The 43,977-nt window shown below is 40.6% G+C and carries 36 protein-coding genes and 4 tRNA genes; 8 read left to right on the top strand and 32 right to left on the bottom strand.

Annotated elements, in window-relative coordinates:
* The 14 genes from MTF68_RS00200 to MTF68_RS00135 form a co-directional block, all read right to left on the bottom strand.
* Nucleotides 1-72, bottom strand: a tRNA-Lys gene (locus MTF68_RS00200).
* Between the two features lie 72 nt (nt 73-144).
* Nucleotides 145-220, bottom strand: a tRNA-Lys gene (locus tag MTF68_RS00195).
* Between the two features lie 72 nt (nt 221-292).
* A tRNA-Lys gene (locus tag MTF68_RS00190) sits at nt 293-368 on the bottom strand.
* Nucleotides 369-587: 219 nt separating this feature from the next.
* On the bottom strand, nt 588-1,337 hold the full coding sequence (gene ybgF, locus MTF68_RS00185) for a tol-pal system protein YbgF (protein ID WP_004587278.1): 750 nt from the start codon (nt 1,335-1,337) through the stop codon (nt 588-590).
* 13 nt (nt 1,338-1,350) lie between these two features.
* The gene (gene pal / locus MTF68_RS00180) at nt 1,351-1,893 is read right to left on the bottom strand and encodes a peptidoglycan-associated lipoprotein Pal (protein WP_004587277.1); all 543 of its coding nucleotides are present in this window, start codon (nt 1,891-1,893) and stop codon (nt 1,351-1,353) included.
* Nucleotides 1,894-1,929: 36 nt separating this feature from the next.
* Nucleotides 1,930-3,288, bottom strand: a complete 1,359-nt coding sequence (gene tolB, locus MTF68_RS00175) for a Tol-Pal system beta propeller repeat protein TolB (RefSeq protein WP_248461289.1) — start codon at nt 3,286-3,288, stop codon at nt 1,930-1,932.
* A 9-nt stretch (nt 3,289-3,297) separates the two neighbouring features.
* On the bottom strand, nt 3,298-4,224 hold the full coding sequence (gene tolA / locus MTF68_RS00170; protein ID WP_024032176.1) for a cell envelope integrity protein TolA: 927 nt from the start codon (nt 4,222-4,224) through the stop codon (nt 3,298-3,300).
* A 4-nt stretch (nt 4,225-4,228) separates the two neighbouring features.
* On the bottom strand, nt 4,229-4,660 hold the full coding sequence (gene tolR / locus MTF68_RS00165; RefSeq protein WP_004587274.1) for a protein TolR: 432 nt from the start codon (nt 4,658-4,660) through the stop codon (nt 4,229-4,231).
* Nucleotides 4,647-5,351 (bottom strand): protein TolQ, encoded by a 705-nt coding sequence (tolQ, locus tag MTF68_RS00160; protein ID WP_004587273.1) that lies wholly within the window; start codon nt 5,349-5,351, stop codon nt 4,647-4,649. Before tolQ ends, tolR begins: the two co-directional genes overlap by 14 nt.
* A 1,277-nt stretch (nt 5,352-6,628) precedes the next feature.
* Nucleotides 6,629-7,636 carry a Holliday junction branch migration DNA helicase RuvB gene (gene ruvB / locus MTF68_RS00155; RefSeq protein ID WP_004587272.1) on the bottom strand — a complete coding sequence of 336 codons (1,008 nt, stop codon included), beginning with the start codon at nt 7,634-7,636 and terminating at the stop codon, nt 6,629-6,631.
* A gap of 7 nt (nt 7,637-7,643) precedes the next feature.
* Entirely contained in the window at nt 7,644-8,261 is a 618-nt protein-coding gene (ruvA, locus tag MTF68_RS00150) for a Holliday junction branch migration protein RuvA (RefSeq protein WP_004587271.1), read from the bottom strand.
* A 2-nt stretch (nt 8,262-8,263) separates the two neighbouring features.
* Nucleotides 8,264-8,788, bottom strand: coding sequence for a crossover junction endodeoxyribonuclease RuvC (gene ruvC / locus MTF68_RS00145; protein WP_004587270.1), 525 nt, complete (start codon nt 8,786-8,788; stop codon nt 8,264-8,266).
* A gap of 128 nt (nt 8,789-8,916) precedes the next feature.
* Nucleotides 8,917-11,418: an FtsX-like permease family protein gene (locus MTF68_RS00140; RefSeq protein ID WP_248461288.1), complete on the bottom strand. Its 2,502-nt coding sequence runs from the start codon at nt 11,416-11,418 to the stop codon at nt 8,917-8,919.
* Nucleotides 11,408-12,121, bottom strand: coding sequence for an ABC transporter ATP-binding protein (locus MTF68_RS00135; protein ID WP_004587268.1), 714 nt, complete (start codon nt 12,119-12,121; stop codon nt 11,408-11,410). Before MTF68_RS00135 ends, MTF68_RS00140 begins: the two co-directional genes overlap by 11 nt.
* Here MTF68_RS00135 and MTF68_RS00130 point away from each other — a divergent pair, their 5' ends adjacent.
* The 3 genes from MTF68_RS00130 (at nt 12,122) to MTF68_RS00120 (ending at nt 13,398) form a co-directional block, all read left to right on the top strand.
* Entirely contained in the window at nt 12,122-12,745 is a 624-nt protein-coding gene (locus tag MTF68_RS00130; RefSeq protein ID WP_024032180.1) for an arylesterase, read from the top strand.
* 163 nt (nt 12,746-12,908) lie between these two features.
* A tRNA-Pro gene (locus tag MTF68_RS00125) sits at nt 12,909-12,985 on the top strand.
* A gap of 89 nt (nt 12,986-13,074) precedes the next feature.
* Nucleotides 13,075-13,398, top strand: coding sequence for a DUF2845 domain-containing protein (locus tag MTF68_RS00120; RefSeq protein WP_054983647.1), 324 nt, complete (start codon nt 13,075-13,077; stop codon nt 13,396-13,398).
* A gap of 58 nt (nt 13,399-13,456) precedes the next feature.
* Here the strand turns inward: MTF68_RS00120 and MTF68_RS00115 are convergent, their stop codons facing one another.
* The 3 genes from MTF68_RS00115 to MTF68_RS00105 form a co-directional block, all read right to left on the bottom strand.
* Entirely contained in the window at nt 13,457-13,705 is a 249-nt protein-coding gene (locus tag MTF68_RS00115; protein WP_004587250.1) for a hypothetical protein, read from the bottom strand.
* Nucleotides 13,706-13,870: 165 nt separating this feature from the next.
* Nucleotides 13,871-15,439, bottom strand: coding sequence for a cyanophycinase (locus MTF68_RS00110; protein WP_248461287.1), 1,569 nt, complete (start codon nt 15,437-15,439; stop codon nt 13,871-13,873).
* 185 nt (nt 15,440-15,624) lie between these two features.
* A complete protein-coding gene (locus tag MTF68_RS00105; protein ID WP_248461286.1) occupies nt 15,625-18,132 on the bottom strand; it encodes a UvrD-helicase domain-containing protein in 2,508 nt (835 codons plus the stop codon).
* A gap of 297 nt (nt 18,133-18,429) precedes the next feature.
* Here MTF68_RS00105 and MTF68_RS00100 point away from each other — a divergent pair, with 297 nt between their 5' ends.
* The 3 genes from MTF68_RS00100 (at nt 18,430) to MTF68_RS00090 (ending at nt 20,655) form a co-directional block, all read left to right on the top strand.
* Entirely contained in the window at nt 18,430-19,014 is a 585-nt protein-coding gene (locus MTF68_RS00100) for a hypothetical protein (protein WP_024032189.1), read from the top strand.
* A 64-nt stretch (nt 19,015-19,078) separates the two neighbouring features.
* A complete protein-coding gene (locus MTF68_RS00095) occupies nt 19,079-19,993 on the top strand; it encodes a M14 family metallocarboxypeptidase (RefSeq protein WP_024032190.1) in 915 nt (304 codons plus the stop codon).
* A 251-nt stretch (nt 19,994-20,244) separates the two neighbouring features.
* On the top strand, nt 20,245-20,655 hold the full coding sequence (locus tag MTF68_RS00090; protein WP_054983642.1) for a hypothetical protein: 411 nt from the start codon (nt 20,245-20,247) through the stop codon (nt 20,653-20,655).
* Nucleotides 20,656-20,673: 18 nt separating this feature from the next.
* On the opposite strand, the gene ccoG is transcribed toward MTF68_RS00090, so the two are convergent.
* From ccoG to MTF68_RS00040, 10 genes are all read right to left on the bottom strand, one after another.
* Nucleotides 20,674-22,056, bottom strand: a complete 1,383-nt coding sequence (gene ccoG / locus MTF68_RS00085; RefSeq protein ID WP_248461285.1) for a cytochrome c oxidase accessory protein CcoG — start codon at nt 22,054-22,056, stop codon at nt 20,674-20,676.
* 144 nt (nt 22,057-22,200) lie between these two features.
* Nucleotides 22,201-23,619, bottom strand: coding sequence for a sigma 54-interacting transcriptional regulator (locus MTF68_RS00080; RefSeq protein WP_248461284.1), 1,419 nt, complete (start codon nt 23,617-23,619; stop codon nt 22,201-22,203).
* Between the two features lie 57 nt (nt 23,620-23,676).
* A complete protein-coding gene (locus MTF68_RS00075) occupies nt 23,677-24,996 on the bottom strand; it encodes an AarF/ABC1/UbiB kinase family protein (protein ID WP_248461283.1) in 1,320 nt (439 codons plus the stop codon).
* Nucleotides 24,997-25,111: 115 nt separating this feature from the next.
* Nucleotides 25,112-25,669 carry a DUF1439 domain-containing protein gene (locus tag MTF68_RS00070; protein ID WP_029773554.1) on the bottom strand — a complete coding sequence of 186 codons (558 nt, stop codon included), beginning with the start codon at nt 25,667-25,669 and terminating at the stop codon, nt 25,112-25,114.
* Nucleotides 25,670-25,762: 93 nt separating this feature from the next.
* Nucleotides 25,763-28,444 carry a DUF349 domain-containing protein gene (locus tag MTF68_RS00065; protein ID WP_121637274.1) on the bottom strand — a complete coding sequence of 894 codons (2,682 nt, stop codon included), beginning with the start codon at nt 28,442-28,444 and terminating at the stop codon, nt 25,763-25,765.
* On the bottom strand, nt 28,434-28,715 hold the full coding sequence (locus tag MTF68_RS00060) for a DUF1315 family protein (protein ID WP_004587239.1): 282 nt from the start codon (nt 28,713-28,715) through the stop codon (nt 28,434-28,436). The genes MTF68_RS00065 and MTF68_RS00060 overlap by 11 nt, the downstream gene beginning before the upstream one ends.
* 1 nt (nt 28,716) lies before the next feature.
* Nucleotides 28,717-29,043, bottom strand: a complete 327-nt coding sequence (locus MTF68_RS00055) for a hypothetical protein (RefSeq protein ID WP_004587238.1) — start codon at nt 29,041-29,043, stop codon at nt 28,717-28,719.
* Nucleotides 29,044-29,102: 59 nt separating this feature from the next.
* The gene (locus MTF68_RS00050) at nt 29,103-30,770 is read right to left on the bottom strand and encodes an AGCS family amino acid carrier protein (RefSeq protein ID WP_004587237.1); all 1,668 of its coding nucleotides are present in this window, start codon (nt 30,768-30,770) and stop codon (nt 29,103-29,105) included.
* A 158-nt stretch (nt 30,771-30,928) separates the two neighbouring features.
* Nucleotides 30,929-32,056 (bottom strand): M14-type cytosolic carboxypeptidase, encoded by a 1,128-nt coding sequence (locus MTF68_RS00045; RefSeq protein WP_248461281.1) that lies wholly within the window; start codon nt 32,054-32,056, stop codon nt 30,929-30,931.
* A gap of 317 nt (nt 32,057-32,373) precedes the next feature.
* A complete protein-coding gene (locus tag MTF68_RS00040) occupies nt 32,374-33,816 on the bottom strand; it encodes a glyceraldehyde-3-phosphate dehydrogenase (protein WP_004587235.1) in 1,443 nt (480 codons plus the stop codon).
* A gap of 174 nt (nt 33,817-33,990) precedes the next feature.
* Between MTF68_RS00040 and MTF68_RS00035 the strand changes: the two genes are divergently transcribed.
* Nucleotides 33,991-34,791: a DUF2989 domain-containing protein gene (locus MTF68_RS00035; RefSeq protein WP_004587234.1), complete on the top strand. Its 801-nt coding sequence runs from the start codon at nt 33,991-33,993 to the stop codon at nt 34,789-34,791.
* Between the two features lie 89 nt (nt 34,792-34,880).
* Here the strand turns inward: MTF68_RS00035 and ihfA are convergent, their stop codons facing one another.
* Genes ihfA through pheS form a run of 3 tightly spaced genes read right to left on the bottom strand, consistent with a single transcriptional unit; the run spans nt 34,881 to nt 38,566 of the window.
* Nucleotides 34,881-35,180, bottom strand: coding sequence for an integration host factor subunit alpha (gene ihfA / locus MTF68_RS00030; protein ID WP_002960690.1), 300 nt, complete (start codon nt 35,178-35,180; stop codon nt 34,881-34,883).
* Between the two features lie 2 nt (nt 35,181-35,182).
* Nucleotides 35,183-37,570 carry a phenylalanine--tRNA ligase subunit beta gene (gene pheT / locus MTF68_RS00025; protein WP_248461280.1) on the bottom strand — a complete coding sequence of 796 codons (2,388 nt, stop codon included), beginning with the start codon at nt 37,568-37,570 and terminating at the stop codon, nt 35,183-35,185.
* 15 nt (nt 37,571-37,585) lie between these two features.
* Nucleotides 37,586-38,566, bottom strand: coding sequence for a phenylalanine--tRNA ligase subunit alpha (gene pheS, locus MTF68_RS00020; RefSeq protein ID WP_004587232.1), 981 nt, complete (start codon nt 38,564-38,566; stop codon nt 37,586-37,588).
* A 263-nt stretch (nt 38,567-38,829) separates the two neighbouring features.
* On the opposite strand from pheS, the gene MTF68_RS00015 reads away from it, so the two are divergent.
* Nucleotides 38,830-41,652, top strand: coding sequence for a hypothetical protein (locus MTF68_RS00015; protein ID WP_248461279.1), 2,823 nt, complete (start codon nt 38,830-38,832; stop codon nt 41,650-41,652).
* A gap of 57 nt (nt 41,653-41,709) precedes the next feature.
* On the opposite strand, the gene hda is transcribed toward MTF68_RS00015, so the two are convergent.
* Both hda and MTF68_RS00005 read right to left on the bottom strand, forming a co-directional pair.
* Nucleotides 41,710-42,420: a DnaA regulatory inactivator Hda gene (gene hda / locus MTF68_RS00010; RefSeq protein WP_004587231.1), complete on the bottom strand. Its 711-nt coding sequence runs from the start codon at nt 42,418-42,420 to the stop codon at nt 41,710-41,712.
* Entirely contained in the window at nt 42,420-43,475 is a 1,056-nt protein-coding gene (locus MTF68_RS00005) for a DUF2066 domain-containing protein (RefSeq protein ID WP_248461278.1), read from the bottom strand. Before MTF68_RS00005 ends, hda begins: the two co-directional genes overlap by 1 nt.
* Between the last annotated feature and the right edge of the window lie 502 nt (nt 43,476-43,977).

Below are 43,977 nucleotides of genomic sequence, written 5' to 3'. Positions count from 1 at the left end.
GGGTCATGATGGACTTGAACCATCGACCAATGGATTAAAAGTCCACTGCTCTACCAACTGAGCTAATGACCCGCTCTGTGTGCTTACTATTTAAGTGAGCTGCGTAAATCCGCCGATTGAACCAAACTTTACCTAAATAAAGAATGGTGGGTCATGATGGACTTGAACCATCGACCAATGGATTAAAAGTCCACTGCTCTACCAACTGAGCTAATGACCCGCTCTGTGTGCTTACTATTTAAGTGAGCTGCGTAAATCCGCCGATTGAACCAAACTTTACCTAAATAAAGAATGGTGGGTCATGATGGACTTGAACCATCGACCAATGGATTAAAAGTCCACTGCTCTACCAACTGAGCTAATGACCCGCTCTTTTTGCCGCATTTTGAGTGGGGTAACCATTCGTTTGCTGCGGGCGCTTATAATACTTATTTATAAAATGAGTGCAACCGAAAATGTCTCTTTTTTTCAGTTTTTATGCCTAGGTGAGCAAAATTAAAGCGTTTGCGCTCAAACTACATGCAAATACAAGATTCGCCGAGTATTTCTATGTAGTTTGAGCTTTAAATACACCGCTTAAATGCGTCCTAATTAGCTAGACGCTCGGTTGCAAGTTTTGCAGCAGTTGTACTTGGATATTGGTTAATTAGATCACCCAATATTTTTTGTGCCTCTTGATTCAGGCCTTGCTCTTGTAAAAGCGTGCCTAACTTTAACATGGCATCTGGTCGTTTATTTGAGTTAGGAAACTCATTAACCACAACTTTAAAATGCTCACTTGCTTTTACACCATCATTTTTAATGGTCAGCAACTGCCCAAGCCAATAATGTGCATTAGAGGCATACACAGAATTAGGATAGGTTGTTAAAAATGTTTGAAACTCAGGAATAGCTTGGTCGTAACGTTTATCTTTCATTATTAGCGCTACTGCACGCTCATACGCTTCGTTTTCAGATAAGTCACTGCTATAGGTTTGTGCGTCGCTCGATTGCGTGTAATCGGTTGCAGGCGCAGCAGCGGGTTGTGTGTACGCTTGGCTTACGCGGTTTTCTATTTCTTGATAAAGCTCACGCTGGCGCTGAAGTACTTTTTCAAGTTTATAACTTTGCTCTTCAGTAACACCGCGAATTTGGCTTACTTCATCTTGAAGTAGATTAAGTTGTTGCTGTAATTCAACTTGTAATAAGTTTCGCGACTGCATCATGTTTTCTAGTGACGCTAAACGCTTCTCTATGCTCGACTGTGAACTTGCAGCTTCTGAAACAGGAGCGGGAGCAGCCAAAACTTGGGTGCTCCCGCTCAATATCATGGCTGCCAAAATAATTTTCGGCTTCATAATATCTCTTATCTTAGTAAACTAGTACCGCACGGCGGTTTTTAGCGAAAGCTGACTCAGTGCGAGATTTAACCATTGGTTTCTCTTCACCGTAGCTAACTACTGACATTTGGCTAGCAGAAACACCTAAGCTTTGCAGGTATTTTTCTACAGCTTGGCCACGGTGCTCACCTAGTGCAATGTTGTACTCAGGCGTACCGCGCTCATCAGCGTGACCTTCAATTAATACTTTTACTGAAGGGTTCTGAACTAAAAACTCAGCATGTGCACGAAGTAATTCTGCGTACTTGTTCTCAACAGTTGCTTTGTCAAAGTCAAAGTAAATAATTTGTTCTTGACGAAGCGCTTCATACTTTTGACGAAGTTGCTCTTCTGCTTGTTGTTCAGGTGAAATTGTTGCTACTTCAACTGTATCCGTGTTTGTTGATTGCTCAACTGCACTTTGATTTGATTGGTTAGCTGCGCCTTCATCAATATCTGAAGATGAGCTACAAGCGGCTAATGTCATTACTGGCACAGCGATTAGCAGGCCTTTAAGTACTTTGTTAAGTTGCATTGAGTAGATTCCTATTTTTGAGTAAACCAGCAAATATTACTGTAAATATGGCGACCAAGCTGGCGCCTTTACTTGTCCGTCTAGCACGGGTAAACGTGCTTTAAAGCGACCGTCCATCGATACCAGCGCGAGTACCTGTTTATTATTATGAAGCGTGCTATAAATGATCATCGAACCGTTTGGCGCTATGCTCGGTGATTCATCAAGGCGAGTTCGCGTTAATACTTGAAACGCGCCTGTAGCCAGCTCTTTCTTAGCAAGATGGTACTGCCCGTTGGTACGGTTAACCATCACTAATTCTTTACTGTCTGGCGTTATAGAACCCGCTAGGTTCATATCGCCGTCGAAGGTCAATCGTTGTGACCTACCAGTTCTTAAATTTAACTTATAAATCTGGGCATTACCACCCCTTTCAGATGTAAACACAATATCCTGGCCATTTGGATACCAAGATGGTTCAGTATCTATACTACGGTGGCGTGTAAGGCGTGTTTCTTTACGGGTTGCTAAATCTAAAACGTAAACTTCGGTTGCACCTGTTTTATCTTTAGAAAGCACCAATAACATTTTTTTGCCATCGGGTGAAAATTGCGGTGCACCGTTAATACCACGGTAACTAGTGATCAGCTCACGCTTACCTGAGTATAGGTCTTGAATGTAAATTTGGCTTTGGCGGTTTTCAAACGTTACATACGCAAGCTTAGTACCATCTGGTGACCAAGCTGGCGACATTAACGGCTCCTTTGAGCGCAATAATACTTGCTCGTTAAAGCCATCGTAATCGGCAACCACTAATTGGTATGGCTTAGCTTGGTCTTCACGTACGATCACATAAGCAATTTTAGTTAAAAACGCGCCTTTTTCACCGGTTAGCTTTTCATATACTACATCGCTTATGCGGTGTGAATAACGGCGAAAGCCACTTTCGCCAATTACGCTTTCGCGCGCTTCTAAAATATGATCTTGGCTTTTTACTAGTTTACCGCTGCTCATCATTTGAGTCTGGCCACCGGTAATTTGCCCACGAATAACATCAACTAATTCGTAGCGTACTAAGTAACGCCCATCAGTTTGCTGCTCTACCTCGCCTACTACAACCGCTTCTACACCTTGGTTTACCCATGCTGCGTAGTCAATGTCGCCGTCTTTATTAGGAAGCTGTGGCATTTGTGCTACATCTACCGGTTTAAACTTACCACTGCGCATTAAATCGGCAGCGATAACATCGCTCAATTTTTGTGGAATTGGGCCAACACCGTTGTATTTAAAAGGCACGATGGCAATAGGACGTGCGCCGTCTACACCTTCAGTTATTACAATTTCAAGTGCCGCATTTGCCACACCCTGAAATCCTAATAATATAACTACAAAGGCTACTTTAATTTTGCTGAACATATCATTCCTTTAAAATTCTGGCTTGATTGTTAAATTAATATTCTTAAGTTGCTCGAATACGTCTTTGTCTTTAGATACAGGTAATGTATCGGCCATGCGCACAGCTCTAAGTGCAGCTTCACACACTAGCTTATCACCCCCTAACGATTTAACTTGCGTTACTAAACCATTAAACCCAAGACGAATATTTACTCGACACTGTTGGTTTTTCATTTTTTCATCAATCAGTAAGTTTTGCTGAATGCGCGCCATAATTAAAGCACGGTACTTATCAACTTCGCTCACTACTTGCTGTTGGCGTATTTTACTACGTGCAGCCTGCTCTTTAGCAAGTTGTTCTTGTAACATTTGCTCTTGCAGTGCTTGCTGACGTTTACGCTCGGCTTCTTTTGCACGTTCTTTAGCTTCTGCTTCACGCTTTTTACGCTCTGCTTCGGCTTTTTTTAGTGCCTCTTCTTCTGCTTTGCGTTTATCTGCAGCAGCTTTAGCGGCGTTTTCAGCCTCTTGCTTTTGCTTTTCAGCTTGTTTTGCTTTAGCACGCTCTTTTTGTTCAATTTCGCGCGCTTTTTTAGCTTCAGCCTCAGCTTGTGCTTTTTCTTTCTCTTTTGCTTTGCGTTGTTGCTCTAGCTTTTTAATATTACGCGCTTCGGCTTCACGCTGTTTACGCGCATTGGCGGCTCTGCGTTCTAAGTCGCGAATGCGTTTATCTTCAGCGCGTTTTTTAGCATCTTCTTTTTTTTGTAGCTCAGCAATTTTTTGCTCAACTTGTTTTTGATCAACCGTGACCGCCGAAACCGCATTATCAGGCTCAGGAATAGCCGAATTAAGAGTCACTTCCATTACTTTAGGTGCCGGTGGGTGTATATTTGCAGTTGCCCACAAAAAGCCCCCTAAACCTAAATGTAAAAGTACTGACTTGATTATAGAACTATTCATGTTACTACTGTGTCCCCTCAAAGGATTCTGTCATTAAACCCACAGATGGTACGCCAGCATTCTTTAAAAAGTCCATTAATAACAACACTTCTTGGTAAGAAACCTTACCAGAGCCTTTAATCATTACTGGTACATCAGGGTTTTTCATTAGCTGTAGCTTAATAACCGCGGCCACATCAAGTGCTTCCATTGGCTCTTCTGGATCAGTCCCTATGCTTACATAGTACTTACCTGCCGAGTCAATTGAGGCAATAATGGGCGGCGTGTCTTTAGTATCAACTAAATCCGACTCTTCCATTTTTGGTAAATCAACTTTTACACCGTGAGTAATAAGCGGTGCTGTTGCCATAAATATAATTAGCAATACCAACATTACATCAATGTAAGGTACTACATTAATTTCTGCGACCGGACGGCGCTTCTTACGCTGATACATTCGCTTTAGCCTCTATTTGGGTAGCTGCTTGACGGTGTAAAATATTGGCAAATTCTTCCATAAAGTTGATGTAGTGTGATTCTAGTTTTTCAACTTTATTAGCAAAGCGGTTATACGCAATAACAGCCGGAATAGCCGCAAATAAGCCCATTGCCGTTGCAATAAGTGCCTCAGCAATACCTGGCGCTACCATTTGTAATGTTGCTTGCTTCACTTCACCAAGTGCAATAAAGGCATTCATAATACCCCACACCGTACCGAATAAGCCGATATATGGGCTAATTGAACCCACTGTCGCTAAAAACGATAAGCTCGATTCTAGTTTTTCGATTTCACGCGACAGTGCCACACGCATAGAGCGATGTGTACCTTCCATTACAATGCCAGCACTTTGAAAGGTGTTCTTTTTATGGCGTGCAAACTCTTTAAAGCCTGATGTAAATAACGCTTCAATACCATGAGATTGACCGCTACGTGATGAGATTTCGTTGTATAGTTTGCTTAAGTCGATACCTGACCAAAATTTTTGTTCGAATTTTTTTGCATCAGACAAGGCGTCGCTAATTGCTTTTTTGCGCTGAAAAATAATTGCCCATGACATAACAGACATTGCTACTAGCGCTAGCATTACTAACTGCACAAGCAAACTGGCTTCTAGAATTAGATCTAAAAAATTAAGCCCTGATCCCACGTTAAACTCCTAAATAATTTCAAAAAACGTCAATTTGGTTATTTTGTGTAAATAAGACCATTGTAACGGCCATAAGTTGCATCTAGTGTATCGAGTCAAGGGTTTACTGACAACGATATTGCTATGAATTGGCAACAAAAAACGTTAAACATACGCTTAATCGCTCGTTTGTTTCTAAAACGCGACTACCGCGTTTAGTAAAACACAACTTAATACTACAAAAGTGCGTAAATATACGCAGTAAACTTAATAAAACGCACCGTTTATTCATAAAAAGTGCATAAGCACGCAAAAGTAATTCAAGCCACTTTGCATGTACTAATATAACTAATACTGTAACAATACAGCTCAGACCAGTTATTTATTAATTTTCAGCCACTTATAAAATTAACGAATAATTAACGTACAAGTTTCGAACAACAAAAAAATTCATCAGATTAGTTTTTCTTATCTGAAATTTTAAATTTTCTAGTTTGAACAAAAAATGCTTATTCCGTATTATTCTCCCATACCGAGCTTACGCACTGAATGAAACATTTTTCATTAAGCCAAGTTCTTAGTAATAGGATTTTTAATCGTATTACATTGTTTTACTCTTTTTGGATAAAACCTGATTAAGTAAAACGTAGTTCCCTGGATTACTTCCTTCAACTTGTTGTTTGCCCGCATTATATGCGGGCTTTTTTTTGCCTAAATTTTACCGCCAACTTGGCATGCAATAAGTATAAATTACACAATCTGTTTAATTGCCAACGGTGTATTTACTATCTTTTTTTACCCGCTCGTATCATTAAATTATCTACTTTCAGTAAAAAGCATGTTTATAACAAGGTAAAACTTATTAACACAATTAGCGCCACGTCTAATCTCTTATGTTGCTACTGTTTTAAAGCTAACTGGTTTTAATGGTACGCAGCATAGCCACGCCAGTCTTAACGTTAAGTGAATTACAAAACGATTTTAATTTATTGGTTACATTTGCAACAAAGTGGATGAAAGCTGAGTAAGTTTTAAAAAACTATACTAATTTTCTTAATTAAGTGAGCTATGTTGAGGCTGGAAAAACGTGTTGATAGCTAGGCAAAAAATTCCTATTTAGTTGTTCTTGGCAATTGCTCCTGTACTGCTCTACCTTCTGCTTGCAGTCGTAAATGAGAGTTTTTAACACAGGTAGCGACACGTTTGCCTCGCAAAATGATTAAGTGTTATTGCAAATTGGTATTACATTTAACAGAGGAAGTAGCCCGCTACATTTACTGTAACAGGCTAAAGAGGGGTTAATCTTGTTTTGGGAGTAAACCAAAGTGATGATACGCATTGTCAGATACAATTCGCCCGCGCGGTGTGCGCTGTATAAAACCTTGTTGAATTAAAAACGGCTCAATCACATCTTCAATGGTTTCTTTTTCTTCGCCTATGGCGGCGGCTAAATTATCAAGCCCTACAGGCCCACCCATAAATTTTTCGATAATGGCAAGTAAGTATTTACGGTCCATGTAATCAAACCCGCTTTTATCTACGTCAATCATATCAAGGGCAAGCTCGGCAACGGAGGCATTTACTGTACCATCTGATTTTACTTGCGTGTAATCGCGCACACGACGTAATAAGCGGTTTGCTATACGCGGTGTGCCTCGTGAGCGTTTTGCAATTTCGGTAGCGCCATCGTCGCACATTTGTAAATCTAGGTAATGTGCAGAGCGCCCCACTATATGAGATAAGTCAGCTACCGAATAAAACTCTAAGCGCTGCACTATACCAAAACGGTCTCTTAGTGGTGAGGTAAGTGAGCCTGCGCGTGTTGTCGCGCCAATAAGCGTAAACGGCGGTAAGTCTAATTTAATAGAGCGTGCAGCGGGGCCTTCACCAATCATAATATCGAGTTGGTAATCTTCCATTGCGGGGTAAAGTATTTCTTCAACTTGTGGGCTGAGTCTGTGTATTTCATCAATAAACAGCACATCGCCTTCTTCAAGGTTGGTAAGTAATGCAGCAAGATCGCCGGCTTTTTCAAGTACTGGGCCTGAAGTGGTTTTAATACTTACATTAAGCTCATTGGCAACAATATTAGCAAGCGTGGTTTTACCTAAGCCCGGCGGGCCAAATATTAATAGATGATCCAGCGCTTCACCGCGGCTGCGCGCTGCCTCTATAAATATTTCCATTTGCTGCTTAACATGCGGCTGACCTTTGTAGTCGGCTAAAAGCTTGGGCCTTATTGCGCGGTCTATGGTGTCTTCGTTGGTTTTTTCGCTCGCGTCAATTAAACGATCAGCTTCAATCATGGGTTACTCACAACATTGATTTTAAAGATTCTTTAATAAGAACCTCAGTAGACATATCGGGTTTACTTACCGATTTTACTGCTTTTTGCGCCTGTGGCAATTTATAACCAAGCGCGACAAGTGCCGATACTGCATCGTCTGCGGCATTATTGGCAATTGTTGCATCGCTAGGAGGCTCTATAACGGCGTTATCGCTATATGGCGTAAATAAGTCGTTACCCCAATCTTTTAAGCGGTCTTTCATTTCAAGCACTAAACGCTCAGCGGTTTTTTTACCCACACCCGGTAATTTAACCAATGTTGTGGCATCTTCGTTGTTTACGCAACTAACAAATTGTTGCGCCGACATGCCCGATAAAATAGCTAAGCCTAGTTTAGGGCCCACACCATTTGCTTTTAATAGTTCTCTAAAAAGCGCGCGCTCGGTTTTATTATTAAAGCCAAATAATAGTTGTGCGTCTTCGCGTACCACAAAGTGTGTGTACACTATGGCGTTTTCGCCAATATTGGGTAAGTCGTAAAAACAGGTCATGGGCATTTGTACTTCGTAGCCTACGCCGCTTACTTCTAATAAAATTTCAGGCGGTTGCTTTTCAACTAAAGTGCCATTTAAACGGCCAATCATATTTATTTCCTTAAACGTCCTCTAACGGTTTTGCTTGCGCTACCCGCTAGTTTTATTAAATTTTGTTCTGAGTGCGCATGGCAAATTGCAATAGCAAGCGCATCGGCCGCATCGGCTTGCGGTGTGCCAGGTAATTTTAAAATATTTTTTACCATGTGTTGCACTTGCGACTTATCGGCGCCGCCATTACCTACCACGGCTTGTTTAATTTGCCGGGCTGAGTATTCAAATACGGGTAAGTCGGCCATAGAGGCTCCCACTATGGCGGCTCCTCGGGCTTGACCAAGTTTTAGCGCGGCATCCGGGTTATGCGCCATAAATACTTTTTCTATGGCAAAGGTTTCGGGGGAGAACTGCTCTATTATTTGCGTGATCCCTTGGTAGATCATTTTTAATCGTATGGGGAACTCATGCTCGGCTAATTTAATGCACCCGCTTCCTAAATAGGTAAATTTAGCACCTTGATGCGCAACCACACCATAACCGGTTAAACGCGAACCTGGGTCTATCCCTAAAATAATGGCCAAACAGCACACTCATTATTGTTATTTTTCAATAACGGTAATAATGCCAGAGCACTGTATAAATTACCAGTGGCGAGTAAAAACAAAAACGCCCGCAACTTAGTGCGGGCGTTTGGCGTTAAAAGTATAGCTTAGGCTAAAGCACGTACTAAGCCTTGGGTATTTTGTTTAAGTTTACGGGCAATCATAAAGTAGCCAAGCGCGGCTACAAACACCCCGCCCGACACAGGCCCTATTAGCCAAATTGCCGGGTGCAATTTACCGGCTAAGTCAAACATTTGCTGCTGAACTATCAGCAAGGCTACATCACTAAATAATGCGGCTACAAACCCAGCTAAGCCACCTAATAGCAAAAACTCATAAAGCGTCGCATTTTTTATTAACCGCCCTTTGGCGCCTAAAGTTCGCAGTATTACTATTTCTTGCATTCGCTCGCCAAGGCTCGCTTGCACCTGAGATATAAGCACTAATGCGCCACACAACACCACAATTGCAAGCACAAAGCCAATAGCTAACGACACCTGCTCAATGGTTGATTGTATTTGCTTAACAAAGTTATCTACATCGATGGCGGTAATGGTTGGATAAGTGCGCAGTAACTGGCTAAACGCTTTCTTTTGATCTGGCTCTATACGCACAGATGAAATATACGTTGCCGGAAAATCTTTTAGCACATCGGGGCTTAAAATAATAAAAAAGTTAGGTTTTAGCGTAGCCCAATTTACTTTACGCACACTGGTAATTTTGGCGTCAAATGATTGCGCACCAATTAAAAATGTTAAAGTGTCGCCTATTTCTACGTCTAGGCGCTCCAACATAGACTCCTCAACCGATGCCTCACCCACTGCGCCTTCGCCAAACCACTGCCCTTGCACAATTTCGTTTTGGGCTGGCACATTATCAAGCCAGGTTAGGTTAAGCTCACGGCCAATGCCTGAGCGCGCTTCTTCATCTTTTTTCTCGTTATCTTGCAACGACACTTTACGCGCAACAAGCTCGCCATTTACCGCATTTACTCGCCCACGAATGGTTGGATAAAAATCCGAAACTAAAATATCGTTCTCTGCTAGGTAATTATTTACAGGCTCTAGTTCGTTTTGCGTAATATTAACTAAAAATGCATTAGGTGCATCGGCGGGTAATTGAGACTGCCAATCTGAGATCATGTCATTTTTAAGCACAATCAAAAACAATAGCAATTTTATCGCCAATGAAAAGCTAATAAGCTGCACCGCATTTACGTTGGCACGCTTTTGTATAGAAGCAATAGCTAACGACCAACTATTGCCTGGTTTTAAACCTAATTTACGACCACCGCCAAATATTAGTTTTGAAATAACAAACAAAACCGCAATCAAAGCAAGCGTAGAGACAAATAAAATAAGCGTTATTTTAATGTTATTACTAAATAACCACATTAATAAAAACACCGTAAGCGCGCTTAAACCTAAGTGCACACGGCTTACCGCTAGTCTGTCGCCTAAATTACGGCGTAATACTCTAAGCGGTGGAATATCAAATAAATCAAGCAGTGGCTTAATAGAGAACATAACCGCACATATAACACCTGTGCTAATAGCCACCAGCCAAGGTTTAAACCCGGCGGCAGGTAAGCTCATATCCATGCTTTTTGCTAAATAACCAGTGGCTATTTCTTGTAAACTGTAGCCTATGGCTAAACCCACAATAACCGCTAAAGCACACACCATGAGTAAGTGCATAAAATATATTTTACGAATTAATGCACGGCTTCCGCCAAGTGTTTTCATCATTGCTACGGGGTCGTATTGGCGCTCACAATAACGCTTTGCAGACACAGCAATAGCAACCGTAGCCAAAATAATGCCCAGCAAACCGGCCAGTAATAAAAAACTTTCTGCACGGTTTAAGCTATTTGATATGGGCGACTGCCTATCTTTTACGCCATACCAACGTTGATTTTCAGCCATTTGCGGCTTTAACCATTCATAAAACCGCGTTATATCTGATTCATCGCCTGCATAGAGTTGGCGATAATTTACTCGGCTGCCAGGTTGAATAACCTCAGTTTTTGCAACATCAGCAATATTTATAAGCACTCTGCGGCTGCTCGAAAATACATTAAACGGCGCATCTGGCTCTTCAACCACCACTTTTTCTACATTAAATACTGCTGCGCCTAGCTCTACTTGGCTGCCAATATCAATATTTAAGCTGTAAAAAACCGATTCACTTAGCCACACATTGCCAGGCTTTGGGCCGCCCTGCGCTACTTGTGTTTCGCCAAGCAACGATGATTTTACTTTTAACTCGCCTTTTAACGGGTATTCGTTAGATGCCGCTTTTACCGAGGTAAATTGCATCTCGTCGTTGGCAAATAACATGGTATCAAAGTAGATCATTTGCGCAGTTTGTAAGTTTTCTTGTTTGGCTTTGCTAATAAACGCCGTATCTAGCTCATGGGCGCTTGCCAGTACTCTATCTGCGGCAATAAACGCGCTACTTTTTTGCGCTATGCTTTGTGCTATTCGCTCAGTGACCATAGACAGTGTAAGCACCGTTAATACCGCCAGCGCAATGGCGGCACTAATTACCGTAAGTTCGCCGCGGCGAAATTCACGCGCAAATAATTTAAGTGCTAACTTAGCCCACATTCGCTACGTCCTCTTTTGAGTTTTTAACTAAGCAGCCCGCTTCAATTTGTACAATATGCTGGCACTTTTGCGCGAGTGCTTCATCGTGAGTTACTAAAATTAGCGTTGTGCCGTGCTGCTGGTTTAAATCAAATAATAGTGACTCCACCATTTTGCCGTTTTTACTGTCTAAATTTGCAGAAGGCTCATCGGCAAATAAAATTTTAGGTGTGCCTATAAAGGCACGGGCAATGGCTACACGTTGCTGCTCACCACCAGAGAGTTGCGATGGGTAATGATCAATACGATGGCTCAGCCCCACTTTTTCTAATAGGGCAAGAGCTTGCTCTTTGGCATCGCTTTCGCCAGCAAGCTCTGCCGGCAGCATCACGTTTTCAAGTGCGGTTAAGCTTTGTACCAACATAAAAGATTGAAATACAAAACCTACTTTTTCAGCACGCAATGCCGCGCGTTGCTCTTCATCTAATTTATGTAGCGGCTCGCCATCAAGGGTAATTTCACCACTGCTGGCGGTATCTAGCCCCGCTAATAAACTTAATAACGTGGATTTTCCTGAGCCAGAGGTGCCAACAATAGCTACTGACTCGCCATGCTTGACATTAAAGCTGATGTCGCTGAGGATGGGCAACTCACCTTCGAAGGTAGAAACTACTTTAGACAAACCATTTACTTGAATAATATTTAATTGAGAAAGCGCTGACATATGACTCATTCAATCCTACGTTTTGTATTCGTTTTATTTTTAGTTATCAAACCACTTAGTGCGGCGGCCGACAACACGATTTTAATACTTGGAGACAGTTTAAGTGCAGCCTATGGGCTTAAACAAGAGCAAGGCTGGGTTAAATTGTTACAAGATAAATACGATGCAGAGCAGCGTAATATAGAGCTAATTAATGCCAGTATTAGTGGCGAAACTACCGGTGGCGCTTTACGCAGGCTAGATGCCTTACTGGCGCAATACCAACCAAGCCATGTACTTATTGAGCTTGGTGCTAATGATGGATTGCGTGGTTTTCCGGTAACAAAAATGCAGGCCAACTTAACGGATTTAATCGAAAAAAGCCAAGCTGAAAATGCCATGGTCGCGTTAATGGAAATTTATATTCCCCCTAATTACGGGCCGCGTTACAGTAAAATGTTCACTGACAGTTTTACACAAGTAAGTGAAAAAACAAATGCTCATTTACTTAACTTTTTTATGCTTAATGTGGCAGATAAGCCAAACTTAATGCAAAGGGATCAATTACATCCAAATAAAGAAGCACAACCGCTGATACGCGATGAAATGTATGACTCGATCAACCAATGGCTAAATAAAGATTAGCCCGCCTTGTTCTTTGGTGGCTTAACATGCGCTGGCGCCGGATGCTCGCTAAGGGCGATACGCCCTTAGCTTAAAGTTTTTTAGCTCATTTGCACAATAAACACGCAAACAAACAATCACTTATTGATTTTTAATAAAATATACGTACTATTGCAAACAACGTCGGTATGTAGCGCAGCTTGGTAGCGCACTGTCATGGGGTGTCAGGGGTCGCAGGTTCAAATCCTGCCATACCGACCATTTAACCTCTTTTTATTTCTTTTTCACTGTCATTTTTCTGTATAACCTTGTATACCTAGCATTAAATACTGTGTGTTTAAGGATGACTTATGAAAAAGCGTATTGTGTTTCCTCTGCTTTTATCTCTTTTTATTTCAAGCTTTGCGTTTGCCCAAGGTAGTTTTCGACTTAAAAACGGAAATCTATTAAGTGTGGGTAAAACTAAATCTGACATTGTAGCTGTAGTGGGCGCACCACTTTATAAAGATGTGCTTAATGAAGCTGTTGATATTGGTAATGGCGACAAATTAGTTAAAACAGAAGAGTTTACTTATAAACTAAAAGGTTCAATTGGTGGGATGTACATTGTATTGATCCGTTTTGAAAATAATATTGTGACCAGTATTAGTTCAAAACAAGTCGACAGGCTTTAAATATTTTAGAGTTAGTTTTAAGCAGTTAAAAGCGCCATACGGCGCTTTTTAGTTTTTATTAGTGTGTACGCCCTACACCATTACGCACCATGTCTTTACCGTTTTCAAATACCTCGGCTGTTATGCCACGCGCCAGTAATAACTGTTGTTTGTCGTCAAATACTGCAACAAAATGGCTGCCGTCTTTATTGCTTGTAGCCATACCTACACCCGATACACCTTTTAAGCCTAAGCCGCCGTTTTCTACCATTACTAAAAAGTTCTCTAGCTCTGCTAGGTTGTCGATTATGTCGTGCTCGTTATTCATAAATTGCTCTTTGTAAAATCTGCTTGGTTAATGCCTATTCGCAAAACGTAACCACTAAATTAAGCGAATAGGTATAAATTACTTGGGCGCTATTTTATAGCCGATTAAAATAAACATAAACCTTTGTATCGGGCTATTAAGTATATTTAGTACTAGCGCTTAAGGTTAAAAGCGCTCTACATTCAGTGACAAATTACTTAATGCGCAACCATACGGCTGGGTATTAATGCGGTAATAATCCGTATTTTTTGTGGCAGTTAAATTTATTAAAAGGTCATCTTGTTGCCCTACCGCACTTTGCTCTTGGCTTAGGCACATTGCTTGCGTAAGCGAGCGTAGTTTTGAATCGGTTAAAATATTGGCAAAACGCTGCACCGGTAAAGGCGGTATTTTAACAGGCGCTAATGCTTGGCTAATGGTCCGCTCGCTAAGTTTAAACCCAGCATTAGTAATATCTATTACACTGCGAGCAGGCCAGTACGAGTAGTTATAGCTGCTTGCTTTTTGTTGCGTACTTAAATGCGCAACGCCACTTTGCCCTATTACGGTCATTAAATTTCCTTTGTTGGATTTAATAACAACAAGGGCTGTGTTTTCATCAATACCAAAACCGTGCTTAATATCACCGTTATTTTGCTTTGCGGTATTTAATGTACTCGTTAAGTTTAGCGTTTGATTTTGCTCACTAAAGCGGGTACTGAGTGGCCCATAGGTAAACGTGTTTAACCCGTTAAGTGCATTAGGCTGTGGGGCAAGCTTTGCTTTTAATACCGTTTCGCTTTGGTGCTGTGAGAGATAGATGTTTTCGCTTTGTATTTTGCTTCCTGCACCTAGCCCTACAATAACAGGGCGAGTTTTAAGCGCATTCGTCCAGGGGTAGGCAGTATTATTTTCATCATACAGTGCTTTTAAAGCATTTTTAGCCGTGCCGTCGCTAAATAAAACACCGGTGCTGGTGTTTATTAAATTAACTAACGCCTCAACCCCATTATTACAAAGTGTTTGCTCAGCCTTTGTGAGCTCGGGGTATACATTGCTGCGATTATACAGGTTCATTTGTGAGTGACGCAGCGCCGGTAAATCACTACAGGTATTGTTAGTAATTGCTTTAGCAAGTGCAGGTGTAAGCGGCAACCATTGGCTGGTTACACCTTTTGGTAAAAGCGTTTTAAGCGCCTCTACCTGTGCGTATGGGTCGCGCTGGGCTGCGCTAATAATTAATAAGGTGGGTGTTGGGTTAGCAACCTTTAAGCTCCCCGCTATAAATTGCAATATGCCGTTGCTTGGTGGCTCAGCTTTTGGGGTGGTGTTTGCATGAGGTTGTTCGAGCATATCAAACACAAAGTTAAACTCTTGCTTTGTTAGGCTATTGAGTTGCTCGTTGTTTATATCTCGCCATTGCCAAAGCAGCTCACTTTTAGAGACTGCGTTTGCATTTTTACTACTAAGAGCACGTAAGGTATTTAAAACATTTGCTTGGTTATTTGAATTGTTAGTGGGCCAATTTAAATTTATTTGCTCAAGGTTAGCATTGGTTACTTTAAACACACTTTGTGACTTTGAGTTATTTTGCGTATTGCAACTTTGCGCCGTATTAGCACTGCAACTATTAATGGTACTACCGGCTAAAATAAGGGTTTGATCTTGCTGCTGGGCAGCCCCTTTAAATGAAAATAAAGTAAATAAAACGAATATAAAGCTCACTCGCTTAGTAAAAAAAGCACGGGTACGCATAACGCTCTCAAAAATGATCTAAATAGGCGTTAAGTTTAACAGCATGTAATGGCAGGCTAAATAGTAAATGTGGGTTTCAATGATTGCGACACATGGCATTAGTGTATAAAGCAAGTTTGCCTGCTAGTTAAAAAAGCGCGATGTGCGTTTTACGCAGCCAATACTCTTACATTTAACCATTAATCTTACTTATTAAGCTTACTCTGTTTTACAAACAAATTAGAGGCTATATCAATAGGGTAATTATCGTTTATTAGCTCGCTAATAAATTCAGAACACGCAGATGGCGGAGCAATTAAATAGCTTTTATGCTTAGCGCGCGTGATCCCTACGTACAATAAACGTCGCTCCTCTGAATGATTAAAGGTATCTTGTGCGGGCAATAATGCCTCAACAAGTAAATTGCCCGGATTATTGCTTGGAAAACCTAACTTGCCTTGCTCAAAACCTATAATAATACAGTAATCAGCCTCGAGTCCTTTTGAGCCATGCAGTGTCCAAAAATGCAGTGGGTTAGCAAAGTTGTTACCTGCTAAATGCTGCTCTACCTCATTAAGCATAAACCGATAACGGCTCAATACGGCAATACTGGCTGTGTTATTATTTTTATTAATTGTGGCTATGATTTGCTGCACTTTTAGTGCTACTGACTTTTTACCTTGGTGTAAATCGTCAAGTAACACAACTTGAGGGGTGCTTACTTGCGTATGTGTGGTTATGTGCTTTTTATATTGTTCAGGGTTTTGCATTACAAAGCGCCCCGCTACCTCACTAATACTGTTGTTATATCTAAACGTTTTTTGCAATAACGTGAGTGAATGACTGCCTATTAAATCGTTAAACTGCGTGGTGAGCGCCAAATTACCGCCCGAAAACCGATAAATAGCCTGCCAATCATCGCCAACCGCAGTAAAACAAGGTTGCGGACCACTCTTTATTAAAGTATTTAAAAACGCCATGCGTGCGCATGAAATATCTTGAAATTCATCAACTAAAATATGGCGCCAAGGTACACTTACCTCCCCCAATTTAACCGCCTGAGCTGCGCTTGCAATCATGTCGTCAAAATCAATAGCATCTTGCTCTTTTAATTTTTCGTAGTATGCACGCTGCATTGCCACCAATAATGTTGCATAACTTTTATGATTAATAATGCCACTTTTAGCTATTCGCGCTGCTATTTGAGCGTTAGATAGTTGCTCACCCCGTATTGCGCTTAGGCAGTTTAAGTACTTATTTATATTTTGCTTTAACAGCCCTGTCGCAGATAAACGCTCGTACACTGCGTGGTTATCTACGGGGTTAATGTGTACTTTATGTTTTTGTAGTTGTGCTTTTAAACGCTGCTCAAGCTGACCTTCTTGCCAGTTATAATGAAATGTTTGTACCAACGCATGACCCTGTTTTTTATGGTGCGCGCGTACATATTTAATATGCTCGCTATTGTGTAAGTTAGGTGCATGCTGCACTGAATTACCTTGCCTATCTGTCACAAAATGCGCCAAGTAAACCTGGTGCTGTGGCAAGTAAAAATCGGCGGTGCCATCATTTTGGTAAGTGTGTTCAATACCATACATATAAAGCCAGTTGGCAACTAATAAGTGCTGATAACTGCTTACTTTTATCCCCGATAAGGTGTGATAGGTTTGTGCTTTTAAGGCGGTTTTAGTTGCGGTTCTAGTTTCGGTATTGAGGCTATCAGTAGGTTCATACAGTGTCTCAACAAAAGTTTTACAAAAACGTGAGTCTGTTTTTAGGGTATTACTAAGCCACTGTGTAAACCATTGATTAAGCGCCATAGCATCGTTTGCAAAAGGCGATAAGCTACGTGTTTTATTAGCGCTTTGCAGTAACTTAAGCCCCAGCGCATGAAAGGTTAAAATAGTAGGCGGCGTAACGTTTAAGTTTGCTTGCTGCGCCCTTAAATTAAAGCGTTGATTTAATTCGTTTGCCGCATTTTTATTATAAGCAAGTATCAATATTTGCTCGGGCTTTACACCACCGTGGGCAATTAAATCCAAGGCCTTTGCAACCATTACTGAGGTTTTGCCAGTGCCTGCGGCCGCTAGCACTAAATTTTTGTCGTTATTGCGTATAACAGCAAGGCGTTGATCGTGTGTAAGCGGGTTTGATTCAACCACATTATAGAAGTCGGCTCTTGCCGTTAGTGCTTTTTGCTCATAACTTTTACGTAGCTGCTCTGTGGCATGCGCTACTGTTGGTGAGCTACTTAAAATAGTTAAAAACTTAATATTAATGGCCGATAAATGCTGCTGCCATAGTGCAGGTATTGCGCCGTACTGCTGTACCAGTGAAAACACCGCCGATTTTAATAACGGCACGTTTGAGTCGCGAAGATACTCGTTTGTTGCATAACGTTTTACAAGCGTTTTTGCTGTATTCACTTTTTCTTCTAGGTGATTGGCAAAAACGCTGTTTAGCTGCTCACTAAGCGTTTGAGCCTGCTGTTTATTTAAAAAGCTAATTACCGTTTTTTTATTATGGTTGAGGGTTATTTTCCCGCTAAACAGGCCTTTTTTAAATTGTGTAAAATTAGTAAAGTCGCTAATTAAATAGGCGCGTGAAGTAGTATTTTTAAAATGTATAACGAGTGAACTTTGCTTAATAGTAACGGTGTTAATACGCGTAAAAAAACGTCCTAACCAGCTTGGAGTGGCAATAAACTGCGCCATAAAACCTTGAATAAACTAAAATTAAAAATAAATTTTATCACAGTTTAAACGCCAAGGCGCGCCCCGCCTTAAAAGTGGCTGCGTGGTTAACCAAAGCAAGTACAAGCAGGCCTTATAAAGACCCCATAGGCTGTGTACATTGGGTGTTTAAACTGCGCTAAACACCTCCTAAAACAATCAACTCGTCTTAAGTATTTACTCTAAACAGGTGTTTATATTAGTTTAATTTTTCAGCTTAAATATTGAACAAATCACTGTATTAGTTTAATGTGAAGCTTTCATTAAACGAGAAATAATATGGATTTAACTAAGGAAGAGTTAAGTTTTATTTCGTCTGTTGTAGGCAGTAACAAGGACAATACAAACGATAACTCGCAGCTTAGCTTAAAAACGGCTTTGCCAGATACACTAAAAGGTTTGTTGTCTCACGCTAAATTAACCATGTTAGCTGAGGTGGGCCATTATCAGTTGTGGTTTCCGCTTGAGTTTAAGCTCAACGATGACGGCTACTTAAACCCCGTACTGAGTGCGCCTGAGGTAATAGATACCGAAGGTGTAGACAGAAGCTGGCGTTATTCAGACCTGCATTTACAAAGCGAGCGCTTTTATGTGCTTTCGCTCTCAAGCAGTGGCGTGCTATTAAAGCCGCGCGATCATCGCTATAGCCTTACCCACGCGCAACATATTACGTTTAAACTACCCAATAAGAAAAAAGTCACTCTGCTTATAGATTTAGTCCGTAAAACTAATTTAGGCTATGCCGCAAAAATTGTCAGTATCAAAAGTGGTAAAGAGGCATTACGTGAGTATTTATTTGAAAAACATAAACGTGAAAACGCCACCTTGTACGAAAACACGGCAGGTGTAACTGAGCATTTCTAGTTGCAGGCCGTTAATTGCAGCGATAAGCTAACGCCTTTATAAAGCGACAAGTTAAAGGCACACAATGAGCGACACTTTATACCCAATTGGTACCCCTAATAAACCATGGAACGACAGTGATAAAGCAGCATGGTTACAACTTCAACAAAAAAAGCGCGATTATAACCAGCTCGTAGTAAGTAAAATTACCCAGCCTAATGAGTTCTTAGATGTAGAGCAGTACGGCGAATTAAATTATTCGCCGCTTAGCTTTGCACTTTATTTATTTAAAAGTAAAAATTGGCAAAGTGATCGCCCTACCGTGTTAATTACTGGGGGTGTGCACGGCTACGAAACAAGTGGCGTTATGGGTGCGCTGGCATTTGCTCAAACCGCTGTTGCACCTTATACAACGCGTTTTAACTTTATTATAGCACCTTGTATTAGCCCGTGGGGTTTTGAAACCATAAACCGCTGGAACCCAGAAGCTATTGATCCAAATCGCTCTTTTTACGATAACAGCCCTGCTCAAGAATCTGCAGCTATTATGAAATATGTAGCCTCGCTAAACACTGAGTTAGTTGCGCATATTGATCTGCACGAAACCACAGACACAGACAACAGTGAATTTAGACCTGCTTTGGCGGCTCGCGATGGTAAAATTAACACCAACTGGAACATACCAGATGGTTTTTATTTAGTGGCTGATAGCAAAAAACCAGCACCTGAGTTTCAAAAAGCCATTTTAAATAGTGTTGAGAAGGTGACGCACATTGCCCCCAGTGATGAAAACAATCAATTAATTGGTGTACCGCAGGAACAATTTGGCGTTATCAATTACGCAGCACGCGAATTGGGCTTATGCATGGGCTTTACCAATGCCCCTTATGTAACGACAACCGAAGTATACCCAGATAGCCCAACTGCCTCAGATGAGCAGTGTACTCAAGCGCAAGTTGCTGTTATTACCGGCGCGTTAGATTATTTAAAGTCGCTTTAGGGGCTTTAAATACCCATGTGCAATAATACGTAATCATTTTTTGGGGCTAAACGTGTCGCTACCTTCGTTAAAAAACTTTCATTTAAGACTGCATGGATGCAGAAGGGAGAGCAATGCAGGAGCAATTGCCAAGAACAACTGAATAGCGGATTTTTTGACAAGCTATCAACACGTTTTTCTAGCCTCAAGATAGCTAACTTAATTATGCAAATTGGTATAAGTTATAAACTAATTGAAATTAGGAACCTACGATGAAGTATAAAAATAAGCATGCTGAGGTAACTTTATCCGTTGAGGGCAATATAGTTATTGCCCAATTTAGCGGAAATTTAGACCTAGAGCTATTGGCCAACTTTAAAACTGCCCTTTTTGATACAGTGGCTGAATTTGAAGGTAAGCAATGGGGTTACATAAGCGACTCATCGTGTGTACTTGCAGCTACGCCCGATGCAGAGCAAGAAATGGTCGCCATAAGCACACATATGCAGCACACTAACTGCTTGATAAGTGCATTTGTCCTCACTTCCCCTATTGCTATAAGCCAAATGCAGCGAATAATGCAAAACGCTAAACGCGATGTAGATTTTAACCAATGTTTATTTGATAACCTAGATGCTGCAAAACGTTTTATTTCATCGCAATTAAATAATGGCGTGAGCTAATTTTAGCCCAAGCCATTGCTAGTTTTTATAAAACTGGCTTGTTTTAGTAATCGCTATATCAGGGTTTTCTACAGCGGTAATAACAAAGCTAACTGGGGTCACTTTTGTTGCTATGTCGTAGCCATCGGCGGTGACTGTAACCGGAATTTTTTTCATCACTCCTGGCAATACCAAAATAGAGCTTGGCGCACTAAGTGTGGCCACAGGTAGGCCTTCAATGGCTACGCCGTAGTGCAATGGCTGCTGGGTTTTATTGATAATAGTGAGTGTGTATGGGTTTTCTACCAAGCCTTCATAATTTACACGGTATAATGCGTTTCTGTCACGCAGTACCGATGCCTCTATTGGCGTACGTTGCAATACCCACGCAATCATAGAAATAAGTAATACCCCTGTTAATACACCATACCCCACTAATTTAAGCCTAAATGGATTGGTTTTTTTACCTTCTAGCTGTTTTTCGCTGGCGTATTTAATTAACCCTTTTTGATAGCCAAATTTATCCATAGTGTCGTCACAGGCATCAATACATAAGCCACAATTTATACACTCGTATTGCAAACCGTTACGAATATCTATGCCCGCGGGGCATACCTCTACACATAAATTACAATCAACGCAGTCGCCTAAATTAAGGGATTTAGGATCAGCTTTGCGTTTGCGAGGGCCTCTGTTTTCACCGCGCTTTGCATCGTAGCTCACTACCAATGTATCTTTATCAAACATCACCGATTGAAAGCGAGAATACGGACACGCCACATTACACATTTTTTCGCGTAAAAAGCCGGCATTTCCATAAGTACAAAATGCAAATAAAAACACCCAAAAGCTGGTAATGCCCGACCACTGTAAGGTAAACATTTCAAGGTATAAACTTTTAGCGGGAATAAAATACGCCATAAACGACGTTGCAGTAAGCAGCGATATAACAAGCCACGCAGCGTGTTTTGTTATTTTTTTACGCCACTTAAATGTACTCCATGGCGATTTATCTAACTTTATACGTTGATTACGAGTACCTTCTATACGTTGCTCAACCCAACTAAACATTAACATCCAGATTGTTTGGGGGCAGGTATAGCCACACCACACGCGGCCAAGCCAATTCGTGACAAAAAACAAAGCAAACGCGCCTACCATAAATAGCAGCGCTAAAATCATAAAGTCTTGCGGCAGTAAGGTTAAACCAAAAATAGTAAACTTTTGCGTGGCTACATCAAGTAGTACGGCTTGCTCACCTTTGTATTGAATCCAAGGAATGGCAATAAACATAAGCATAAGTAACCAACCAAGGTTACGGCGTATTTGTTGGTAAAAGCCTTTTTGCTCACGAATATAAATAGGCCCTGGTGTGTTATAGGGCTTGATGATCATATCTTCTTCTTTAATATCAAACTTCATAGTAGCTACTTAATAGTGACGGTATTAATGCTACTTTTGCAACTTTCAGACCAAGCTGAAAGCTTAACTAACCAATTGATATTAAATACATTTATAAATTACCGGAAAAATTGATCCGCGATATTTAACGAATAGCGCGATATATCACGTTTTTTTGCTTATTCCTAGTTTACGCATTTTTGAGCGCAAAGTGCTCTCGGGCAAGCCTAATTTGCAAGCAGCGCCTTTATCGCCAGATATTTGCCACTGTGACAATTCAAGCACCGCAATAATGTGCTGTTTTTGCGCCTCTGCAAGCGTAAGTGATATATTTACAGCTGTGCTTGCATCGCCATGCAATGGCTGACTCAGTTTAAGGACAGTATGTTTAGTTAAAATAGCTTCGCGCTCTAGTACGTTTTGTAACTCGCGAATATTACCAGGCCAATCATAAGCTTGTAGTTGGCTAATTGCTTTTTTACTCACCCCTTTTATTTGCTTTGCTAAGCGTTTATTTAGTTGAGTAATTAAATTGGTGCATAAATAAGGAATGTCTTCTTTGCGCTCTTTAAGCGCTGGCACTTTAATAGGAAACACATTAAGGCGGTAATATAAATCAATTCGAAAGGTGCCCTTTTGCACCATTTGCCATAAGTCGCGATTGGTTGCCGCCAATACTCTAATATTTACCTTAAGCGTTGTGCTGCCGCCAACCCGTTCAAACTCTTGCTCTTGTAATACCCGTAGCAATTTACTTTGCGCTTCTAATGGCAGCTCAGCAACTTCGTCTAAAAACAGCGTACCTTTGTCGGCCAGCTCAAAGCGACCTTTACGTCGCTCGTTTGCACCGGTAAACGCACCGCGCTCGTGGCCAAATAATTCAGACTCTAACAAGCTTGGCGTAAACGCTGCGCAGTTCACTTTTATAAAAGCTTGATTACTGCGTTTACTTAACCGGTGTAAGTTACGCGCCACCAGCTCTTTGCCGGTTCCATTTTCACCTAAAATTAATACTGTGCTGTCGGTTTCGCTAACGAGTTTAATTTGCGCCAACATAGCTTGAAAAACATGGCTTTGGCCAACTAAACCTGAGTCTTGCCAGTCTTCGTTAAGCTCTGCAATTAGGTAGTTATTTTCATCTTGCAGCTGCTCACTTAAATGCTTAACCTGCTCAAGCGCTTGCTTAAGCTCGTTTTGGGTTTGCTGCTGCGCCGATATATCGCGAAATACCGCGACCGCACCAATTAACTCACCCTGCCTGTAAACGGGGGTTGATGTGTATTCTACTGCAAACGAGGTGCCGTCTTTACGCCAGAATACTTCGTTTTTAACCTCGCGGCGTTTACCATCAAACATGGTGCAATATATTTGGCATTCATCGGCTGGATAAGGAGAGCCGTCGGCGTGGCTGTGATGGTGATACTGATGTATTTTTTTGCCCAACAGTTCTTGGGCTTGCCAGCCAGTCATACGTTCAGCGGCTGGGTTTACAAACACCGCATTGCCCGATAAATCAAAGCCGTAAATGCCCTCTCCTACCGCATTAAGTAAAAGTTTGGGGTCATTTAAAAATTGTTTTATCATTGCATCATCCTCGCGAAATATCACGATTATTATGCCATAAAGTGACGCGCTAAACAGTTAAATAAAGTGGCCTTTAATATAAGGCTTAAATAAAGCGTTAATATCTATTTTTGCATTTAACTTTGCCGCAATTAAATAAAGCCCAGCTAGCTTACGATGTATAAACAACGCATCAACGGGCGGTGTATGCCATTGCTGCGACTGTGCGCTTAGCTCTAGCCCTGCATTTTTAATATTCGTTGCTAAGGGGCTGTTTTTAAAATCAAACTCGCCAGTGGTTCTTAGCGGCTCACACGCCATTAAAAACAAATCAATAACATGGCTTTTGTAAGAATCTAGTAGGGTATCTTTAAAATAACCTATTTCACGTGCTGCGCTTAACACGCCCGCCCTATTGTTTTCAGTGCCTGCAATAAATAGTGACAGGTAAGCCTTGCTCAACTTACTCGAGATCTCTCGGGTTGCCCCAAAGTCAAATAACACAATTTGCTTACTCTGGGTCTGATAATGAAAATTAGCAAAGTTAGGATCAGTTTGAATTAGCTTAAACTCAAACATTTCTTTAAAAAATAAATCTATGAGCCTAGCTGCAATGTTATTTTGCTCACCTTGAGGTAAATTACTAAGCGCTTCTATAGGCGTTGCTTGCACATACTCCATTGCCAAAATGCGTTTAGTGTTGTGAACACCATATACTTTAGGCACTTTAAAATTAACGTGCTGGCTTAGCAACTCACCGTATCTGTTAAGGTAATGTGCCTCGCGTTCATAATCAGCCTCGGCAAGTAGCTGCGCTTTAGCCTCATTTATTAGTGGCTGTATATCAAGCTCTTTAGGGATTAACCGCGCAATGTTTAATAGTGCAATAACATTGTCTACATCGCTATGTACACTTTGCGCTATACCTGGGTATTGAATTTTTACCGCCAGCTTTTCACCATTTTCTTGATAAGCTAAGTGCACTTGGCCAATAGACGCCGCTGCAAATGGCCTAAGTTCAATATGCGAAAAACGATTAAGCCAGTTTTCACCCCATTCACTTTTAAGTACCTTAACTAATTGATTGTGCGGCATTGGGTTTGCATCAGCGCGAAGCAATGCGAGTAATTGAGTAAGTTCAGGACTTAATAGCTCGCCAGCATCCATAGACAGTAATTGCCCTAGTTTCATGGCAGCACCACGAAGGTGTGCTAGCTGAACAGCTAGTTTTTCTATGTTTTTAGGTTGTAAGAGTAAAGCTTTATTATTCCAACCATTACCCGAGAGCGCACTTTTAGTGCCATCTATAAGCATGTTGGTTGCAACACCACCGGCTAAGGAGCCAAGCTTTGCAAATCGAGAGAGTCTTGAGGTAGGTATGCTGCGCGAAGCTGCCATTATAAAAACCTAATTAGCCTGAGAAACAGGCTAATTAATACGTACATTTTACTGGGCTCGATCTAATTAACCAAACGTTTGGGTAATAAAACTATCTCAAGCGGTCTGCTGTATATTAAAGGCGCGGTACTAATTTAATTGCCCCTTCAACCACTTTCATATCAAGGGGTAATTTGCTTAGCAGCATCATTTTAGGGTCATCCATATTTAACGTATAAACAGGGTTGAGGGCTAAAAAGGCATTAATTACTTCCATCGCTTCATTATCAAGCGCCGCTAAATTACCTTTAAAGCCACCAGCATCCACACTCGAATCTAGTAGTTTAACATTGCGTAAAAACACGGCTTTTTTTTCACTGTCGTAAAACGGGCTGCCTTCAATTTGCAGCTTTAAGCGTACTGGGTATTTTAATGCAAATGCATTTATTTCTGCACTTGAGTCTGCACCAAGTACTACTACATCACGGTTATCTGGACCAATATTTACACTTAAATCGTTTACATCAAACTGCACTGGCAGCCCCATTAAGCTCACCTTTTCGCTTAACTTAGGCAACTGTTTACCTAGCACACTTTCTACTTCTGAGCTGGTAAATGAGTAAACAGACACGCCTTGTGTAGAATTACATGCGCTTAAAAGTAGTGTGGTTAAAAACAGTAATAAAATTCTCATGCTAACCTTTATCCTAGTTGTAATTATAAAAAAGCCGCTTAAACAGCGGCTTTTATTATGCAATACCTGTATTTAATACAAGTTAATTACATATTATGCTGTAAAAATAGTTTTAATTTTAGCTAGTGTGTCAGGCTCAACTGAACCCTTACTGAGCGCTAATAGCTGCTTTAAATAATAGTTTAAATCAGCATGCTCACCACGGTGTTTATCATCAAGCATGGCGACTTGCTCTGCCATTCTAAGCGCTGCATTTTGCGAGCTTACATTGGCAAGAATTTCCATTCTTGTAATAAGTTGTTCACTACTAAGCGACGTCGCTAACGGAGCTTGAAATTGGCTTGGCACTACATCGTTGTTTTCAAGTGCAGTGATCAGCGCTTCAAATTGCGCATGCTGCGCTTGGCTTGTTAGTAAAGCTAGCTTTTCGTCAATAGCACTTAATAATGCTGCCACTTTTGACGCAAGCGATTTATATTGTGCGTAGCCTTTTACTTTGGTTTCTAGGTCATGCAATTGGGCTTTTTGATTTACTTGCTCAAGGGCACTTTCTAGCTCAGCCAGTTCTATTGCAGCTTGTTTATCTGTTTCGTTTTGAGCCAGCTTTTGCTGCTCAAACTCACTGCTACGTTTGCTAAAGGTTTCATCGTTATACTGGCGAAACTTTTGCCACAGCGCATTTTCGGCTTTTAAACCTGCAAAACCTATACTTTGCCATTGCTGTTGTAATTGCTTTAACTCTTGGCATGCTGCAGCTAAATCTTCACTTTGCGAAAGCGCTGAGGCGCGTTCCACTAAGGCATTTTTTTGTGCTGCATTGCCTTTATGGTACGCGTTTAATATAGCAAGAACGCTCTGCTGCTGTGTTTTAAAGCTTTCGTTTAATACGCGGTATGTTTTAGGGTCAACTTTACCCACGCTACGCCACGCTTTATTTAAACGATTGTATTGGCTTTCAAACTGCTTCCAATCAAAGCTTTCAATAGCGGTGTCTTGCTCGCTTAGTGCTTGCATATCGTTTATCAGTACTTCACGCTGGGCTTTTGCAGCTTCGCGCGCCACTTCTTGCTCGGCAAAGTAACTACGACACGGTGCAAACAACAGCTCTATGTTGCTATCAAACTGCTCACCTTGTTGTTTTTCTTGCTCTGTATCTAAACGGCCAAGCTCGTTCCAACGCTTACGAAACGCTTTAACTTGCTCAGCACGCTGTTGTGGGTCGTCACACGGCTGGTCGACTAACCCTGCCACTTCTTCAAGTAAGGCTTCGCGTTTTGGCGCGGCTGCGTACTTTTGCCAATCTTTTGCTTCTGCAAGTTGTGCTTCTAAATCGGCTTTTAAGTTTACGAGTGGCTGCTGAAATTGCGGTGTTAACTTATCAAACAACTCTTCAAAGCCTTTAAATACACCAAAAGCAACATTAAAGCGGCCTTGCTCAATAAGGCGTTTTACATCGCGTGCTTTACGTTTGGCTGTGCTTTGGTTTTTTTCAAGCGGTTTTGTCAGCTCACTCATTTGCGCTAAAAACTGCTTTTTATGCGTATTTAATTGCGATTTAAAGTTTTGCTGCAATGTCCCATCAACCACATTTAAATGGCTACGAGTTTGTTTAAATGCGTTATTAAAACGAGTTAAAACATCATCGTAATCAGCTAGCTGCTGCGCAGGCTCAATTTCTTTGAGCTGTTCAAATGCAATTTTATACTGTGCAATTGCGCTACTAAGCTCTGGTAGTTTAGCCACCTGATTGAATAGTTTTTCAAGCTTTGTAATAACTTGCTTAGTTTGTGCGTTATCGCCGTGTTGGGCATCGGTTAACGTTTGCTTAGCTTGCGCTACTTTAGCCTCTAACCAATCTTGCTGAATTTGCTCTGGGGTTTCTAAGCCTAATTGCAACGCGTTTTCTATTTCTTCGCTCAATGCCTCAAGTGTTGCCAGGGCTAATAATTGACGTTGTTGCTCGGCTAAACGCTGCTGTTGTTGCTCGTGCTGAGCTTTTAACGTAGCAATATGCGCATCGAGTTTATCGGTAATGCTGATGTATTTTTTATCTAGCTCTTTAACGTGCTCTTCGCTTAACCATTTAAGTTCAAGTGCTTGCCACTGCGCCATTAATTCGCCGGCTTGTGGGTTTACTATGGCGTAATCGTTTTTATCTCGCAGGGCATTTAGCTTTGCTAAAATAACGCGTGTTGCGCTCTCTACCTGAGCGGGCATTTCAATCGCTAAGCGTTCGTTTTCAACGTGTTGCTCAAGCTGCTGCTTAGCATCGCCTTTAGCGTGCTTTACTAATGGTTTAATAAGTTGATGCGTTATAACGAGCTCTACAAGTTGGCTTTGAAGCTCTTCGCTGCCCTCTTTAAACGCTTTTTCAATTAATTTAGGATTTGCTAAGCGCTTTAAAAGTTTAACGCGTACTTGCAGTTCTTTCTCTGCAAAGGCGAGTTTTTCTAGTGTTTTAACCGGTGCAAAACGGTCTATATACTCACTTTTAATTTGCGTGCTCAGTGCGCTTTCGTTGTTTAACACTGCGTTTGAAATTTGTATTTCGGCTACATCTTTTAGCGCGTGATCTTGTTTATAGGCTTTCCACCACAGTGGTAAGTTATTTACTTTTTGTAATGCTTTGCGGCGTATTTCGGCTGAGTTATCTTCCAGCGCTAATGTGCTTAAAATTGATGCGTCGCGCTCTACATCAAGTTTTTCAATTGCGTCTAGACGAACTTGCTGCTTTGGGTGTTTCCACTTAGGTGTAAAAAGGTGTTTAAAGATCATGTTCACTAAACCTAGCTATTTCGTTTTCTGATTTAAATTCTTTTTGTAGTTGTGCTTTTGTCTTTTGGATCATTTCGCCATTAGCGCCAATGGTAAATTGCTCGTTTGATTGCGCTATTTTAGCTTGGTAAAGCATAACAAGTTGCACCGTTTGTTGCTTTTGCTCATCAGAGAGCGGCGTGCCATCGGGCCATTTGCCGGTTGAAGCACCGTACTGTAAACGCTCAAATAATTCTGGGGTTATATTTTGTACAAGGTTGTCAATATTCATGTCATCTTTTCTTTTTTAGAGTCACTAAAATAACGCGGTTTACTAAGTACCAAATACAGCCAACACCAATCGCTACTGTATACGCGTACCATTGCAGGGTTTCTTTTGCGGGTTGTAAAAAGTATAAGCAAAAAAAGCCACCTAAAAATAGTATGAGCGCCAAGAAAGAATGGTTCATAAACATTTGCTGTTTTTTAATTCGCTGTTCGCGCTGAAGCTGTTGTACCTGCTCAGAGTTAAGCGCGCCAATGTTACTATTGCAATGCGGACACTGCTGATGTTTATCTGAAATTGATTTTGCACATTTGGGGCAATGAATAATCGCCATACTACTCTCCATACTACGCATAAAAAAAGCGCCTTGCGGCGCCTTTTATTGTACTTGTTTTATTGCTCGTTGTCTTTTTTGAATTTAACCCAGTAGTCATCTACGGATTGTTTCATTTCTTTGCGCAATAACATAATGCCAAATAAGTTAGGCAAGGTCATAACGACAATTGCAACGGCTGCTAATTTCCATACTAAAGTGGTATCGGCAAACGAAGCCCAAAAGAACGCTGCAACATAAAATACGCGATACGGCATAACTGAGCGATTACCAAGTAAGTAAATCATGGCACGGTCACCGTAGTACGACCACGCAATGGCAGTAGAAAACGCGAATAACAATAAGCCTATCGATACTATGTATTGGCCGCTATCGCCAAAAAAGCCTCGGGTAAACGCTTTGGTTGTCAGCTCTGCTGAGTGCACTAACGATTTACCAATTAAACTAATGCTGTCGTCGGTTGGCATACCGTTTTTAACTTCAACAATACCAGTGTACTTATGTTTGTCGGTAATACCAAAACGTATGTCTTCACCAATTGAGCGTGAATGTAATACGGTAAAGCCATTACTTGTTGGCTCGCCATTAACTACATCAATGTTGCCGTTGAATAGCTCTACCTTGCTATCGTTACCGTTTAGGTAATTGTATAGCTCTTGGCGCTGCGCTTCGTTGGTTTCTGAGTAGTCACCTTTAATAATGCTCATTGACGATCGTTCAAAATGTGTTTCGAATTTTTCATTCCACACACCCGACGATAAAATAACTAAGCCTGTTAATGTACAAATAATAATGGTATCGATAAACGGCTCTAAAATTGACACCATGCCTTCAGACACAGGTTCATCAGCTTTTGCCGATGCGTGGGCAATGGGTGCAGAACCTTGACCGGCCTCATTTGAGAACAAGCCACGGTTTACACCTCTGTTAAATGCATACGCAAAAGAGGCACCTAAAAAGCCACCGGCTGCAGCAGAGCCTGTAAATGCATCAACAAATATTGACGCAAACGAAGGGCCGATGTTTTCAATGTTATAAAAAATAACACCTAACGCACCTATGATATAAATCACGGCCATAATGGGCACAACGCGGGATGTAATAGCAGCAATACGACGAATACCACCTAAAATAACCAACGCAAGTAAAATAGATAACACAGCACCGGTTGCCATAGGTGCAAAACCAAATGTGGCTTCCATACCCTGCGCTATGTTGTTAATTTGTGGCAAACTGCCCGTACCAAAAGAGCTAATTACAGTGGCAACGGCAAATAAAATAGCAAGCCACTTCATGTTTAGGCGTTTATCCATGTAATACATAGGGCCACCCGCCATGGTGCCATCTTGGGTTTTTTCGCGGTATTTATGCGAAAGCGTAACTTCTACAAATTTGGTGGTCATACCAAAAAATGCCGTCATCCACATCCAAAATAATGCCGCGGGGCCACCAATAGAAATAGCCAAGGCTACACCACCAATGTTACCTGTACCTACCGTACCAGAGAGCGCAGTAGCCAGTGCTTGAAAATGAGTTGTGTCACCCTCAGTGCCTTTTTTATCAAATTTGCCTGTAACTACTTTACACGCATGTTTGAAATAACGAATTTGTGGGAACTTTAAATAAATAGTAAAAAATAGACCGACTCCTAGCAGCACATAGGGAAACCAAACTGCGCCCCCTAACATGCCATCTAGGCTATCTAAAAGTTGTCCGAATGCATCCACGCTAAATACCTCTTATTATTTTATTTGAGACTGTTGATTGTTTATTACTTACTCAGAGCTAGGTAATACGATAACTAAGCTATTGCGCACTTTTATTATTTGTTAATTTTGTAATAAAAAAGGGCAACATTTTAATGTTGCCCTTACCTTATACTAATTTATCTTAATTTATCAACGACATTTACGATTGCCGCTAAAGTATCTTGACCAAATTGATACGAGCGGCGGTCTGACCAGCCGTAATCTGGGTCTGGTAAGTCGTTATTGTCTTTAAAAGGCATCTCAATTGTGTAAGTAAGTGCTTTAAATTCTTCTGCCGTTGCAGATGAGCCAACTGTTAAATTAGCTTTGCCCGGCTCGTCTTTATCGTAACCGTGCTCATCTTGAAACTCTGGCGTTATAGTAAGCAGCGCTGCTTTAAAGCTATCTTCTAAGTCTTTTAAGCGGTCATCGTAGCTTGGAATACCTTCACTGCCCGCCACAAAGTTATAAGGAATAGCTTCATCACCGTGTATATCTAAATGCATATCGAGGCCAGTTTCGCGCATTTTATTCAGTACTAAATACACTTCTGGGCTATTTTCCATGCTAGGCGTTTGCCATTCACGGTTTAAGTTAACACCTTTTGCATTAGTACGAAGGTGTCCACGTACGCTGCCATCTGGGTTCATGTTTGGTACTACATAAAATACAGCTTTTGATAAAAGAGCAGCGGCATGCGGGTCTTCATCATCTAGTAGTTTGTGTAATAGCCCTTCTACAAACCATTCTGCCATAGTTTCGCCTGGGTGTTGGCGCGCTGTGATCCAGATTGTTTTTTTATCTTCGCTAGGCTGACCAATTTTAAGCACGCTCATATCACGGCCATCAAGCGTTTCACCTAATGTTTCTAATTGGCAAAGCTCTTCGCTTTGCGCCCAGGCTAATAAATCTAAATGACGGTCGTAGCTATATGGCGCAAAGTAAGCAAAATATACACTGGGGCATTCAGGCTCTAGTTCAAATGTAAGCGTGCCATTTTCGTAATTTGAAGGCACACGGAACCATGTTTGACGGTCGTATGAGGCAACAGCTTGGTAGCCTTCCCATCCATCTGGGTAGGCAGAGTTTTCTAAATTATTAATGTTTAACTTATGCGGTTGATAAGGCGTTGTTTCTAGACGAAAGTGAAACCACTGGTAAAATTCAGACTGGTGATCGTTGTTTATCTCTAATTGAATATTTAACGGATCGTTGGCTTCGATAACCTTTATGTTACCACTATCAAAATTGCTGCTGATTTTCATGAAAAAACCTTAAGGTAGAATAAGTTTATCTGCTTTGTTAGGCACGTTGATATTTTGGATTAAATTGACTCTATTTTTGGTCACTAAATTACAAAAAAGAGCGCCCTAAAAGTGCAGAACTGACACTATTTAAAAACCTGTACTGTGGATAATTAAGCTATCTCAAGCAGATTGCAGGTTAAATAGTAAAATGCATTATTGAACGAAATCAAATAAGCATTTCAATAATTAAAGCCTACCACACAGGGTGCACTTTAAAAATATAACGCGACTAAAAAAGCCAGCAAAAAAGCTGGCTTAGTATAATTGCGTTTAAATTAGCGAGGTAAGCTTGGGAAAGCAACTTCGGCCATATCACGCATACAACGAACTACTTGGCAGCTGTAGCCAAATTCATTGTCGTACCATACGTATAAAACAACGCGGTTACCTTCAACAATTGTTGCTTGCGAGTCTACAACACCTGCGTAGCGGCTACCGACTAAATCGGTAGATACAATTTCGGTTGATGCGGTGTAATCAATTTGGTCACGCAGCTCTGAATGCAGTGCTGTTTCGCGTAAAAACGCATTTAGCTCTTCAACAGAGGTGCTGCTATTAAGGTTTAAGTTTAATATAGCAAGCGACACATTAGGTGTAGGCACACGAATCGCATTACCTGTTAGCTTACCTTCAAGCTCAGGAAGCGCTTTAGATACCGCTTTAGCTGCGCCTGTTTCGGTAATTACCATATTAAGTGCAGCAGCACGTCCGCGACGCTCTGCTTTGTGGTAATTATCAATAAGGTTTTGATCGTTTGTGTAAGAGTGTACGGTTTCTACGTGGCCGTTATTAATACCAAACTTATCGTTTAATGCTTTAAGGGTTGGCGTAATCGCATTGGTGGTACAGCTTGCTGCACACACGATTTTATCTTCTGGCTTAATGTCTTGGTTATTTACACCATAAACAATGTTTTTAATGTTGCCTTTAGCCGGTGCTGTTAATAGTACTTTTGCAGCCCCTTTAGACTCTAAATGCTGACCAAGGCCTGCTTCGTCTTTCCAAATACCAGTGTTATCAACTACGAGCGCATTTTCGATACCGTAAGCGGTGTAATCAACTTCACTTGGCGAGTTAGCATAAATCACTTGGATGTAGCTGCCATTCGCTTTAATTGCATTACGCTGCGTATCAATTGTGATTGAGCCATTAAATGGACCATGAATTGAATCGCGACGCAGTAAGCTTGCACGTTTCTCAAGGTCGCCTTCTTTACCGCCACGCACCACAATTGCGCGTAAACGTAAGTCGGCATAAGGGCCTGATTTTTCGATTAGTAAACGTGCTAACAAACGCCCTATACGACCAAAGCCATACAATACAACATCACGCGGCTCTTTGGCTGGTGAGTCTGCAATTTCGGCTAATTCGTCTTTAACAAATTCATCAACTGTGCGGCCATTAGCAGCATCGCTGTACAAATAGCTATAAGCAAGTTTACCAATATCAATACGTGCTGAGTTTAGCTCCATTTTACTAATGGCTTCTAAAAACGGAAAGCTTTCGCGTAAACGTAATTTAGTGCCTTCAAATTGCGCTACAGTTTTGTGTGATTTGATAATATCGATAGTACTGGCATTAACGAGAGGACGGCCATATACAGCGATTTCTATGCCACGGTTACGATAAAGCTTACCAATGATAGGTTGCATGCTTTCAGCGTAATCTTGGCGTTCTTGCCAACTATTTGTATATTCTAATTCGTGAGATGAGGTCATTTTATTTACCTAATTTAATCATTTTGAACGGATAGCCTTTAAAAATGCATTAGATTTTGAGAGTAATGCACTTCAGGCAGGGCTATTCTAAGTTAATCTAAAGTTATTCTCTACTGTTAGCGCACAAATGATTGGGCTAGAATAGTAATGTATATATTCATTTGAGGTTAAGGGATGGTTTTAAGAGCAAGCGCAATACTAACAATGCTAGCGTTAACAGGATGCGAAGAACCACTGACTCTCGCTCAGGTTTGTAAAGAAACACCTGGCTTTTGTAGTGATTTAAATAAAGATAGCCATTGTAAAAATGAGCGCTCTGAGGTTATTTTAAAACGCTATATAGAATATAAAAAACCCACAGATGAAAACAAATACCAATTGCTTAAGGGGTTTGAGTCGTATAATCAATGTATTACTTTAGCCGCAAAAATAGAACATATTAAACTAAAGTCTAAAACAACATCGCGTATTGAAGGTCAGCTTACTAGCATTAAAGAGATGACCCGACTTTATCAAGACACAAAAAACACTAACCACCCAGGTTTGCTTTACTATCATTGGTCACGTAACAATGAGCAAAGTGCGCTGACTCGTTTACTTGCAATGGAAAATGATGAAAGCGTAACCAACAGTGCAGAAATGCAGTTTTATCTAGCCTCTTATTACATTAAGTTTGACGATGAAAAAACAATTGATTTGCTATATAAAACCCTTGAGCTAAATAAACAAGGCCAACAGCCAAATCCTGAAGTGTATACCTCGTTAATCAGCTTATTTTATAAACATGATAAATATAAGCACGCTTACATTTTTTCGAAAGTGGCGCAAAGCGCTGGCATTGAGAATATAGATTTACTACCCATTGAGCACCAACTGATGAGCGATGGTAAAAATTTAGATGCGCTCGATGCCCTTGCTCAACAAACGTATGAACAAATACAAAACGGTGAGTTTGTATCGCCGCGAGAATTTTAGGTAAGCAAAACCCCCTAGCAATAAATGTGTTTTAAAACATGATGCCAGATGGTTTTTTAAATAAAAAAGGCAGCTTACGCTGCCCTTTTTTATTTTGCTTTGCTTGTGCCCACTTCTACACGGGTTTTAAGCTTTTGACCTGGTCTAAAGGTCACCACGCGGCGCGCCGAAATAGGAATGTCTTCTCCTGTTTTCGGGTTACGGCCTGGTCTTTCTTTTTTATCACGAAGATCAAAGTTACCAAATCCAGAGAGCTTAACCTGCTCGCCTTTTTCAAGCGCTGAGCGGATTTCTTCAAAAAACGCTTCAACTAAATCTTTGGCATCTTTTTTATTGATCCCGAGCTTTTCAAATAGGTGTTCAGCTATGTCGGCTTTAGTAAGCGCCATATCTAGTCCCTCAACGATGCATTAAACTTTTCGGCCAATGTGGCCACCACGTTATCAACTACCAGATTGATATCTTTCTCTTCGAGTGTTCTATCAACCGCCTGCAGTGTTAGAGCAATCGCCAAACTCTTATAATTTGGCTCAATACCTTTGCCCTTATACACATCGAATAAGTTTAGGTCAACCAATTGATTTCCGCCAACTTTTTCTATTGTGCTTAAAATATCACCTGAATTAACGCTGTCAGCCACTAAAATCGCGATGTCGCGGCGGTTTGAAGGGAATTTTGAAACCCCTACAGCTTGCGGTAAATTTCTTTTTTCTATTGCAGACATTTCTATTTCAAATACAAAAGTTGCGTTATTGATATCTAACGATTTTTGCACTTGAGGATGAAGAGCACCAAAAAATCCTACCTTTTTACCTTCAATATAAATAACTGCTGATTGGCCTGGGTGTAAACCGTCTGACTGTTCTGCTTTAATTTCAAAACGGCTTGTATCGTTGGTGATTGCTAATAAGGCTTCAACATCACCTTTTAAGTCGTAAAAATCAACGTTGCGTTTTTGCTCAACCCAATGCTCGCCGTGTGCAAGGCCAGTGATCACACCGCCAATGACAGGGACTTGCTGCAGGCCATTTTCTGCACTGTCGTCGCTGATAAATTTAAGACCATGCTCAAATAAACGAATACGTGGTTGTTGACGGTTTTGATTATACGCAACCGATGCTAAAAGCCCTGGCATTAAGCTTACACGCATAGCCGACATTTCAATTGAAATTGGGTGCGGCAGTATAAGCGGATTACTTTGTGGGTGTATAATAGCTTGTGCTTTAGGGTCTACAAAGCTGTACGTAATTGCTTCTTGGTAGCCACGTGTCACTAACGTATTTCGAAACTTACTTAGCGCAATTGTTGACTCGTCATGTGTAGTCATTTTTAATTTTGCGGTTGGCGCAACATTTGGAATACTGTTGTAACCATAAACACGAGCAACTTCTTCAATTAAGTCTTCTTCAATACGAATATCAAAGCGGTAGCTTGGAATATCAGCGCTCCAGCTGTCGTTTTCAAACTTAACGTCTAACCCTAAACGAGTCAGAATATCAGTCACTTTCTCATCGTCAATATGATGACCAATTACTCTGTCTAAACGCGCACGACGTAGGCGTACTTCTGTCACCTTTGGCAGTTTATCAGCAGCCACAGCTTCTACAACAGGTCCTGCTTCACCGCCAACAATATCAAGTAATAAAGCGGTTGCGCGCTCCATTGCATCGTGTTGCAGGGTAAAATCTACGCCACGCTCATAGCGGTGTGATGCATCGGTATGTAAGCCGTAACTACGGGCTTGACCTGCAATTGCGACTGGGTTAAAAAACGCGCTTTCTAATAAAATATCAGACGTTTTTTCTGTTACACCTGATTGCTCACCGCCAAAAATACCGGCAATCGCAAGGGCTTTATTATGATCGGCTATCACAAGTGTTGATTCGTTCAGTTTTGCAGTATTGCCATCAAGCAATACTAACTCTTCGCCTGCATTGGCGCTGCGAACCTTAATGCCGCCTTCAATTGCATTTAAATCAAATGCATGCATTGGGTGGCCAAGTTCTAGTAATACATAGTTAGTAACATCAACAACAGGGTCAATTGAGCGAATACCACTACGGCGAAGCTTTTCAACCATCCAAAGCGGTGTTTCTGCATCAAGGCTAATGCCTTTGATTACACGCCCTAAGTAACGCGGACACGCATCAGCATTAACAAGTTCAATAGATACTTCATCGTCAATAGTGCCGCTAACAGCTGGAATTTGTAGCTCGTTTACATCAATGCTGTTTAATACACCTACTTCGCGTGCAAGGCCTTTTATACCCAAGCAATCACCACGGTTTGGGGTTAAGTCAACATCAATTATGTTGTCATCAAGGCCTAAGTATTCGCGCAGGTCTGTACCAATTGGCGCATCGCTTGGCAATTCCATGATGCCGTCGCCTTCTTCGCTAATACCTAGCTCAACAAAAGCACACAGCATACCGTGTGATGGCTGACCGCGTAATTTGGCTTTTTTAATTTTAAAGTCGCCCGGTAAAACAGCGCCCACTGTTGCAACAGCTACTTTAATGCCTTGGCGACAATTTGGCGCACCACACACAATATCAAGTAGCTCATCGCCACCTACATTGATTTTAGTAACGCGAAGTTTATCTGCATCTGGGTGCTGTGCGCACTCAACCACTTCACCAACCACTACGCCGTTAAAATCCGCTGCCGCGCTCTCAACTGCATCAACCTCAAGGCCAGCCATAGAAAGCTGTTCCGAAAGAGCTTGCGTATCAATAGCAGGATTTACCCACTCTCTTAACCACTTTTCACTAAATTTCATTTTATATTTTCACTCTTAACGGAACTGGTTTAGGAATTTTAAGTCATTTTCAAAAAATGCACGTAAGTCGTTTACGCCATAGCGCAGCATGGTTAAGCGCTCTACGCCCATACCAAAAGCAAAACCAGTGTATTTTTCTGGGTCAATACCTACTGACTTAAGTACGTTAGGGTGAACCATGCCACAACCTAATACTTCAAGCCATTTGCCGTCTTTACCCATAACATCTACTTCAGCTGAAGGCTCTGTAAATGGGAAGAATGAAGGACGGAAACGAATTTCCATGTCTTCTTCAAAAAAGTTACGTAAGAAGTCGTGTAAAATACCTTTAAGCTCTGTGAAGCTTACATCAGTATCAACCATTAAACCTTCTACCTGATGAAACATTGGAGTATGCGTTTGGTCGTAGTCGTTACGATATACTCGACCTGGCGAAATAATTCGCAGTGGCGGTTGCTCTGTTTCCATAGTACGAATTTGCACACCACTTGTTTGGGTACGCAGTACTAACTTAGGATTAAAATAAAAGGTATCGTGATCAGCGCGCGCTGGGTGATGCTCAGGAATATTTAGCGCATCAAAGTTATGAAAATCATCTTCTACTTCTGGGCCTGATTTAACTTCAAAACCTAGCTCGCCAAAAAAGCTTTCTATACGCTCGATTGTGCGTGTTACCGGATGAAGGCCACCCGTAGGCATTACGCGCCCTGGTAAAGTTACATCAATTGTTTCAGCTGCTAGCTTTTCTTCAAGCGCTTTACTTGCTAAGAGCTCACGCTTTTCGTTAATGGCTGCTTGTACATCTTGCTTAGCTTGGTTAATTACTTGGCCTGCTTCTTTGCGTTCTTCAGGAGCAATTTTACCCAGTGTTTTAAGTAAGCTTGTGATTTCGCCTTTTTTACCAAGGTAATTAACCCTGATCTCTTCTAGTTGCGCGATTTCACTGGCACTGGCAACTGCCTCAAGTGCTTGCGCTAAAATATTTTCTAAGTTCATTCGATACCTGATCTTTCACAGAAGGTGATTACAATTTTGTTGACTAATGATAACTGAAAGCAGGGTCTAGATTCTAGACCTACTACAGCTTTAACGTTGATTTTATGAAGGGAATTGTTAATTTTCGTTGTGCAAGCCATTATTGGCATCATCGAAAGGCAAAAATGTTAGACCAAAAAATTGATCTATTGCCAAAATAAAACAACTAGAATAGTAATAAGTTAAATGATAAATTAGTGTTTTATTAAGAAAAGGAACTTCGTATGGCCATATTTACCAAATGCCATTTACTACTAGCAATACCTCTATTTATAGGTTCTATGTCTCATGCTACTAGTATAGCTACTACCTATCATAAAAACACAGATAGTAAAAAATTATCTGTTTTCGATATAAGCTCAACACAAGCAACTAAAAAAAGAAACACTGAAATAATTGATATATATGAAGATTCAATTATTTATTCTGTCGCACAGCAAGATGATGGAAATACATTTCGTGAAGATATATGGTTTTATGACCGAAATAGCCAGAAATCTACACCAATAGGAGAAAAATTTAACAACTATGCTCCTAAAGTCGTGAATTACGCTAGAATAAATGGTAGGAAATTTATATTCAACCAGTTAAGTGAAAATGACCGTTGTGAGCTCTTTTTACTTGAAGGAAGTAAGGCTAAAAGCTTACTGAGAGATGTGAGTTGTAACTCAAGTAGTTTACATATCAATGAGAACGACTTATACATTGCAAAAACGCGTTTTTACTACAACAGGCTACAAGACTTAGGCACTAATAAGCTGTATGACAGAAATGGATATAATGTTGATGGTATTTTGATTCATTACAACTTTGCTACAAATAAATCTCAAGAAATCATACACATTGACATAGGAAGAAATGCGCTACCCTATGTTTCGGAAGTTATTGATGCTGGCTCTTATGTTTATACATTCCAATGTGAAGTAAAATCGGGTTGTAAAAGTGGAAATTATGGTACATTTAACAGATACAACCGTGACTTCACTGCAGAATTAACTATTTCAAGACAAAGCGGAGACAATTTACTTCACTTTGCTGCAAACCCTAAAACTGACACAGTATATGTCTATGATGAAAACAAATTATATGGTACGAATCGGCTATTAGTTTCAAGAAACAAGTCTGCTATTGATATTATCGAAGATAACAAGCCACGTGCATACACACATATTTTAGGCACTGGAATAATAGATGAACAGTTTAGGTTATTAAATTTAGCTACAGATACACAATTAGGCGAAACAAAATTTGAAATGATAACCTTTGACGATGAAACCCAATCTTTAGTAACGACAGAGATTCTTATGGATAACATCGTTGATACAAGCTCTGAAATTTCGAATAATGAAGCATTTATCGTTGGTATCCAAGACGACGGAACAAGAAATCTCAGCTCACTATCTTTAGATGGCACTATACAACATCTATTTAAATTTCCTGTTTCATTAAACTACGCAATAGATATTTTAGCCACAGACTCAAATTCAATTTTATTTTCACAGAATCAAGATTACTGGGAGTTTGATAGAAATTCAGCAACCTTATCGGAAGTTGAGCTTAGAGTTGAGGAAGCTTTGACTGATAGAAATTCGAGCTTAAGAGATATTCGAGCCTTCGATTTTGCTGGTGAAAAATTCTTTCTTATTGCAAAAGATAACTCAAAGTACACTCTATGGTATTTGGATTCCGAGGCAAATACTTTAAACCAACTCGGTGATACAGAGTTCACGGATGCTTTTCCTGAGCAAAGCCATAACAACATACTCATTCTGAAACATTGGAATGAGTTTATTACTCTTGATGTTAATACTAAAACATTCATCCAACATGAAAAGCTCACAGGGATAAAGCAAATTACCCCGATTCATTTCACTGAAAACTTTACTTTTATCTCTAAAGACTCAGGTGATTCAATTAAAAAATGGCAGTACGATTGGAGTACTCAAAAATTAGAAGAGTTAAAAGCTTATAACAATATTGAGACTAGGTACTTTTTAAGGGATTACATTTGGTTCATGCATAACGATGATATTGTATATGCATATGACAAAAATAATTTAACTCTTTATGAATTAAGTGAGGACAACTTCAATACTGTTTTCTCTGCTGAAAACCAAGGGATAACCGACAATTATAAATGCGAGAATTGCGTCTATAAACAAAAAGATAGTGTGTATATTTTCGGCTCTCAGTGGTATTACGATTTATCTTCGACAGACAGTGGTGAAATCAATTTCTATGACACAGGTGAGAAAAAAGAACAGATTACTAATATTTTTAGCTATAACGAAGATTTATACTTCGTACCTCGTTCGTTTAACAGCATTTACAAGCTAGATCATGACACAGAAGAAGTAAGTAATCTTTCTCTGAAAGATATAATTGGTGATAAGCTAATTTCAATTCCTTTCAGTTCAGCACTTAAATTAACCTCAATTAATAATCGAATTTTAAAAATCTATGATATTTCTAAAGATTTTTCTAATGTTTCTGAAATTTATTCTAACAATAACTTTCTAGAAGTTAGCTTAAGTGTAATAAACCCATTGGTAACAAATAGTTCTAAGCTAGTGCTAAATGCAGAAGATGCTAAGGTTGATAATACCTATATAGGAAGAGAATTAGCTGTGCTAAACCTATACAATTATGAACTTTCTGATATCCTGAATGAAATACCTGAGAAATTTGAACTACCTAATGATGAAGAGTTTGAGTTTATTCCAACAGTAGAGCAACCAAACTCACTCCCTTTAAACTTTTCTCTTATAAACAGCCCTGATTGGTTAACAGTCGATGAGGAGTCTGGCGTGCTGTTTGGAACTCCCAGCGTTGAAGATGTAGGGATGGTCAGTAATATAAAATTAATTGTTGATAATGGTTTTGAAAACTACACATGGAATTTTAGTATTAACATTAAAGCTAGCAGCGATAGCATTGTTGAAGAATCAAGAAATGGTTCAGGTGGTTCAATGGGGCTACTTATATACCTTATTTTGGCAACACTTTATATTAATAAAAGGTTCAGCCTTAATATTTTTAGAAAATAACTTAGAAAACACGCTCGGCCAAACTTGGTCGAGCATTAACAACTAACGATTATACATTTATAGCTTTAGCGTTGATTTTATGAAAGGAATAGTTAATTTTCGTTGTGCGGCCATTGATGCATGATCTAATTTGTCTAATACGTCTAATAAAGCACGCATATCACGACTCAAGCGAGTCAATAAAAAGCGCGCGCATTCATCGCTTAGTTCAAGCCCACGCATATGCGCTCGCTTAACCAGTGCTTGTGCTTTATCATCATCACTCATTGAACGAATTTGAAAGGTGGTTCCCCACTTTAGCCGAGACTCTAAGTCGGGCAAGGTGATATTAAGCATGTCAGGGAGCAAATCGGCCGTAACCACTAACATTTTTCCGGGCTCGTTAAAGCGATTAAAAAAGTTAAAAAGGGCTTTTTCCCATGCGTCATTGCCAGCGACTAAGTGCACATCATCAATACATAATACGTCAAGTGCTTCTAAACCATCTAACACCATAGGGCCAAAGTCGATAACTTCACGCATAGACAACAGCATGTTTGACAAACCACGCTCTTGGGCTTGTATGCAGGTTGCGTACAATAAGTGGGATTTACCAGAATCGCCTAAGCCGCACAAATAAGTGTACTGAAATTTGTTGGCAAGCTTTGAAAAGCTCGCTTTAAGGTGGTTTACCTCTAAAGAGTCTTCCCCACCAAAATAAGAAGCAAATGTTTCATCGTCAGGTAAGGTGACTGGTAGTGCCATTTGCATTGGCTCAGCACTTAGCATTACTCACCGACCCACTGATACTCAAGACTGTTTTTGTCTACAACATGGTAAAATGCGCGAGGGTCAACATAATCTCTAAAGGCACTATCAAGACCAAGGCCTTTTTTAAGATCGCCCACACTGCCAGTGTGGTTAAGCTTAAACTCAACAAATTCTGGGGTTTTGCGCATTATGGTTGCTTGCGTCACTACACTCAAACTTTGTAGACGACGCTTTGCAAGTTCAATATCGACAAAGCTTTGAGTGCCTTTTAAGGTGAGCGTAGCCGCAGCCTGTTCATAATACGCGTTAGGGTCGATAGCGTATTCATTGGCTAATCCCAACGCTAAGCTGTCTATCATCTGGCCTACTAATTGCTGTTTATCACCTTCAAGACGGTTTGAATCGAATAAATCGTCATTAGTAAAACGCCAGTCTAAAATCCAGGTTTCGCTGTCGGGCTCTTGATACATTCTTGCTGTAATGCTTCGCTCTGCACTATAACGGCGCGACGCCTCTTCAACAGGCTCTGAAAAATTACCCCATACTTCAGGAATGCCAACCAAACGTCTGTCTTGTAAATCTAATAGCGGCACTACAACGGGTAAACCACGTCGACCGGCTTTGTCATATATAAGCTGCTCTAACTGAGGATAGCTTTCTTGTGTAACAAGCTCTCTACGCCAGTTATCTTCAATACCTAACCAAATAGCAACTAATGGCCGCTGGACGCCCCAAAGAGGTAAATTTAATTCTTTAATTAATTCATTTATTTTACGCGCTTCAAATTTAACAACTAGATTAAGCTGTCCATTTGCTTTTTCGTCGTATTCAAACTTGAGCATGTAATCAGAAATGTTTTTGGTGCGTTGCTGAGCAAGCTTATTTTGATCAGCAGATTCATCCCCGCTTACCTTTACTAATACATTGAGTAATGCTTTGCGGCTAGCGGCTAAACGCGTGTCTCGACTTTTATCATCGACTTTTAATATATCTTGATACAGATCAGTTACTTCAACTGCCGATACAGAGAAACAAAATATAAATGATATGGCACTAATTAATAATCTATACACTGGCTATTAGTTCTTGGTTTTAAACTATTTTGATCCTAAATCAAAGCCAGTAACAAAGCAAAATTATATTTGTAATCTAGCTATGTTGAATAAATATTGTTTTTCTTAAAGCTTAAATACTGAAACAAACTGCTACTTAGCTATATGTAAAATGGGTTGTGATTGGTGGGATGAGCCTTATCCGCGGGTTTCGTGATACTCAACCCACGCTACGGAGGTGGTGGAGACTGTGCGAATAATATCTGGAATGTATTTTTTACTTTTCTGTAGACGTAAAAAAGCCCGGCTCTTTCGAGTCGGGCTTTCTTGTATTTGGAGCCTGGCGATGTCGGGGTGCCCACAGCGGTATAGAGAGGCGCATAGCAAATGCTACACTATCGTTGGCCGGGCTCGCCTTCGAGCTGTTTCGTTTCACTACTGAGTTCGGCTATTTATTAAATCCCAGACAGCAAAAAACCCGTTACATCGCTGTAACGGGTTTCTCTTATTTGGAGCCTGGCAA

It is taken from the genome of Pseudoalteromonas sp. 2CM37A, from assembly GCF_023161885.1.
In the GTDB taxonomy this organism is placed as follows: Bacteria; Pseudomonadota; Gammaproteobacteria; order Enterobacterales; family Alteromonadaceae; genus Pseudoalteromonas; species Pseudoalteromonas atlantica.
The sequence above is the reverse complement of the archived record's forward strand: the minus strand, read 5'-3'. Positions and strand labels throughout refer to the sequence as shown.

What these genes read in the sequence shown, in the direction of transcription:
- MTF68_RS00035 (WP_004587234.1), top strand. Translation starts at nt 33,991, where the DNA reads ATGGTTTTAAGAGCAAGCGCAATACTAACAATGCTAGCGTTAACAGGA.
- MTF68_RS00015 (WP_248461279.1), top strand. Translation starts at nt 38,830, where the DNA reads ATGGCCATATTTACCAAATGCCATTTACTACTAGCAATACCTCTATTT.
- MTF68_RS00110 (WP_248461287.1), bottom strand. Translation starts at nt 15,439, where the DNA reads ATGCGTACCCGTGCTTTTTTTACTAAGCGAGTGAGCTTTATATTCGTT.
- tolB (WP_248461289.1), bottom strand. Translation starts at nt 3,288, where the DNA reads ATGTTCAGCAAAATTAAAGTAGCCTTTGTAGTTATATTATTAGGATTT.
- ruvB (WP_004587272.1), bottom strand. Translation starts at nt 7,636, where the DNA reads ATGATTGAAGCTGATCGTTTAATTGACGCGAGCGAAAAAACCAACGAA.
- ybgF (WP_004587278.1), bottom strand. Translation starts at nt 1,337, where the DNA reads ATGAAGCCGAAAATTATTTTGGCAGCCATGATATTGAGCGGGAGCACC.
- pal (WP_004587277.1), bottom strand. Translation starts at nt 1,893, where the DNA reads ATGCAACTTAACAAAGTACTTAAAGGCCTGCTAATCGCTGTGCCAGTA.
- pheS (WP_004587232.1), bottom strand. Translation starts at nt 38,566, where the DNA reads ATGAACTTAGAAAATATTTTAGCGCAAGCACTTGAGGCAGTTGCCAGT.
- MTF68_RS00065 (WP_121637274.1), bottom strand. Translation starts at nt 28,444, where the DNA reads ATGATCTTTAAACACCTTTTTACACCTAAGTGGAAACACCCAAAGCAG.
- MTF68_RS00075 (WP_248461283.1), bottom strand. Translation starts at nt 24,996, where the DNA reads ATGGCAGCTTCGCGCAGCATACCTACCTCAAGACTCTCTCGATTTGCA.
- MTF68_RS00135 (WP_004587268.1), bottom strand. Translation starts at nt 12,121, where the DNA reads ATGTCAGCGCTTTCTCAATTAAATATTATTCAAGTAAATGGTTTGTCT.
- MTF68_RS00105 (WP_248461286.1), bottom strand. Translation starts at nt 18,132, where the DNA reads ATGGCGCAGTTTATTGCCACTCCAAGCTGGTTAGGACGTTTTTTTACG.
- pheT (WP_248461280.1), bottom strand. Translation starts at nt 37,570, where the DNA reads ATGAAATTTAGTGAAAAGTGGTTAAGAGAGTGGGTAAATCCTGCTATT.
- ruvA (WP_004587271.1), bottom strand. Translation starts at nt 8,261, where the DNA reads ATGATTGGCCGTTTAAATGGCACTTTAGTTGAAAAGCAACCGCCTGAA.
- MTF68_RS00140 (WP_248461288.1), bottom strand. Translation starts at nt 11,418, where the DNA reads ATGTGGGCTAAGTTAGCACTTAAATTATTTGCGCGTGAATTTCGCCGC.
- MTF68_RS00070 (WP_029773554.1), bottom strand. Translation starts at nt 25,669, where the DNA reads ATGAGAATTTTATTACTGTTTTTAACCACACTACTTTTAAGCGCATGT.
- MTF68_RS00045 (WP_248461281.1), bottom strand. Translation starts at nt 32,056, where the DNA reads ATGAAAATCAGCAGCAATTTTGATAGTGGTAACATAAAGGTTATCGAA.
- MTF68_RS00055 (WP_004587238.1), bottom strand. Translation starts at nt 29,043, where the DNA reads ATGGCGATTATTCATTGCCCCAAATGTGCAAAATCAATTTCAGATAAA.
- MTF68_RS00040 (WP_004587235.1), bottom strand. Translation starts at nt 33,816, where the DNA reads ATGACCTCATCTCACGAATTAGAATATACAAATAGTTGGCAAGAACGC.
- MTF68_RS00080 (WP_248461284.1), bottom strand. Translation starts at nt 23,619, where the DNA reads ATGATAAAACAATTTTTAAATGACCCCAAACTTTTACTTAATGCGGTA.
- MTF68_RS00120 (WP_054983647.1), top strand. Translation starts at nt 13,075, where the DNA reads ATGAAAAAGCGTATTGTGTTTCCTCTGCTTTTATCTCTTTTTATTTCA.
- ccoG (WP_248461285.1), bottom strand. Translation starts at nt 22,056, where the DNA reads ATGAAGTTTGATATTAAAGAAGAAGATATGATCATCAAGCCCTATAAC.
- ihfA (WP_002960690.1), bottom strand. Translation starts at nt 35,180, where the DNA reads ATGGCGCTTACTAAAGCCGACATAGCTGAACACCTATTTGAAAAGCTC.
- MTF68_RS00115 (WP_004587250.1), bottom strand. Translation starts at nt 13,705, where the DNA reads ATGAATAACGAGCACGACATAATCGACAACCTAGCAGAGCTAGAGAAC.
- tolR (WP_004587274.1), bottom strand. Translation starts at nt 4,660, where the DNA reads ATGTATCAGCGTAAGAAGCGCCGTCCGGTCGCAGAAATTAATGTAGTA.
- hda (WP_004587231.1), bottom strand. Translation starts at nt 42,420, where the DNA reads ATGCTAAGTGCTGAGCCAATGCAAATGGCACTACCAGTCACCTTACCT.
- MTF68_RS00100 (WP_024032189.1), top strand. Translation starts at nt 18,430, where the DNA reads ATGGATTTAACTAAGGAAGAGTTAAGTTTTATTTCGTCTGTTGTAGGC.
- tolA (WP_024032176.1), bottom strand. Translation starts at nt 4,224, where the DNA reads ATGAATAGTTCTATAATCAAGTCAGTACTTTTACATTTAGGTTTAGGG.
- MTF68_RS00060 (WP_004587239.1), bottom strand. Translation starts at nt 28,715, where the DNA reads ATGAATATTGACAACCTTGTACAAAATATAACCCCAGAATTATTTGAG.
- MTF68_RS00130 (WP_024032180.1), top strand. Translation starts at nt 12,122, where the DNA reads ATGACTCATTCAATCCTACGTTTTGTATTCGTTTTATTTTTAGTTATC.
- MTF68_RS00090 (WP_054983642.1), top strand. Translation starts at nt 20,245, where the DNA reads ATGAAGTATAAAAATAAGCATGCTGAGGTAACTTTATCCGTTGAGGGC.
- MTF68_RS00095 (WP_024032190.1), top strand. Translation starts at nt 19,079, where the DNA reads ATGAGCGACACTTTATACCCAATTGGTACCCCTAATAAACCATGGAAC.